Source organism: Nitrosomonas oligotropha, from assembly GCF_900106555.1.
Taxonomy (GTDB): domain Bacteria; phylum Pseudomonadota; class Gammaproteobacteria; order Burkholderiales; family Nitrosomonadaceae; genus Nitrosomonas; species Nitrosomonas oligotropha_A.
In genome coordinates, this window is sequence record NZ_FNOE01000018.1 from 1 (window position 1) to 57,671 (window position 57,671).

Consider the following 57,671-nt stretch of genomic DNA (forward strand, 5'->3'; position numbering starts at 1 on the left):
CTCAATCCATCCGGTCCCCTCTGCCCATACAGCTTCCCAAAACACAGGCAGGTAGCCTCCTCTAGACTACTTAGTCACCTCACCACTGTCAAGGGATTTTAGCTGACATGGTAACGTAGGAATAATTGGTATTAATCTTATCCGCTGATTTTGATTCAAAAAATCAAATTGCACCGCTTGATTCAACCACAACCTAAGCAGTGCAATAGCGTAATCCGGCTTCCACCAATAAAAAGCCTGACCTCAGTTTACGCTGAAGCTTCAGATGCCTTTTTGCGACGCACAAAATAGAATGCAGCGCCGCCACCAGCAACTAGGACTAATACAGCAATTTCCATCACGCCAAGACCGCCGCCATGACTGCCATGACCGCCACCTTTACCAACGCCTAATGGAATTTTAACGATTGTTTTGACATTGCCTGCGTCATCTTTTCTTTCCAGTTGTACTGCGTACTGACCTACTTCCTGAATATTGGCAGCTACCACAATAATTCCGGAGCTATGCTTTTGAGCAGGCATATAAACAAGACCATGTTCTGCAGCAGCATGTCCTGCGTGCTCGTCATGATTCATTCCTTCGTGTCCTGCATGATCGCCGGCATCCGCTGCATTTTGCTCCGCCGGTGCAGCTGGCTTGGCACCATGGCCTTCATGTCCATCCTTAACCAAGCGAACTGCCAAAGGAATTTCGCGTGCTTCATGTGGTAATTCAATGGTCAAATTCACCTTGCCGGTATTTGGCAGATTCTCGCAGAATGAATGCATCGGTGGTATGCCGCCTTCCGGTACTTCGTACGCGCTGAATGTCACCGGAAATTCACCGGTTTTGATCGTACAACCGCCAGCATCGTGATGACCTTCGTGAGCGAGCATTAACTGCGCATACGACGGTAGCGCTATAAAAGATGCCAATACTGCACCACCAAATTTTGCTACCCAACTACTTTTAGAAACTACCTTCATATTTTCTCCAATTGATTATCTATATGCCTGTTACTCATTTATGTATGCCCAGAAATTTCGCCCGAACAACTTAGCCAAGGATTGTATAACAAAAAATTTAGAATATTAATCGAAATGAAAACTTTTCGCCGTTCAGCTGCCGGATAACCGCTCATCCAGAAGCTCAATCCAGTGCTTGACTGATAATGTGGTACCGGTCTGCAAATGCATCAAACAACCGATATTCGCGGTGGCTATCTGATCAGGTTTACCCGATTCCAGTGCTGTCACTTTATTTTTCAGCAGCTGCTGCGAAAGCTCCGGTTGTAGGATTGAATATGTGCCCGCCGAGCCGCAACACAGATGCGCATTGGGCACAGCAGTCAAATCAAAACCGGCGCTGTGCAGAATTTTCTCGACCACGCCGCGAATCTGCATGCCGTGCTGCAACGTACAGGGAGAATGAAACGACAATTTGGTCTTTCCAGCCTTAATACGCTGCTGAGCGAGCAATTGCTCAATCTTATCCAATTCCGCATGAACGATTTCGCCAATGTCTTTAGCAAGGGCCGAAACCTTAGCGGCTTTCCCGGCATAAACCAGATCATGCTGCAAAAAATGTCCGTATTCTTTCACGGTCACGCCGCAACCGCTGGCAGTGACCACAATCGCGTCGACTTCAGCCCGCTCCACCCATGGCCACCAGGCATCGATATTACGGCGCATGTAATCGAGTCCGTCCTGCTGCGCATTTAGATGAAAAGCCACGGCCCCGCAGCACCCGGCATTCTCAGCTTTCATTAACGAAATGCCCAGATGATCCAGTACACGCGCGGTGGCGGCATTAATATTAGGCGCCAATGACGGTTGCACACACCCCTCTAACACCAGCATTTTCCGGGCATGACGCGACTCAGGCCAGGCTTTGGCGGAACTGAGTTTAGGCGGAATTTTTCTTTTTAAACTCTGCGGCAAAAACGGCCGCACAAGCTGACCTGCCTTGAACAAAGTATTAAATACCCAAGCATTGGGCAGTACTTTCCGCAATGTAAAGCGCAACACTTCCGATTGCGTGTCGCGTTTCACTTGTTGTTCAACCATAGCGCGGCCGATGTCGACCAAAGCGCCATAGCGCACACCAGACGGGCACGTCGTCTCGCACGCGCGGCACGTCAAACACCGGTCCAGGTGCAATTGGGTTTTCTGTGTAACCGGCTGTCCTTCGAGCATCTGTTTCATCAAATAAATACGCCCGCGCGGACTATCCAGCTCATCGCCCAGAATCTGATACGTCGGACAGGTTGCCAAGCAGAAACCGCAATGCACGCAACTGCGCAAAATGGCATCGGCTTCCTGCCCTTGTGGAGAATTTTTTATAAAATCAGCAAGCTTGGTTTGCATTTAAATCTCGGAATAGAGTCGCCCGGGATTGAGAATCCCTGATGGATCAAATTTTTCTTTCAGCGCGCGATGGATTTTCATCATGCCGGAAGGTAAAGGATGGAATACGGAAATACCTGATTTATTATGACGAAACAACGTGGCATGACCGCCTGCCTCTTTCGCGGCGGCACGAATAGCTTCCGCGTCTTCTCCGTCATCAGTACTCAGCCAGCGCAAGCCGCCATTCCATTCCAGCAACTGTCTCCCTGCCAACAATAAAGACGGCGTTGTTGATTTGATCGATAAACGCCACAGCGGTTTGTCCGGCTGAAAAAAGCCATGCGTATGTTCTCTCACCGATCGCCAAAAAACCATATCATCCACCAGCGTTTCTCCGCCCAATTTCACTTGGGCCGCGCGCACTGCCGGTTCGGCGCCGGAAAGTCTGACAAATAATTGGCCATCGGCAAAACACGTTGCAGAAACCGGCAACGGTTTGCCAGCCCATTGGTTCATTTTCTCAATTGCAGCCGCTTCATCCATAGCCATGCATAGCGTCGTTTCAATCGCCGGTTTGGGCAAAACTTTCAGCGAAACTTCGAGCAAAACACCCAGCGTGCCCATCGATCCCGCCATCAACCGGGAAACATCGTAACCGGCGACATTTTTCATCACCTGTCCGCCAAAATGCAAATCCTCGCCTTTCCCATCAAGCAACCGCACACCCAACACGAAATCACGCACACTACCGGCCGCAGCACGGCGCGGACCGGATAGCCCCGCAGCAACGCAGCCCCCCAGCGTGGCAGCCGAACCGAAATGCGGTGGTTCGAATGCCAGCATCTGGCCATGTCGATCAAGCTCGACTTCCAGATCGGCCAGCCGCGTTCCGGCGCGTGCGGTAATCACCAGCTCGGTCGGTTCGTAATCCACGATGCCGTTGTAATCGGTCATATCCAGCAACGTGCTGTTTTGTTCTGCTGCCGGATTACCGTAAAAGTCCTTGGTGCCGCCGCCGCGTATTCGCAGCGGGGTTTTGGACTCAGCCGCAGCGCGAATAACTGCCTGGTATTGATCAATCGTGGTTTGCATGGCATTCAAAAGCGCGGCAATTCTGCAAATTTTTGCTCGCCGCGATGCACATGCATCGCGCCCATTTCCGCGCAACGGTGTAATTCAGGCACAGCCTTGCCCGGATTGAGCAAACCCGCCGGATCGAACGCCGCTTTCACGGCATGGAACATGGCCAGTTCTCCGGCTCCGAATTGTGAACACATCTGATTGATTTTCTCCATCCCCACGCCATGCTCTCCGGTGATCGTGCCACCGGCATGAATGCACATTTCCAGTATCTTGCCGCCGAATTCCTCGGTTCTTTCCAACTCGCCCGGTTTGTTCGCATCGTACAAAATCAGCGGATGCAAGTTGCCGTCCCCGGCATGAAACACATTCATGCAGCGCAATCCATATTCCTGTGAAAGTTCTTCGATGCCGCGCAGCACATCGGCCAGACGCTTACGCGGAATGGTGCCGTCCATGCAGTAATAATCCGGCGAAACCCGGCCCGCTACGGGAAACGCTGCTTTACGGCCGGCCCAGAACTTAAGCCGCTCGGCTTCATTATTCGACGTACTGATGTTGGTCGCGCCGCTTTGCTGCATGATGGCATGAATCCGCCGGATTTCATCCGCCACTTCCTCGGTGCTGCCGTCCGATTCGCATAATAAAATCGCCTCGGCATTCAAATCATAACCGGCATGCAGAAATTCCTCTACCGCATGGATCGTAATCTTATCCATCATTTCCATACCGGCGGGAATAATGCCCGCGCCGATGACACTCGCCACCGCACTGCCCGCTTTCTGCACATCGTCGAACGCCGCCATCACCAATTGCGCTTTTTCCGGTTTGGGAATCAGCTTGACGGTAATCTCCGTAACGATACCCAGCATGCCCTCGGAACCGGTCATCAGCGCCAGCAAATCATAGCCCGCGCTATCCAGGCTATCGCCGCCGATCTCCAGGCACTCGCCGTCGATGGTCAGCACCCGCAATTTGAGAATATTATGCACGGTCAGGCCGTATTTCAGGCAATGCACTCCACCGGAATTTTCCGCGACGTTGCCGCCGATCGAACAGGCGATTTGCGACGAAGGATCGGGCGCGTAATACAAACCATACGGCGCCGCCGCTTCGCTAATCGCCAGATTGCGCACACCGGGCTGCACGCGCGCGGTACGTGCCAGCGGATCGATGGCGATAATCTGTTTCAGTTTCGCCAGTGACAGCAAAACACCTTGCGCGTGCGGCAGCGCGCCGCCCGATAAGCCGGTACCCGCGCCGCGCGCCACCACTGGCGTTTGAGTCGCATAGCAAAGCTGCAAAATTTTGACGATTTGCTCTTCCGTTTGCGGCAACACCACGATCATCGGCAATTGCCGGTACGCGGACAAACCGTCGCATTCGTACGGTTTCAAATCCTCGGTTTCATGCAACACCGCGTCAGGCGGCAAAAAAGACCGTAGTTGATTGACAAGTTGTTGAGCAGACATACGATTATTCTGAGTGTTTTTTAATTTCGTGGTTGGCCAGTTTTTCCAGCATTTTAACAATGGCGGAATTATCCCATGTTGCGCCGCCGTGCGCGAGACAAGCGGAAAACAATTCGCGCACCGCCGCCGTTGTCGGCAGACTCACGCCCAATTCGGCGGCGCTTTGCAACGCAATATTCAAATCTTTATGGTGCAACTCGATGCGAAATCCCGGCTCAAAACGCCGTTCGATCATGCGTTGGCCATGCACTTCTAGCGCCTTCGATGCGGCAAACCCGCCCAGCAACGCTTGCCGCACCTTGGCCGGATCGACGCCGGCCTTGGACGCGAACAGCAACGCTTCGGCCACCGCTTCGATCGCCGACGACACCACGATCTGATTGGCAACCTTGCACACCTGCCCGGCGCCGACATCGCCGATATGCGTCACCGTTTTGCCCATCAACTCCAGCACCGGTTTGATGGTTTCAAATCCCGCCGCGCTCGCACCCACCATAATCGTCAACGTGGCATTCTGTGCCCCCACATCGCCGCCGGAAACCGGCGCATCGACATAATCGTGCCCGAGTGCATTCAGCCGCACGGCAAATTCGCGCGTCGCTAGCGGCGAAATCGAACTCATGTCGACGATGATTCGCTTCCGATCGGGATCGGCTTGCAACCCCTCGGTCACACCGTCTTCGCCAAACAGCACCTTCTCCACATCCGGCGTATCCGGCAGCATGGTAATAATCAAATCCGCATGCTGCGCAACCTTTTTGGGCGACGATACCGCACTGCCGCCCAGCTCGACCAACTCCGCCGGTACACCGCTGCGCGAGTGCAAAAACAGACGGTGCCCGCCTTTGATCAAATGCCCCGCCATGGGCTTGCCCATGATGCCGAGGCCGATGAAACCGATAGTGGTCATAGTTGTCATTTTTTATTTAAGAAATTCCGCATGATGGTGGATGAAGCTACGCTCATCCACCCTACAAATCCAAACCCAATAAACCAAAACCCGCAGGGACTCCGCCCCTGCATCCCGCAAATATCAAAGATCAAAAATCTTTGGCGATGCGAAAACCGAAGATGTCGTATGCATCATCGGGTTTAAATCCAAGACGGATGGTCGACCGCAGACCCTGCGATTCATTGACACACGATCCGCCTCGCACTATCCGGCGATTACAATCGCTGCCATCTCTTTTCAGCCACACCGAGCCATCTGCTGGTGCACCACTATAGTTATCATGCCAGCAATCCTGCACCCATTCCCACACATTCCCTGCGGTATCATACAATCCGAATGCATTCGCCTTGAACGATCCCACTGGCGCGGTTTGTTGGTTATCCCATTGACTGCCGCAGCCATCGCATACTGCATTATTTTTGCCGATATCATCGCCCCACCAATAGCGGGTTTGCGTGCCGGCACGTGCGGCGTATTCCCATTCCGCCTCCGTCGGTAGCCGGTATTGCTTACCGGTTTGCTTGGATAACCATTGCACATAGTCATGCGCATCGTGCCAGGACACATTAATCACCGGCCGTTTGCTTCGTCCCCAGCCATGATCATCCGGCAATGTGCGCTGAGTCGCTTTGGCAAACGCATCGTATTCATCGAACGTTACCGGGTATTTGCCGATTTCAAACTCGTAACCGATGGTAACCTCATGAATCGGTCGTTCACCTGGGTAATCATCAGATCCCATCAGAAATTTTCCTGCAGGAATACGCACCATTTCGGGTTCGAAAGGCAATCTTGCTTCTGGCAGTTTTACTTCCAGTGATTGTGCAATATCAGTAACACTAGATGACTTAGAAGTTGCATTGGCTTGCAAATCTTTTTCCAAAACGCGAATGAGTTTATTAACATCCTCATGAAATCGCCGGTCGTTGATTTCATGCGCTTGCCGCCGCGCTATCGCCGCCAAGCTTCCTGGCAGTCGTGACGAATTGGGCACATTGGCACCACCCACCAGTAGCGGGATCAAGCGGATCTTGCGTGCCAGCAAAGCTTCGATTTCCAGCCGCACCCAATCTTCGGGATTATCCAAGCGCCGTTGCCCGTTGGCATCGGTAATATCCAGCCACTGTTTGCCGATCAACGCCACAGCAACCTGCACCGCTTTCAGTTTTTCCTGAATGACTTCGACGAAATCTTCACCCGGTTCGATCTGATCGATGTCCATGAACACATGGTCATGGCCGAAATGACCAGCCAGCCGGTCATACAACCAGCCTGCGTACCCTCCGTTATCGTCGCGGCGGTAATTGATGAAAATTTTGGCCATGAAGCGGAGTGATCGAATGTTGTTTTTCAAACCGGCAATCATACTGGCAATCGATTTTGCCGGGCAAAAAATGTGCGGATGACAATTCAAAATTACTGCATGAATTTACAGTTCTGGCAGCGATCAGCGTATTCCCAGACTCTCATTAGATACTTTAAATTGCAGTAGAAATACCCTGATTTGACATGATTAATGGTTGTGCCATCGTGAGAAATCTTGTAAATTGACTGTCATCGATCACATCGAATCTTTATGATCTTGTTGATTCTTATGAATAAAAAATCAATATCGCTACTCCGCAGCGGCTTCGTCCTCGGCTTTTGCGCCGGTCTTTTTCTGTTGAGCGGTTGCCAGTCGCTACCGACGCAACAAGTGGCTGTACCGGCGCCGGTGGTCAAGCCTTTACCTATTCCGGTCGCCAGTCACGAATTCAGTTTTGATGCTGCACGCAACGATGTCGTCGGCACCTTGCAAGTGGTCACGGCCGGTAAAGATGACACGTTGTCTGACATCGCACGGCGCTTCAATCTGGGTTACGAAGAAATCGTCAGCGCCAATCCCGGTGTCGATCCGTGGCTGCCGAAAGCGGGCACGAAGATCATCATTCCCACGCAATTCGTGCTGCCGGATGCGCCGCGCCAAGGCATTGTCATCAATCTTGCTGCGATGCGGCTGTTTTATTACCCCAAAACCAAGCCCGGCAAACCACAGCGGGTAATCACGCATCCGGTCGGCATCGGCCGGGTGGAATGGAAAACACCCGTGGGGATGACACGCGTCGCTTCGAAAGTCGAAAATCCGAGCTGGATTCCAACACCTTCGATCCGCCGCGAGCACGCCAAAAATGGCGACCCGTTACCGGCCGTGGTGCCGCCCGGGCCGGATAATCCGATGGGTACGCATGTATTGAAACTCGATTGGCCGAGCTACGCCATTCACGGTACCGATAAGCCGCCCAGCATCGGCCTGCGCGGAAGCCACGGTTGCCTGCGCATGTACCCGGAAGATATTGTGTACATCTACCAGAATGTCCCCGTCGGCACGCCGGTTCGCATCGTCAATCAACCGCGCTTGCTCGGCTGGCGCGATAACAAGCTGTATCTGCAAGCGTATTCCATCTTGGAAGATGACAAACGCAATCACGCCAACCTGTTCAAGAAATCATTGACCACCGTGCGCGCGACACCGAAAGGAAAACGCGATGGGCGGCGTCAGGCCAAGATCAATCAAGCGCTGCTGGATGAAACGATCCGCACGCCCCGCGCCACCGCCACGCCGATCACCCAGCCGCAGTTGACGCTGCAAGCCTATCTGGATCGCGCCACGCGGGTGCAGAACACCCTACCGTTCAATGCCACTTGGGATGGCGACATGAGCAGGCAGCTTTCGGCAAACGATGTATTGGAAATGGCGAACGAGGAATCCACCCGGGTTCGATAGCAACAGCCCCCATCCCCCGTAAATCACACGTTAAACAGCAGAGGCGATACCGCCCCCGATTCTGTCACCCATGACAACACAAATATCCAGCACACCCGCCAATCATTCACCCATCCGCCTCATCATTCATGGCGGCGCGGGCGCGATCAAACGCAACCGCCTGACTGCGGAACGCGAACAGGCTTACCGGCAAGTGCTGGCAGAGTCGCTAACCGCTGGTCATGCCGTGCTCAAAGAGGGCGGCAGCAGTATCGATGCGGTGATTGCCGCGATTGTGGTCATGGAGGATTCGCCGTTGTTCAATGCCGGTAAAGGCGCGGTATTCAGTCACGAAGGCCGTAACGAGCTGGATGCATCGATCATGGACGGCGCTACACGCATGGCGGGCGCGATTGCCGGGGTCACCACGATCCGCAATCCGATCCGCGCCGCGCATGCGGTCATGACGCAAAGCAAACATGTGATGCTGATCGGCCAGGGCGCGGAGACTTTCGCTGCCGGGCATGGCACGGAAATCGTCGATTCATCCTATTTCTACACACAGCACCGCTGGGATCAGCTACAAAAAGCCATCGCGAAAGAACAAGTGGTGCGCGATCACGACATGGATTCCGGCACGCCGTCGCCCGATGGCGATGAGAAACACGGCACTGTCGGCGCCGTAGCGCTGGATCGCTGCGGCAATCTCGCCGCAGGCACTTCGACCGGCGGACTCACGAACAAGCGTTATGGACGCGTCGGCGATTCACCCATCATCGGCGCGGGCACTTACGCGGACAATCGTTCAGTCGCGGTATCCGCAACCGGCAGCGGCGAAATGTTCATCCAAACCGCAGCGGCGTTTAATACGGCGGCGCAGGTGCGGTTGCAACAAGTTCCTCTCGCCGAGGCTGCCGACCGTACACTCGCGGAAGTCGCCGCGCTCGGCGGCGACGGCGGTTTGATCGTGCTGGATGCGCAAGGCCGCTTCGCGATGCGTTTCAACACCAGCGGCATGTTCCGCGGCAGCATCGGGGACGATGGCATTGCGCGAACGGGTATTTTTCCAGATGACGTAGATTATTAGTCCGGTTCCCGCTCCAGACCGCAGCAATGCGGCACCACGTGTTCTACATCCGGTTTATGCAAAATTTCTCCAGTCACCGCATTGGGCCGGAACGTGGTGCATCCCTTCAAACCGAGATCGTAAGCTTGCCGGTACAAATCGAAAAAAGCCGCGAAGTCGTAATCCACTGGAACATTGATCGTCTTGGAAATCGCTTGATCGACGTACGGCTGAATTGCCGCCTGCATGCGCAAATGCTCGGCCGGTGCCAGTTCGTGCGCGGTGACAAAAGCCGGAGGAAAATCATCGCTGACGTGGTCCTTACGCCATAGAGCGACGGCATAATCGGTCACCGCATAATCCGCGTAACAGCCGTCGCGGTTCAATACCCGGCGCGTGTAATCACTGCCAAATACCGGTTCTAATCCGCTCGAAACATTGTTGGCCAGCAGACTGATGGTACCCGCCGGAGCGATGGCGGTCAGGTGGCTGTTGCGGATACCGTATTGCGCGATACCGCTGCGTATGGATTCCGGCAAAGTGCGCACAAAAGCGCCAGCCAAATATTTTTCCTTATGGAACAGCGGAAACGCGCCTTTCTCGCGCGCCAGTTCTATCGAAGCCTGATAGGCCGCGTGACAGATGCGCTGCATAACTTGCTGAGCGATTTGCACCGCTTCACTGCTACCGTAGCGGATTTGCAGCATGATCAGCGCATCGGCCAAGCCCGACAGGCCCAAACCGATGCGGCGCGAGCGGTGCGCCTGTTCAGCCTGACGGGTTAAGGGAAAATGCGAAACATCGATGACATTATCCAGCAGCCGTACGGCAGTTGCGGCTGTCGCCCCAATCGCATCGAAATCAAGCCACGCTTGCACGGTAAAAGGATCGCGTACGAATTGCGTGAGGTTGATCGAACCCAGATTGCAAGCACCGTACGACGGCAGCGGCACTTCGCCGCACGGATTGGTGGCTTGAATCGTTTCGCAGTAATACAGATTATTCAGCCGGTTGATGCGGTCGATGAACAACATGCCCGGTTCGGCGTAGTCGTAGTTGGCCTGCATGATTTTCTGCCATAACGTACGCGCCCGGATGCGTTTGTACACCTTGCACGGCACCGGATCATCGCAACCCGGCCAGGCACGCATGAGCAGCTCGCCACCGGCTTCACTTTCATTCGCAGGAAAAACCAGCAGCCAATCTTCGTCGCGGCTGATGGCGGCCATGAACGCATCGCTAACGAGCACGGAAACATTAAAATGCCGCAACTGACTGCGATCCTGCTTGGCGGCGATGAATTCCTCGATATCCGGATGATCGCAACGCAACGTACCCATCATCGCACCGCGCCGCGCGCCGGTCGACAGGATGGTCGCGCACATGCTGTCCCAGATGCGCATGAACGAAACCGGCCCGGAAGCTACCGACCCTACACTGGCGGCTGGCACGCCGCGTGGCCGCAACGTCGAGAAATCATAACCAACCCCGCCGCCCTGCTGCATCGTCAACGCGCCTTCCTTGAGCGCGTCAAAAATGCCGTCCATCGAATCAGCAATCATCCCCATCACGAAACAATTGAACAACGTCACCTGATGTGCAGTGCCCGCTCCGGCTTGAATCCGCCCGCCGGGAAGAAATTTAAAATCGCGCAGAATGCTGTAAAAACGCGCCTGCCAATCATCCGGATTTTTCTCCGGCACGGCCAGCGCCTTCGCGACGCGCTGCCAAGTGTCTTCGACGCAAGTATCCAGGGCGACACCGTGCTCATAGTGGCGGTATTTGGTATCCCAGATGTGCTGCGCGATGGGGGGGGTGGAATAAGATTCTTTCATGAATTTCAGGATAGCATCGAATTAATCTGAAATATACGTCGCCCGAAATGATAAAGTTATCAATCGCTCCTCTATGATTTTTATCTCAAATCCGCTAGATAATAAAGAAACACAATGAAAAACCACCCAATAAAACCCGGCAGCAAGCTCGATCTGTCGCAATGTGATCCCGGTGATACCGGCGATTTCGAGAAAACCACGCAAGGTAAGGAAGACGCCAAAGTGGTCACGGAAAAATTGATCGGCAAGCTGGATGAATTACAGGAGCGTTTGTTCGCCAACGGCAACCGCGCGTTGCTGGTCGTGCTACAGGGCATGGATACCAGCGGCAAGGATGGCGTCATCAAGCATGTGATGTCGGGCGTCAATCCGCAAGGCTGCAAGGTGGTGACGTTCAAGACGCCATCGGCGGAAGAACTAAAGCATGATTTTTTGTGGCGCGTGCATCAGAAAGCGCCGGAGAAAGGCCAGATCGGTATTTTCAACCGTTCGCATTATGAAGATGTGCTGATCACGCGCGTGCATGGCTTGATTTCGGATAAGGTGGTGCAACAACGGTTTAACCAGATCAATGAATTTGAAGAACTATTGTCTGAAAGCGGCACGTGCATTCTGAAGTTTTTTCTGCATATTTCCAAGGATGAGCAGAAAAAACGACTGGAGGAGCGCATCAACAACCCGGAAAAACGCTGGAAATTCAACGAAGGCGACATCGAAGAACGTAAATTCTGGAAAAACTATATCGAAGCGTTCGAAGCCATGCTCAGCGCCACTAGCACCGATCTCGCGCCGTGGCATATCGTGCCGGCCAACTACAAGTGGTACCGCAATCTGGTTATTGCACAGCAGGTGGTCAATGCGCTGGAAAACATGAAACTGAAAACGCCGCCCGCACCCGCCGGAATCAATTTTGATACCTTGAAGATTGAGTAGTACAGTATCCGCTTCAGCCGCCGCCCGCAGCGGCATTATCCCAGTGAAAAGATTTTATGGAAATCGAGCTCAAGCTGGCTTTGCAGCCACGCCATGCGACCCGCATCCGGCGCCATCCCCTGTTGAACGCCAGCACACCGCAACAGCATGCACTGCTCAGCATTTATTTCGATACCCCGAAGTTTGATTTGATGCGGCGCGGCATCGCGTTGCGCGTACGCCGGGTGAACAATCAGTGGATTCAAACGTTGAAAGCCGAAGCACAATCGGTCGGCGCGTTGACGAGCCGGCCGGAATGGGAAATGGCCGTTGCAGACGGCAGCCATCCGGATTTCTCCGCATTGCCGCCAACGGCGCTGGATCTGCTCGCCGGAATCAAACTTAAGCGCATCGCACCGGTATTCACCACCGAGTTCCGGCGCACAACATGGCAAATCGGCGATGGTGCCACGCAAGCAGAAGTGGCGCTCGACACCGGCAAAATCTTCGCCGCTGAGTTATCGCGCGATATTTGCGAAGTGGAAATCGAACTCAAATCCGGTCCGGCGGAATTTTTATTTGATATTGCAACGCAATTGCTGCAGCAAGCGCCATTGCATATCGAACCGCGCAGCAAAGCGGAACGCGGTTATATCCTGTGCGGCGCGCTTAGTCCCAGTCCGGTCAAAGCCATCCGCCCGGACATCGGCCGGAACCAACCAGCGGGTGAAGCATGGCATGCCATGGTGCAAGCGGCGTTGGTGCAGTTATCCGCCAACGTACCTGGCTTTCTCGAACAAGCAGAGAACATCGAGTACCTGCATCAGCTGCGCATTGCGTTGCGCCGTTTACGTGGCGGTGCGCAATTGGCGAAATCGCTGGGACAGGAAATACCTGTTTGGGAACAACCGTTGCGCGCATTGACCCACGCACTGAATCCAGCGCGCGACTGGGATGTGTTTCACCAAGAAATGCTACCCGGCATCCTGCCTGTTCTGGCTACATCAGCCGAAAATACCGCCGTTTCCGAAACCGCATTGGCTTTGTTGCACAATACCGCTGCGCAAGCAAGGCAACGGGCGCAAGCATTATTGCTGGCACCGGCACTCACCCAGCTCATGCTCGACATCGGCCGCAGTCTTTTGATAGCACCGGTCAATGAACACATGCGCACTACCGGAACATGGGCTGAAGTCATACTGGAGAAACGCTGGCAGAAGCTGCGCACATGCTGTCGCGGTTTTGCCCGGCTGGATCCGGCGGAGCGCCATTTTGCGCGTATCGCCGCCAAAAAAATGCGTTACTGCGTGGAAGCGTTTGCACCGCTATACGGAAAACGGGTGAATCGATTCTTGACCGCTTTGGCCGCTTTACAAGACGAATTGGGAATCGAGAACGACCGGCGTATCGCGCTGCAGTTACTGTACAAGCTACCGCATAAATCCGCCGCGCTCGGCTTTGAATTTGGCCGCCTCAGTGGCGTATTGGCATCCGAAGCCGCGCGGCATCCACGGTTATCTCCGGCCTTATGGCATCGCCTGGCGCGATCCAGATTGTTCTGGCATTAGTATCTAGCGATTAAGCGGATCATCCATGCGCATGCACCAGCCAGGCGGCAGCGCAGATCGATAGGATGCACGCCGTCAAGGCGGCATAGCCACTCCGGCGGTATTTCCGCGCCAGCAGGGCTTGCGGATACATCGAGATAATAAAAGGCCGCGACGGATTGTTTGGTTTCGCCATGATGCTGGTATCCGGCTCCAGTGCCAGCTCATCGTGGATCTGCTGCGCTGCGGCGTGCGCTTCAGATCGCGCCACTTCCCATTCTTGCTGGTCGATGTTGCCGTCCTTGTTGCTGTCGAACCGGTCCCGCAACGCGGCTTGATCCTTTTTCCAATCGTTGATCACATTGATCATCACGTCGCGCATTGATTTTTGTGTTGCAGCAGACCAGGTACTGAATTGCCCCAATATGTACAGCGGCTGCCCGGGCAGTATTAGCCACTCGCTGTAGCGGTAGTTGTTGGTCATGGCATGAACGATCGACTGGCTTTCCAGTATTTGCGTCCGGGTTGGCCATTCGCTATTGCCGTACCACACCAGTTTCTCGATACCGTTGATTTCCGCGTGATCCGGATCGACATAACAACTGCTGACGCCATCGGTGAGCCTGAAGCGGTGATCACTGGTATTGGTGTACACCACATTCCAGCGCGTTTGCGTGCGGCCTCTTTCGGTAAATGTCTCTTGCTGTGCAATTTCACTGCGGTACCAAAGACAAGGATGATTGGATAACGGCGCGTAAATCGGCCGGTCATCGATGAATTGCCCCTTTCCTTCCAGTTCAACATAACCCTGATGCGCCGAGCGTAATTTAGCAGTCGGCGTATCCTCAATAATGCGCAGCCGTTTCCAGTTATGCATAAAAAAATAAAAACCGGTCAATGCCGCAACGATCACCGCACCCAGCACATAGGGATAATCCTGCGGCGGGATCTCAGCCAGTATTTGATTCATGCGTCCTCCACGTCAACCAAACAGCTTGCCGATATTGACATCCTGCTTATCGGTATCGCTGAATTCCAGCAGATCGCGCGGTTTGAATTTAAACCAATTGGCGATGATGACATCGGGGAACTGCTCGATGCGCACGTTGTTGATTTTGACGGCTTCGTTGTAGTATTCGCGGCGGTCGGCGATGCTGTTTTCCAATCCGCTGATGCGCGCCTGCAAGTGGCGGAATTTCTCGCTGGCTTTCAACTCGGGATAGTCTTCCGCGACGGCAAACAGATTGCCCAATCCCATGCGCAGCATATTTTCCGCCGCGCCCAGCGCACCGATATTACCGGTTTCCCGCGCGCTAGCGACCTGCGAGCGCGCCGCAATCACTTGCTTCAGCGTTTCCTGCTCAAAACCCATATACTGCTTGCAGGTCTCCACCAGCTTGGGCAGTTCATCATGGCGCTGCTTCAAAAGAATATCGATATTCGACCATGCCTGCGATACGCTGTGCTTAATATCCACCAAACTGTTATACAGCATGATGCCGTACACAAACACGATGGCAAATCCCGCCAGGAAAATATAAATCATGATATCCAACGTCACACCTCCTGTTAGTTACATTGCTGCAATATACAGCACCGATAATCCGGGAAGCCGTTTGAAAAGATGCCGGTAGTGGCTTTATTTCCTCCTATTGCCGCCATTATCTGGCCGAGCTTCGACGAATGCTATTGACGGGCGATACTGCGCTTCTCTATGCTAACCGGCTTTAAGAATACAATCCGTATGTATCAGGAGTCATCAATGAGTGTCTGCAAAGAATTAAACCCGTTAACCCAAGCAGCAGTGTTCGTTTCAATCATCCTGGGCTGTACCGGCGCTTCAGCACAAACGGGCGAAGCTCCGCCGCAACCGGAAAAAACCAAAACCGTCACGATGGTGGTCGGTGAACAAGGTCCCGATGGATGCGAGTTACTCGGCAAAGTGAAGGGTTCCTCGAAAGAAAATGAGAGCGGAGAGGACAATACCCCCTATGTGGACCGGCTGATCAAAGCCCGCAACAACTTAAGAAGCGAAGCGCAGCAACTGGGCGGCGACACCGTGCATATCATTTACTCCAATAACTCAGGACGGTATGAAATACCCGGGGGTGATAAGGAAATCATATTTGTCGGTAATGTGTATCGCTGCGAATAATCCTGAAACAATCCGCTGACAACTATTTCCATGCAGCGATACGCAAATGCAGAAAAATGTAAGTTATTATCCCGGCAGTAAGTTTTTGAACATGTGAGTAACTTGTCGTATAATTCCGACCAACTCAGCTCATTTATTGACATCCTATCCGGCATTCAATCCATTGTTAATCCCTCATGAAACCTTGCTGGCAATGCTAACTGCGAATGCGTAAGAATATTTCTGTGAATAAGGATTTATCCGGGCAGTTTTTTGCACCGACCAATTATTTTGACCTGACCAATACCGAACAGGGCAGGATCCTCCAATTTCAGCAAGAAATTCTTCAGTTGGTGGTCCTGGGAAATGACTACAAGGAAATTTGCGAGAAAGTCTGCTTGCTGATGGAGCAACTGCTGGATAACGCGGTGGCATCGGTCATGCTATTGGACAAGGAAAAGCAATGCATGAATGTGTTTGCCGCACCCAGTGTTCCCGAAGCGTGCATTGTGCAACTCAATGGCCTACGTCCGGGCCCGGGAGCCGGTTCCTGCGGCAATGCCGTTTTTCACCAGGAGCCGGTTTTTGTCGAAAGCACGCTGGACGATCCGCGCTGGCAGAATATCCGTCAACTGGCCATCGATTTCAATATCCTTTCCTGCTGGTCCATGCCGGTACGCAGCAAAGGCGGCGAATGCATCGGATCGTTTGCGCTGTCCAGTTTCGAACATCGCTTACCCAGCACTTTTCACCGCAAGTTGCTGGAAATCGGTTCATTTATTATCGGAATCGCTCTGGAACAAAAGAAAGTCAACGAGCAGTTATATCTTTCCAGCAAGGTTTTTGAAAACAGCACCGAAGCGATCATGATCGCGGATGCAAACAAGATCATCATCTCGATTAACAAGGCACTGCACAAAATAACCGGTTATGTGGATGAAGAGATCGTCGGAAAATCTGTAACCATCGTCACATCCATCAGGCACGGCAGCAATTTTTTTCAGAAAATCTGGCAAAGCGTCAAGCAGCATAACCACTGGTATGGCGAAATCTGGAATCGCCATAAACAGGGGCGGGAGTATCCAGCGTGGTTCAATGTAATTCCGGTACGCAGCAAGGACGGCCGGATCAGCTATTACCTGATCAACTTTTCCGATATCACCAGCAAGAAAAAATCAGATGAAATTATCTGGCGGCAAGCCAATTACGATTCACTGACCGGATTACCGAACCGCAATATGTTCTACGACCGGTTGAATCATGACATTAAAAATGCAGCCCGTATCGGCGCTGGATTGGCGGTGTTGTTTATCGATCTTGACCGCTTCAAGGAAGTAAATGATTCATTGGGGCATAGCGTGGGCGATGCGCTGCTGGCGGAAGCAGCAAAGCGGCTAAGCAGCTGCGTGCGGGAAACCGACACCGTGGCGCGCCTGGGCGGAGACGAATTTACCATCATCCTGAACGGGATCAGCGAGCAACGCAGCGCCGAAAAGATCATGCAAATGATCCTAATGGAATTGGCCAAACCGTTTCATCTCAATACCAAGCAAGCCTATGTTTCCGCGAGTATCGGAGCCACGTTTTTCCCCGATGATGCAAATAACGTTGAAATATTGATGAAGAATGCCGACCAAGCCATGTATGCCGCCAAAAACAATGGCCGCAACTGCTGGAGCTGTTTCACATCGAATATGCGCGCGGCAACCGAAATCCGTTCGAGAACCGCGTACGAATTGCGCAGCGCACTACGGGATCAGCAACTCTATTTGCTATACCAACCCATCGTGGAACTGGCAACCGGCAACGTCTACAAAGCCGAAGCCTTAATCCGCTGGCAGCACCCGGAACGGGGCACTGTATATCCGGGGGAATTTATCAGCATCGCGGAAGAAACCAATCTCATCACCGACATCGGCGATTGGGTTTTCAAACAAGCGGTCAATCAGGTCGCCCTCTGGCAAACCAATTTCAACGCCGGTTTTCAGATCAGCATCAATAAGTCACCCAAGCAATTCATCAGCAAAATGAGCGATTGGGTCAACCATCTCAATGAACGCGGCTTGGACGGACAAAGTATCATCGTTGAAATCACCGAAAACTTGCTGCTCGATGTGCACGAATTGGTGGTAAAACAATTATTAAATTACCGCGATGCGGGTGTTCAGGTAGCTATCGATGATTTCGGCACGGGTTATTCCTCACTGTCCTATCTGAAGAAATTCGACATTGATTATCTCAAAATCGACCGTTCATTCATTTCCAACCTGGACAGCAAATCCAACGACAGAATCCTGTGCGAAGCAGTTATTACAATGGCGCACCGCCTGGGCATGAAGGTAATTGCCGAAGGCGTCGAAACCGATTTGCAAAAAGAATTATTGACTTCTATGGGCTGCGATTTCGGGCAAGGTAATTTTTTCAGCAAGCCGATGACTGCCGATAAATTTGAAACACTCCTTCTACAATAGAAACAAATCCGCTAGTATCTCGTCTCCGTCCTTCAACGATTCTGCTGAAAACCGGATAAGAAAGATAAAAAACGTTTCTCCTGTAAGTAATTGTCTGCAATTAAGCATTTTGCTTATTCAACAAAATCGATCAAAGTGCTAATGTTAATTTTTTTGGAGGTCATATGAAAATATTTTTATTCCTGGCACTCATAGTAAGTTCATACAGTTATGCTCAAAGCGGGCATGATCATCAAGGTGATGCGAAAAAAAAGGACGACCATCATAGCGAAATGCATGATGACGGCCATCACGGAATGGGCGGCATGATGCACGGCGGCCACCACAAACTCGATAAAACCACCTTAAAACAATTCTTTGAACCGCTGCCAGCAGCGATTATCGACGAAAAAAAGAATGCTGCTTTAATCGCATTGGGCAAAAAACTTTATCTTGATCCCAAACTATCAGTGAATGACACCATTTCCTGTAATTCCTGCCATCAGCTGAATAATTTCGGTGTCGACAGCCAACCTACATCACCAGGTCATGAAGGAAAACGCGGCGGCAGAAATTCCCCCACCACGTTCAATGCCGCGCTACATATCGCGCAATTTTGGGATGGACGCGCGAAAGACGTTGAAGAGCAAGCGTTGGGACCGATTTTGAATCCGATCGAAATGGGCATGCCGAGTGAAGCTGCGGTTGTCGACAAACTGAAAAAAATCGACGAATACAAAGCCATGTTTGCCGAAGCATTTAAAGGTGAAAAAGATCCGATTCAATACAAAAATATTGGTAAAGCCATCGGCGCTTTTGAGCGCACGCTGATAACGCCATCGCGCTTTGACGATTTTCTCAAAGGCGATGAAAATGCATTGAATGATGCCGAAAAAAGAGGCTTGCAAAAATTCGTCCATATGGGATGCGCCAATTGTCATAACGGTGTGGCCATCGGCGGCAATTCCTATAAAAAAATTGGTCTTGTCGAAGAATATAAAACATCCGATGAAGGCAGGTTTGCTGTAACCGGACTGGAAACCGACAAAAAAGTATTTAAAGTGCCCAGCCTCAGAAACATCACCAAAACAGGACCGTACTTTCATGATGGCTCAGTCAAAACATTGGATGAGGCCATCGAGGAAATGGCGGAACATCAACTCGGCCGAAAAGTGGGCCCTGGTTTTATCGAGGATGTCAAAGCCTTCCTGGGCGCTTTAACCGCGAAAGATAGCAAATAAAACAACAACGTTTGATTGTTATTGGCTAACTTGACGGATGCCGCTGCCAGATGGACAGGCAGCGGCATTTTTACATGCATAAGTGATCACACTTCGTTTCATCGCAATTAAGCTTCCTCAACTCCCCTCTGCAATTTTCAATCCGCATCGGCCGCTCTATCCGGCAGCTGCTTTCTTTGCAGAATAGTGAGCACCATAACCGCTATACTATCCACTCAGTCCGTATTATTTCTTCAACCGGAGGTGAAACAATGAAATTGGGAATAACGTTGATCGCGGGATCGATCTTTCTGGGCTTATCGGCTTGCTCCAGCACCGGACCTGTTATATACCCTAACACGCATTTTCTATCTGTCGGCAAAGCAGCTGCTGAAAAAGATATTGAAATTTGCAAAAAAATGGCTGAATCAGCCGGCGCCAAGGAAGGCGGCGGTCAATTGGGTAATGTGGCTAGCAGCACCGCAATGGGAGCTGGTGTGGGGGCCGCAAGCGGTGCAGCAGGCGGGGCGATATACGGTGCGGCCGGGCAAGGTTCATTAGTGGGCGCGGCCAGTGGCGCGGTTGCGGGATTATTGCGAGGAATTCTGTTTTCTTCGAGATCCTCACAACCCAGCCAAGCGTATGCCAATTTTGTATCGCGCTGCCTGGAAGAAAAGGGTTATGAAGTGACCGGCTGGCAATAACCGGAAACGATGATCGTTCAAACACCGCTAGCTATTCCGGCAATCAGCACAATCACTATGCGGGATAATTGAACGATAGCGCCTTTAAGATGATGAACAATATCGCGTAATCATATTTTTGTTTCTTCGTCGATGAATTACACATCTATCCCAGATACCAGCAGGCTCTATCAAACTATACTGTTTCTCATTACATAAATCGTAATAACCATCATACCTAATACCAGTAGCACTATTTCATGAGCAAACTTTCTCTTCCAGGAGAAATCAAATAGCGTATATTTACAATTAAGAAGCACTGCTTAGTGAATGATTTCTTGATGAATATTATTCAAACCTCAGAATTACCGGGAAAAACCCCGGGTGATCTTTAATTGTTTCAACGGCAGGGTCTGTTATCAATAGCGTATCTTCAAAAATATTGACATGGAGGTAATGGCAATGATTAAAGAACTTTCTTTCGATGACGACGACGGCATCTATCCTATTGATAGCTTGAATGATGAGGAGGATGTTCTAACGGATAGCAAAATACCGCCCGGAAAATTTGCAAAAATAATCGATGAATTTGAGACCGCCAAAGATGAATTTGACGATGACGAATTCGAGACCGTTAAAAATGATCTGGACGAAGATGACGATGTGACACTCGATACGTTAGGACTGCGTTAGCTCTAGCCGCTGCAATAGCACTGCTTGCGGCATAGCGAGCACAGCATGACAATTTTTCCGCATGGGATAAACCGCTGTGAGTGCAGATGTAGAAATTTTAGAGAAAACGATTTGTTTTGAAGGTTTCTTCCGGATAGAAAAATACCGGTTGCGTCATCGGCTGTTCAATGGCGGCTGGAGCCGTCCGCTGAGTCGTGAACTGTTCGAGCGCGGCCATGCCGCCGCCGTCCTGCCGTATGATCCGATTCGCGATGCAGTCATCCTGATCGAACAATTCCGTGTTGGTGCGCTGACCGCACCGGGCGGGCCTTGGCTGCTGGAAATCGTCGCTGGCATGATCGAAAGCGGTGAAACTGCGCAAGACGTGGTCAAACGCGAAAGCATCGAAGAAGCCGATTGCATCATCACCGATTTGCTCCCGGTGTGCGACTTCCTGGTTAGCCCCGGCGGCACCAGCGAACGCATTGCCCTGTTTTGCGGCCGGGCCGATGCGACAAAAGCCGGCGGTATTCATGGCGCTCCCGAAGAAGACGAAGACATCAAAGTGCATGTCGTTCCGCTGGATACTGCATTCACATTTCTACAATCGGGCCGGATCAATTCGGCCAGCGCCATCATTGCATTACAGTGGTTGGCCTTGAATCGCGAGCAAGTGCGAACCCAGTGGCTATCACAACCAATCCCCGGAACTTAGCGGCACCACACTGAAATTATCCGGATTAGCCTTTATCTGAATGCTCTTTTCAAAGCCCGGAATTGTTACAAAGAATCCTTTCTAATCCTTACTTTCCACTTTACCGCCATATGCTCTAATGTAAGTGTATTCAACCCACATCGCAAGGAGGTTTGCCGTGGCATTGAAAAGACTTTCGTTTGATGATGAGGACAATGCTGATCCTTCGGATATTGATGATGACAGCGTATTAGCCGATGGCATGATTCCGGATAGCCGGATCGTGGGATTGATTGATGAATTGGAAGATAGCTGTGATCAACTCAATGCCGAGGATGAGGACGATGAAATCATAGCGGACTCCCAGGAATTGCATTAAGTGCTGCCATTGAACCGATGGATCGGCATTTAATGCCTTTATCCTCAATCGGATTGATCCGAGCACACGCAATTACGCCCCTGTTTCTTGGCGCGGTAAAGCTGTTGATCCGCCTGGGAAATCAATTCATCCAGCGATACATTAGTCACTAAGGTATGGGCAACGCCAAAACTGGCGGTAAATAAAAGCTTTTCACCTTTGATGCTTGTCAGTTGAATCGCGTTGACTTTGTTACGCATCCGTTCCGCAATGGCAATCGCATCAGCTAAACGGGTTTCCGGCAGAAAAATCAGGAACTCCTCGCCCCCCCAACGCGCCAGGATATCCCCGCTACGCGCTTCTTTCTGCAAGGTTTCCGCCAATTGCACCAAAACCCTGTCCCCCAGAGCATGGCCGTAAGTGTCATTGAGCAACTTAAAATTGTCGATATCCAGCATGATGACGGAGGTACTGCTCTTGCTGCGCAACCCCATGGCCCAGATCGGTTGAACATACTTATAAAAAGACCGCCGGTTATTCAGATTGGTTAGTGAATCGATACCGGCCATTTTTTCCGCCAGTAATTTCTCGTTCTGATTGATATTGAAGCGTTCGGCCAATGCCAGCGCCAGTAAGATGGCGTCCATCATCATGCCGATATCGGTCGCCCGGTAAGTCCACTCGGTAAACGGAATAAATCCCCAAACGGCATTGGCGGTAATAGCACCGCCGCATATCGTGAAAATCGATGCCAGCAGAAAATACTTGGCGAATTGATTACCGGCTTGCAGCGAAATGACACCCAACACGATCGAAGAAATATAGAAAAAGAAGATGAACACCAGCGATATCAGCAGCGACACGACAAATTCGCCAGCCAGCATCGCTAGCAGCATAAATGTGCAAAAAACAGCCGAGCTGACAATGACAAAGCGATATACACGAGGCCAAGCCGCTTTGATATTCAGAAATTGCAATGCGAATGCAAATCCGCTGACAGTACAGGCCATGATCAATACCGGATTGGCCCATTTTTGCCATAGCGGCGATTCCGGCCACAACCACTGATAACCATGGCCGGTATAAGCGGTGTTCAACAGCAGAAAGAACAGCAGATACAGCGAATAAAACAGATAGGGGCCGGTACGCAATCCCACATAGAGCATCACGTTGTAAGCAACCAAAGCCAAAATCACACCGTACATGAAACCATAGCTATATGCTTGCCATTGATCTCTATCCGCCAGTGCCTCGTTGCTGATGAAGTAAAGCGGCAAAACCATGTCATCATCGGATTCCACCCGGATCAACACGGTCGTCTCTCCGGCGCTAAAATCATGACCGGCGACGAAAAACCGGTGATCCAGCGGGCGCTGGGAAAATAATAAACTGTCTCCCATATGATAGCTGCCAGTCAGCTCATCCTGGCGCAAAAAATAAATATCGACTTTATCCAGCCAGGAAGTTTCCAGCAGAAGATTCCGGTGCACCGCGTTATGTCCATCGTTTTTGACGCTAAATGCCAACCATACCGGTTTTGCGCCGATTCCGAAATTGATCACTGAATTACCGGATTGTGAGAACCGGCCATCTCGATATGCTACCAAGGCATCCTGCATACGCCAGTGAGTATCTTCATCCTGATAGACCCGGATACGCTGACCGATCGTTTCCTTGTACTCTTCCGCCACATTAATTGCCGCACTTGCCGTCAGACACCAGAAAACTGACATGATCATCATGCTTAGCAGCACGAATAGCTTCTTCATGAAATGCTCGTTCTGACAGTTAAGAATGGGATAAATAAATCGCACGTGGATTGAATACAGAGTAACCTAATGATGTCGAAGGGGACGATAGTAAATTACAATCTATAAAAATTGCAGATTATACCCCTTCTCCACGATACGAAAAAATTTCGTATCCGTAACCCATTCATTTCCTACAGACCCTACAACCCCAAAAGTATCCAGCATTTTTACTGGTTATAAAAAGTTTGATTATGCTGTAACAAAAGCATGTTATCTTCACGGCATACCTGACTATTTATACTCATTACGATGAATCCAACGACTATACAACTCATCGCCGCGGCGTTATTCGCTCTGGCTATCATTCACACCTTTTCAACCAAATTCTTTGAACATCTGGCGCATCGTCAGCCGCAACACGCCGGTATCTGGCATTTGCTGGGCGAAGTGGAAGTCGTGTTCGGTTTCTGGGCGATGGTCTTGATCCTGTTTATATTCGCTGCAGACGGGAAGCATGAAGCAATAACCTACCTCGAATCCCGTGATTTCACTGAACCCATGTTTGTATTCGTCATCATGGTGATTGCCGGAACACGCCCGATTCTAGATTTTGCGGCGGCCTCTGTTCGAGGCGCGGCCATTGTTTTGCCAGTAAATACCGGCACAGCAATGTACTTTCTATTGCTGGCCTTTGTTCCGTTACTCGGTTCTTTCATCACAGAACCCGCCGCCATGACGCTGGCAGCGTTGATGCTACGCGACACGTTATTCAGCAAGGAAGTATCCACCCGCTTGAAATATGCCACGGTCGGTGTGTTATTTGTCAACATCTCAATCGGCGGCACATTAACACCCTTTGCCGCACCGCCGGTATTGATGGTGGCCGGAAAATGGAATTGGGATATTTGGTTCATGATGACCACTTTCGGCTGGAAAGCGGCATTGGCTGTTGCTGTCAATGCATTTGCGGTAACTTGGTTATTCCGCCGCGAACTGGGACACGTCAGTCAGAAGGATACTGTCGCGGCATCGCAAACTCCTTTGCCGGTGGTATTGATACATATCGTATTTCTAGCACTGATTGTTCTATTCGCACACCATCCTGCGGCATTTATGGGCATTTTTCTGTTTTTCCTGGGATTTACCGCCGCCTATCAGCAATATCAAAATCCATTGATTTTACGTGAAGCACTTCTGGTTGCCTTCTTCCTGGGAGGATTGGTGGTATTGGGCGGGCAACAACAGTGGTGGTTGCAACCGCTGTTGCTGGAAATGGATGATACGGCGGTCTTTTTTGGCGCTACGGCATTAACCGCGTTTACGGACAATGCCGCGCTCACTTATTTGGGTTCGCTGGTTGAAGGACTCAGTGAGGAATTCAAAATTGCATTGGTTGCAGGCGCAGTAACCGGAGGTGGGCTGACGGTAATTGCCAATGCGCCGAATCCGGCAGGCTTTGCGATTCTAAAAGGCAAATTTCATGAACAATCCATTCATCCGCTGGGCTTATTAATCGCCGCACTGCCGCCAACCCTGGTGACTATCATTGCGTTTCGCGTACTCTAAATAAAAACAGCGCTGCAAGATAGCTTGCAGCGCTGTTTATCCATAGAACATTAAGCTTCTTTGGCCGGGTTTTGCAATGTATCCGTTGAAGGTAGCGGTTCCGGCTGATTCTGTTCCGGTTCATTTTTCTTATCCGGTATATCGTCAAACCAGCGATAAATCATCGGCATTACCACCATCGTCATCATTGTCGCAGTCATTAGCCCGAAAATCACGACGATTGCGAGCGGTTTTTGCACTTCGGAACCCAGCCCTGTTGCTGTCAAAAAGGGCGCCAAACCGAGCACCGTTGTAGCGGCTGTCATCATAACGGGGCGAAAACGTTGCGCACAGGCTTTCCTCGCGGCTTCTTGCACGCTGAAACCTTTCTCACGCAACTCGCGCAGAAAAGAAATCAGCACCACACCATTCAAAATGGAAGTCCCCCACACCGCAATAAAACCTACCGACGCCGGAACTGATAAGTATTGACCGGTTACAAATAGCCCGACTATCCCGCCGACCGATGCAAAAGGCAGTGCCAGATAAATGAGTATGGCCATTTTGATCGAGTTAAACAGCATGAACAGCAGGAAGAAAATAGCGGCTAGCGTTATCGGCACAATGACCGCTAATTTCGTCATCGCACGTTCCATGTTTTCAAACTGCCCGCCCCAGGCAAAATAATAGCCTGGCGGTAATTTAATTTCTTTGGCCGTCCGTTGCTGGAGTTCGGCGACAAAACCACCCAAGTCGCGCTCATGCACATTGGCGCCAACAACTACGCGGCGTTTAGCAAACTCGCGCGAGATAATCGCGGGACCATCGATTACTTTAATTTCCGCTACCGCACTGAGCGGCACCAGCATGCCGCCAGCTCCCATTCCAGCTCGTGCGCCATCGATAGCTGGTCTAAGCAGCAATTCCTTGATGGCTTCCACATCATGGCGAAACTCTTCCGGGAATCTCAGCAACAGCGTAAAACGCCGCTCTCCTTCGAAAACCTGCGTAACTGCTTTGCCCCCCACGGCGGTGGCAATCATCTCATTGACATCCGATACATTGAGGCCATGACGGGCAATTGCACGACGGTCGATATTGATGGTTAATTCTTGTTGCCCTGACAAGCGTTCAATACGGATATCCCGCGCACCACGGGTTGATTTGACGATACGCGCGACTTGTTCGGACAATTTACGTAATTCTTCCAGGTCATCGCCAAAAATTTTGACAGCGACTTGCGAGCGCACCCCGGTAACCATCTCATCCACCCGTTGCGCAATGGGCTGAGAGATCACGATATTGACGCCCGGCAACACAGTCAGCGCTTTACGGATATCCTCTTCGATTTCCGCCTGAGTGCGGCCGGATCCAATCAGATCGAGATTGGCAATCGGATCGGATTCGTTCTGCGAAGCCGGATCGGCAGGGGTATCGCCGCGCCCCAATTTGGAAACGACTGATACAACACCGGGGACCGCAGCAATCGCCTTCATGGCCTCGGTTTCAATTTTGATGGCTTCGTCCAAAGAAATTGACGGCGCACGAATAATCACCGGTGTGATAGAACCTTCCTTCATGATCGGAATAAACGATTTGCCGAGTAACGGAAATAGCGCAAATGCCACCATCAATGCAGAAATTGCGATGATCATGGTCTTCTTCTGATTGCGGTTGGCCAAATCGTAAGTGTACAGATAGGCATTTTTCATCACAGCGATGATCTTGGTGTCTTGCTCACTGCCGCCTTTTAGCAGATAGTCACAAAGCACCGGAGAAAGCGATAGTGATACCAGTAATGCAATAAACAACGAAATCGAAATAGTCACCGCCAATGGACTAAAGGTTTTTCCTTCCATGCCTTCAAGCGTCATCAAAGGCAAAAATACCAGCACGGTTACGATTAAGCCGAAAATAACCGGCGTACCCACCTCAGCTGTCGCATCCACGATTACATTGAATTTGGATTTTCCGGTGTCTTTGGCTTCTCCCAGACGCTGATAAATATTCTCAACCACGACCACCGTCGGATCGACCATCATACCCAGCGCTATAGTCAATCCGCCAAGTGACATCAAATTGGCGGGCATACCGTAATGATTCATCACCAGAAAAGTAATCAGTGGCGTGATAATCAGTGTGAAACACACGACAAAACTAGTGCGCACGGTACCGAGAAAAAGCGATAACACCACAATTACCAGAATTAACGACTCTATCAGGGTGCTTTGCACCGTCCCTAATGCGGCATCGACCAAATCGGTGCGATCGTAAAACGGGATGATCTGCAAGCCGTCGGGTAGGATCCCACCCTCATTAATTTCTTTGACTCTCTCCTTGATTCTCCCGACGATTTCCTTGGCATTACCGCCGCGCAGCATCATCACGATGCCGGCGACCGATTCAGTGTCACCGTTTTTGATACTGGCGCCCTGACGCACTTCCCCGCCAAAAGTCACATGCGCAACGTCACGCACATAAACCGGTACGCCATCCATTTCTCTGAGCACAATATTGCGGATATCTTCCAAACTGGAAATCAGACCCACACCGCGAATCAGATATTGTTCATATTGCAATGCCAGAATATTACCGCTGGCATTAGCATTATTACTCGCCAAAGCGCGATCCACATCGGTCAACGTCAGGTCGTAGTGCCGCAACTTATTCGGATCGACGTACACCTGATATTCCTTGACATGCCCGCCGATAGAATTGATCTCCGCCACCCCTCGGATTGAACGTAGCATCGGACGCACCACCCAATCTTGAACAGTGCGCCGCTCCATCAATTCTTCTTCAGTTAATGTCCGCTTACCATCATCCGGGTGTTCAATCGTATATTGATAGACTTCACCCAGACCGGTAGAAACCGCCCCAAGCACTGGCGTAATACCGGGTATCAGGCGCGGCGTGACATCTATAATTCGCTCCATCACTAACTGGCGCGCAAAAAACACATCGGTCTGATCGGTGAATACCAACGTGATTAGTGATAATCCACTTTTGTTCATCGAACGCATTTCGACCAATCCCGGCAAGCCGGTCATGGCAATTTCCACCGGCACAGTCACCAAGCGTTCCATTTCTTCGGGGCTGCGGCCAATTGCTACCGTGGCGACTTGCACTTGAATATTGGTCACATCCGGAAATGCATCCACAGTCAGTGTTTTAATCGCACCAACACCGGCAGCACACAATATCAACCCGATAATCAACACCAGCAAACGCTGGTTAAGCATTGCACGAACGATCGCGGTCATAACCGGCTACTCCAGTTCAGCAAGCTTGCGCTCACTGTCTAAATGAAATGCACCGGCAGTCACAATTCGTTGATCGATCGTAAGTCCTTTTAGCACGGGGCGTAAAGTTGCCACTTCTTTATCCAATTCAACCGGCACGCGCTGAAAATGATTATCGCTGATTACGGTAAAGACATAGTCCTGATTCAACTCTCGAACCACGGCCGATTCAGGGACAACCAGTACTTTGTGCTGCGGATCCGTGATGTGCATATTCGCCAGCATATCCGGTTTCAGCTTCCGTTCAGGATTTTCCACCATGACACGCGTCATCACCGTTCGTGTTAAGCGATTGACGGTATCCGAAACAAAAATGATCACGCCATCCAGAAGATGCGGTCCCAATGCAGGAACATTGATCTCAACATGTTGCTCCAATTCGACATCACGCGCGATTTGTTCAGGCACATCGCCAACCACCCAGACGTGAGATAGATCTGCAATCTGAAATAGCGGATCAGCGGGTTGTACTATTTGACCTACAAGTACGTTACGCGCAATTATGTAGCCTTCTCGCGTTGACTTGATATCCAACCACGGCAGAATTTTTCCTTTTCGCTTGAGTTCTTTAAATTCCACCTCGCCCACACCAAATAACCTGAGTTGATCAGCAGCTGCGCCCAGTTCGGCTTGCGCAATTTCCAACTCGGATTGCCGCCGTTCCACTTCAGCCAGTGGTATGGCATCGGCAGTCAGTAAATGGTGCGCACGCTCAAGCGCTTTGGTAGTGACCACTACACGCGATAAAGCGCGCAAATAAGCCAGTTGAGAATTGGTTAAATCAGGACTGGTAATGCGAGCCAGTTTCTGCCCTGGTTTGACGTAATCCCCCAGGATGACAAACAATTCAACGACACGCCCGGTCACGTAGGAACCAACTTGCGCCGTTCTTTCCTCATCGACTTGAACCCGGCTCGGCACTTGGATCTTGTCCGCCAGATCGACCAGGAATGGCTGTCCGATTTGCAATCGGCTCAATACTTCCGGACGGGCGGTAATACTGTTGAAGTCTCGTTCTTCAGCCGGTTCTTGCTGAGCTTTGTCAGCGGAGTCAGTGGATTCGCTTTTATCACACCCTGTCAGCAATAAAGTTACAGCAACGGTAAAACCGGTAAAAATTATTTTGAAATTCATTCTGAGACTAACTCCTTGGGATAATGAGCGCGTATACGGTCAATTTCAGCAGCAGCGGTTTGTAGCTCAAAACGTGCCTGCATGGAATCGCTCAAGATTCCCCGGAGAATACGTTGCGAATCCAAAAACTCGATTAACCCGCGCTCACCAAACCGATAGGCGGTTTGCGCGACTTGCACCACATTTTCCGCTTCCTTGATCAAACCACCTTCAAATAAATCCACGCGCCGTTGTGCAATCTGCAAGGCTTGCCAGGCTGCTTCAAATAGCTGACTGATCTCATAACGGCGAAACTCAAGTGTTTCGCGTATGCGCGCGGAGTCATAAATAGCAGTATCGATTTCACCACGACGGCGATACCAGATCGGAATTCTGACGCTTGCACCAGCAATATTGGATGTGAATTGCGCGTCTTGATAATTGGTGTACAACACACTGATCTGCGGTAGTACTGAAGCTTTTTCCTGGGAGATTCGATGACTGGCTCGTTCCTGTTCCGCCTGCAGCCGCACTACCTCCGGATTAACCTTGGGTACTTGCTCACGCAATTCTGTTAACGGCGGTAGCAGGATCGGATCTTTCAATGAGCCGCTAATCTCAAAATCAATTGGAATGGCGCCGGCTGTCAATTGCAGCAACATCACTCGGGCGCGCTGTGCAGTCAGGTGTGCTGCCTGTGCCCGATTTGCCGCGCTTTGCAATTCAGTCTCAGCACGAATCAATTCAAACCGCGCGATTTCACCTCTTTCAACATTGGCGGCAATTCGATTCCGCAAATTTTCCAATAAGTCGTAAATACCCTGCTCAATCGTTGCTTGTTCCAGGCGTAGCATCAGCTCATAGGCTCTCACACGCAGCTGCGCCGCCAAATCGGCACGCACTTGATCTAAGCTTGCACGGCTTGCATCCACCCCGGCTTCCGATGCATCTATGCGAGCACTCCGCATGTAAGGATTCTCGATCGGCTGATTGACCGTTAACGAACGTTGCATGGAAGTAGGCCCAGTAATAGCAAGCGAATAGCGATTACTATCAGGTCCAGCGGTTACAGTCACTTCCGGATTCAGGAATGCGGATGCGGCAACCACGCCAGCTTTGGCTATATTGACCTGCGAACGCGCAGCCTGAACGAGACCATTGGCTTCCAGTCCTATCCGTTGTATCTCTTCGATTGTAAGCTTGGCTTTCGATTGTCCTAATGCAGGCAGCGGTGAAATGGCTAAGAATATACTTAACACTAAATAAAAAGACGGGGAAATCTGCATAAATTCCTTTCAATTATTACGACAACATTATCTTTTTTACATATTCTTCACATAATTTTCACATAAAATTAACTACTAATCATCATATATGAAATTTAAAATTCAGTACTCTGAATAACAGGAACAATTAATCTCTTCTTGTTATTTTTATAACCATCTATGAGTTAAGGACAATTGATTGTCAGTTACCAGGCATTTAAACAAAAGAATCCTGAATAATTGCTGAACAATGACATATATCCCAATGTATCCCAAACCATTTAGTCGTTATTTATCCCGAATAAAAATTTTATTGCTGATTTCTAGCTTATTAGTCATTGCCTGGCTTGTAACCGGCTTATCTTGGCGGCTATACGAGCTTCGTGACAATGATTCCAATCGTGGCGCGCCCATCAGCGGCGTCGATAAATTTGGCGGCCAGTTTTCCCGGATTGTCTATCTTGATCAAGGCTGGTCTGCCGCGGATAGTCTGTGGTTCTATACTGCAACGCAAGGCTCCAATTTGTTACCGTACAGTTTTTTCCTGGTATTGGAACAATCCGGTTCGTCCGCTTTGTTCCGCGCAGATGAAAACATAGATCGCTACGGTTATCTGCCGCAGCGCCAAACCAGTAGCAATCCCAATGGTTTGCCTGCCGGGATGGTACGGGATGAATATCAGGGCAAAGCGTACATGGGATTTACTTGCGCAGCCTGTCACACAACCCAGATCAATTACCAGGGCACCGGAATCCGCATTGACGGTGGCCCGGCATATTCCGATATGGAAACATTCATGATCGATCTGGCTGAAGCCTTGTATGCCACTCTGAAAAATCCGGAAAAATTGGAACGCTTTGTAGCGAATGTATTGCAACAAGGTCATTACAATCATGCGGACGATATTCAAGCTGATCTCAAGCAATATGCGCAACGCATCAAAACCTACACCATCGTTAACAACCCAAGGGACATCCAGCGCCCACTGACACGATACGGCTATGCCCGGCTGGATGCGTTCGGACGCATCTACAACCGCGTGCTTGAGCACCTCATGAGTGCGCAGCAAATGCGTGAATTGCTTGCCGGATTACTTTCCCCGGAAGAGCTGACGCAAGTGATGACAGACATGGAACCGGTTCTCAACAGCAGCGATCGCGACCATATTGTCGAACGGACCCAAACGTACTTGACCAGGAAACAAAGCATTCAGTTGCGCAATAAAATCTATAATCCGGCCGATGCGCCGGTCAGTTATCCGTTTCTGTGGGATGTGCCGCAACACGATTATATTCAATGGAATGGCCGGGTCGATAACAGCGGATTGGGACCGATGGCGCGCAATGCCGGTCAATTGATCGGCGTATTCGGTACACTCGATTGGCAGGAAAAGGATGGCTTTACCTTATCTTCAGTATTAGGCGGGCAGGGATTCGGCTCCAAACATATCGACTTTCAATCTTCCATTGATATCCGGAATTTGCGCCGGGTGGAAAATCATTTGCGCAAATTAAAGTCACCACAGTGGCCGGAACACATCCTGCCCAAAATCGATACCTTACGAATGACACGAGGCGCCGAATTATTTTTACGTTATTGCTCCGCTTGTCACAGTGAAATTGACCGTGCCGCTCCCGATCGCCGTGTCGTCGCTAAAATGATCGATGTGTCTTTGGTCGAAACCGATTCTAAAATGGCGGCAAACACCATTGAGTTTACCGGCTATAGCGGTATCTTGCGGAATCAATACGTTAGTGTCGGCACGGGAAATATACTTTTGCAACAACAGGCACCCGTGGTTGCGCTGCTAACCGCCGCAACCCGCAATGTAGTGACAACCCCCGATAGCGATAAATGGTTTGCGCGCCGATGGATTGAGCGATCATTTGATTTTACCTACACCTTTTTTGATAACGAAGTACAGCCTTCTCTGAAAAACGGCTACTACACACCCGACACTACCGTGCAGCCTTTCGCCTCAGCCATGGCGTATAAAGCTCGCCCGCTAAATGGCATCTGGGCAACTGCCCCTTACTTGCACAACGGCTCGGTACCGACACTGTACGATCTGCTGCTACCGAAAAAAAAATTGGATGATCCAGTAGAGGAGGAATACCGCCCGGATGAGTTTATGGTCGGATCGCGCGAATTTGACCCGGATAAGGTGGGATTCAAATCAGCGGGTTATGACGGTTTTCTGTTCCGTACCAGCATTTGGGGCAATCACAACAGCGGTCATGAATATGCTTCCGGCCGCACACCGCTACCGGATGGAACACTACTGCCCGCATTAACCAAGGAACAACGGCTGGATCTGCTGGAATATCTTAAGTCTTTGTAGGAAAGTAATCTCAGCTGCTCAGAATCCGGAATGAATCGGGATCGATTTTCCTTCGATACCATCACATTGCAAATGTCAGTTTCCGCGCAGGCACAACAATCTCTTGCACCACAATGGATTCCTGTGGATGGATTACTTCCTCCTCCGGTTCTATTCTCAAACGATTACCGGATGCGAATGCCATGATAAATTGATAGGCGGCCGGATCAACATCTTGCAGTATCTTTTCCACTCGCACGCCTATCTTGCCTTGGCATATGACCGGCTGGGCATAATTCGAATACATCCACCGTCCTCGATTATCGTAGCTGGCCAATGCGCCGCAAAGCCGCTCCGCCCAGTCACTGGGGCGAAATGGCCGCCCCTCGGAGGTAATACCTAAAATGAGGAAGAATTCAGATCCGGCTTGCATACACAAAACCATATCGAGAAGAAAAATTAAGCGGATTTAAAAATGGAATAAATCGATGCCATAATGGTCTTTTGCACTGGCGCGCCAGCATGGTGTGAGAAAATCTTTCGCCAGCACGGCCTAAATTCATCATGATCACCTTCTTTCCTTTTTAATCCAGATGCTTATATCGGCACCACTGGAGAAAAATAGAGAGTACCAATAGCAGATGCTTAAAAATTGCGATGGAATTAACCGGAGAAATTAGAATCTGATGACTTCACAACCGGAATAGCACACAATTCAATTTAGATTTGATCTATCTCATTTATCGAGTTGAATCCCATGAACATGATAACAGCGCTTACAAACGCAGCATTTACCCGAGCTGTATTATTCCGCCAGGAATCGAAGTGTTAGCACGCGTTCCACGCACCTTATTATTTGCCGCGATCATGAGTCTGATCATCTGGCTCAGCGCCTGCACCAATCTTCCTTATTACGCGCAGGCTGTCGACGGACATTTCGGCGTCATACACCGTTCGCAACCGATCAGCAAAGTGATTGCAAACCCGGATATTGATCCAAAGTTGAAGCATTCGCTCACCAAGGTGGTGCAGTTGCGTGAGTTCGCCAGCCGCGAATTAAAGTTGCCGGATAATCTGAGCTATACCAGTTATGCCGATTTAGAGCGCCCCTTTGTGGTATGGAATGTTTTTGCAGCTCCCGAACTCTCCGTCAAGCTGAAAGAATGGTGCTTTGTGCAGGTCGGTTGCGTCAACTATCGCGGTTTTTTCTCACAAGAAAGCGCCGAGCGCTACGCGGAAGAACTCCGCAAGGAAGGCTATGACGTGCATGTTGGCGGAATCCGTGCTTATTCCACGCTAGGTTGGTTCAGCGATCCGGTCTTGAATACTTTTATCGGTTACTCAGAAATGGATCTGGCGCGTTTGATCTTTCACGAACTGGCTCACCAGGTCATGTATGTATCCGGTGACACTGTTTTTAATGAATCCTTTGCCACCGCGGTGGAACATGAAGGTGTAAAACGCTGGTTTGAACGCAGCGGCACTGCTACGGAACAAATTGCTTTAACCGCGCGGCAGGAAAGAGAAACAATCTTTACCGGTTTGGTACTCAAACATCGCAAACGCTTGCAAGAACTTTTTCAGTCGGACTTGAGTGACACTGAAAAACGGACACGCAAGGCGCATATCTTCGACGAATTACGGGCCGAGTTCTTGCACCTGAAAGCCGGACAAAACGATCTCAGCAGTTACGACCGATGGTTTTCGCAGTCACTAAATAATGCCTTGCTGGCAACGGTTTCGATCTATACGCAATTACTACCGGCATTCCAGGGAATTCTGAAGCAGCATGACCGGGATATGGAACGATTCTTTGATACGATTACAAAACTAAGCAAGCTGCCGAAACATGAACGGAATTTGATACTGCAAAAAGCTGCCGAAGGCAGTCAGTCATGGAAAACCGCTGAACAATAATCTTTACACTCCATTCCACCCTCCTTATTCACCGCACACTATGCCACCCGCAGAACAACAAACCGGAACCCGGCCCGAACCGGTATCTTTCATGGAAGCGTTCGTTTATTGGTTAAAATTGGGTTTTATCAGTTTTGGCGGACCGGCTGGACAGATCAGCATGATGCACCAGGAATTGGTCGAGAGACGGCGCTGGATTTCCGAGCAACGTTTCTTGCACGCACTGAATTACACCATGGTGCTGCCCGGCCCGGAAGCCCAGCAACTAGCGACCTACATTGGCTGGCTAATGCACGGCACCTGGGGCGGTATTATGGCCGGTGCACTGTTCGTACTGCCATCACTGTTGATTCTGATCATTCTGACGTGGATCTACTTGGTTTATAGTGAAATACCGGCTGTCGCAGGTATTTTGTATGGCATCAAACCCGCGGTCACGGCTATTGTGCTTTTCGCGGCTTACCGGATCGGTTCGAGAGCGTTGAAAAACAATCTGCTGCGTGCCATTTCGGTCGCGGCATTCATCGCCATCTTTGCATTCAACATCCCCTTTCCCTATATCGTCCTGATAGCAGGCTTGATCGGATACATCGGATCGCACTATGCACCGGACAAATTCAGAGCAGGCGGACATCACGAAAAATCAAAAAACACATACGGCCCGGCTTTGATTGATGATGACACCCCTAATCCGGAGCACGCCATCTTCCGGTGGAGCCAATTCATACTGCTTATCGTAATCGGACTGTTCATTTGGGGCGGCGTCATCGCACTGCTCGCCATGCAATACGGTTGGGATGGCACACTGACACAAATGGGCTGGTTTTTCACCAAAGCAGCACTCATGACATTTGGCGGCGCTTACGCGGTGCTACCTTATGTTTATCAGGGTGGTGTCGAGCATTACGCGTGGTTGAATCCGGCACAAATGATCGACGGATTGGCGTTGGGTGAAACGACACCCGGCCCGTTGATCATGATCGTTGCATTTGTCGGTTTTGTCGGCGGCTGGACTAAAGCGCTTTTCGGACCCAATTTGCTGATGTTAGCGGGAATTTGCGGCGCCGTTGTTGCGACGTTATTCACATTCTTACCGTCTTTTCTTTTTATTCTTTTGGGCGGCCCTGCGGTAGAAGCAACCCGTCACGACCTCAAATTTACCGCACCATTGACTGGCATCACGGCTGCGGTTGTCGGGGTTATTGTCAACTTAGCAATATTCTTTGCTTACCATGTCCTTTGGCCGCAAGGATTTAATGCTGGATTTGAATGGTTCTCCGCTTTGATCGGAGCCTGCGCATTCGTCGCTTTATTCAACTATAAAGCCGGAATTGTTACGGTCATCTGCGCCTGCGCCGCTGTAGGGTTAGGATATACTTTGCTGCTGAATTGAACCCGCACGCTTGAGTTAACCGCCAGCATGCTACTTTAATTACTCATGGCAATCGGCAGGGAAGCTATGGGTTGCTGGATTGAATTCTCGGTCAAATCTTTGTATTGCTCCCGTATCGCGATAATTTTATCGATATTCTCAATAAATAATTTCACTAATTGAGGATCAAAATGCGTCCCCGCTTTACTCTCGATATATTCGATTGCTTTCTGCATCGGCCACGCTTCTTTATACGGCCTTTGTGACGTGAGCGCATCAAATACATCACTGATCGCTGTGATACGTCCTTCAATAGGAATCGACGCTGCTCTCAGTTGTTTGGGATAACCGTTCCCATCCCAATGCTCATGATGCGACAGTGCAATACTCGCTGCCAGCTGCACCATCAGGGATTCGTGACTGGCCAGCAAATCGGCGCCCATTTGCGCATGATTACGCATTCTCTCCCATTCCATATCGGTAAGCTTCCCTTGTTTGAGCAAAATATGGTCAGGGATACCGATTTTGCCTATGTCATGCAACGGCGCCGCTTTTTCGATCAAGTAACAAATATGCGCGGGCAGACCCAATGCTTCCGAGAGGATACGCGCATATTTACCCACGCGTATGACATGCTTTCCAGTATCGTTATCACGCATCTCGCTGACTCTGGCCATGATGTTGATTAATGTATCCGTGGCTTTATCCAGCTCTGAAGTGCGCTCTTTTACTTTTTTCTCCAGTTCTTTTGCAATATCTTGCTTTACTAAATAAGCAGCTCTTACCCGTAGCAAATTCTTTACGCGCAGCATTACTTCCACTTGATCGAACGGTTTATTCACAAAATCCTGCGCACCCAACAGCAGTGCTTTATTCCGTGTCTCGTTGCCCTGTTTTCCGGTTAATACCAGAATGGGCACGAGTTGTTCGCTGACCGGCGACGCATTAATCTGCCGCATCACCTCGAATCCATCCATTTTTGGCATTTCAATGTCGAGCAGTAGCAAATCGTAATTATTTTCCTGCATGGCAGGCAAAACCGGCGTGGGATCGGTCAAACTGGTATGATGATAGTACCCTTCAGATTCCAATAACTTACTCAATATCAAAATATTAGTAACAGAATCATCACAAATCAGAATCTTTAAATGCGCTGTATCAATGGCCATAATGCTTTGTTTCTTTATAGTTGTAATACCGCTTGATAACGACAAAATGACAGATTATTGAATGGTAATCGTCCGTTCATTCCTGGCATGACTGATCACTCCTCAACCGATATATCAGCTTATGCGCAGTAAAAAATTCGCTTGCCAAGCAATAAGCCAAAGTAACAATTCGCCAGCTGATATGATTCCGTACCCAACAAAATTCCGGATATTCTGATTACGAAGGAATCAACATGAGCGAACCCACCATTCATTGCCCCAATTGTGCAACGGAAATCAAACTCACCGAATCACTCGCCGCACCCCTGATTCAAGCTACACGACAGGAATTCGAGGCGAAATTGGCGCAAAAAGAAGCGGATGTTTCCAAACGCGAAGCCACACTCAAAGCCCAGCAGAGATCACTGGAAGACGCGCAGAAAACTGTTGATGAGCAAGTCGCCAGCAAGTTGAAGGCGGAACGCACACTGATTGCTACCGAAGAAGGCAAGAAAGCAAGATTGGCGATGGCAAACGACTTAGAAGCGAAATCAAAAGAACTGGTCGAATTGCAGGAAATTCTCCAGCAGCGCAACAACAAACTGGAAGAAGCGCAAAAAGCGCAGGTCGACTTGATCCGAAAACAGCGTGAACTGGACGATGCCAAGCGGGAATTGGATTTAACCGTCGAAAAACGATTGCAGGAATCGATCGCTCTGGTTCGTCAAAAAGCAAAACAAGAAGCCGAAGACGGTCTCCGGCTCAAAGTCAGTGAAAAAGAAGAGCAAATTGCGTCAATGCAGCGGCAAATTGAGGAACTGAAGCGCAGAGCCGATCAGGGCTCGCAACAACTTCAAGGCGAAGTTCTGGAACTCGAACTGGAAACCACGCTGCGGCTCAAATTCCCGTTGGATAGTATCGAGCCTGTTGCAAAAGGCGAATTCGGCGGCGATGTGCTACAGAGAGTCATGGGGCCATTGGGACAATGGTGCGGTTCGATTTTGTGGGAATCCAAAAGAACCAAGAATTGGAGTGACGGTTGGCTGGCAAAACTTCGTGGTGATCAACGCACCGCGAAAGCGGAGATCGCTGTGCTGGTATCCAGCACGTTACCGAAGGAGATCGAAACATTCGGCCAAATCGATGGTGTCTGGATTACCGAATCCTCGTCTGGTGCTGCCGCTTGTCATCGCTCTACGCCAATCCCTGATCGAAATCGCCAGCGCGCGGCAAATCCAGGAAGGACAGGAAACCAAAATGGAGCTAGTCTATCAGTACTTGACCGGACCAAGATTCAAACATCGCATCGAAGCCATTGTTGAGAAATTCTCCGACATGCAGGCTGACCTCGACAGAGAACGCAAAGCCATGACACGGCTATGGGCCAAGCGGGAAATGCAAATTCAGGGCGTCATTGAATCCACAGTCGGTATGTATGGCGATCTGCAAGGCATTGCAGGACGCGCACTACCTGCCATTGAGGGATTGGAATTACCGATGCTGGATTTGAAAGACTCCGGTAACGAGCCTTAGCCAGCAATTTCATATCCACTGCAAAAAACTTCCTTACCCCACACACCACAATAGTTTCAGGAAATTTCATGCGGCCGATTAGGATTGATCCCGTCAGAAAATTTACTCTTGTATCTAAAGAAATTTAACTAGCTTTCGTTAAAAAAGCGTACTTGTAACGCCATATGATAAAAAATGAGTTTATCGATCAATACAAATCTAGGAGCGCTGAATAGTTCGCGGTATTTATCTGCAACTACAAACGATCTCGGCCGTTCATTAGAACGGCTGTCATCGGGTATGCGGATTAACAGTGCTAGGGATGACGCGGCGGGCCTCGCCATCCCGGACCGGATGACATCGCAAATTCGCGGCCTAAATCAGGCAACCAGAAACGCCAGTGATGGAATCTCGATGCTACAAACCGCCGATGGTGCATTGACTTCGATGACTTCGGCATTGCAACGCATCCGTGAACTCTCCATACAAGCAGCGAATTCAACCAATAGTCTCAGTGACAAGAAAGCATTACAAGAAGAAGCGAATCAACTGATTCAGGAAATAGAGAGCGTTTCCACCACGGCTACATTTAACGGCGACAAAATATTCGATAATTCCGGCAGTAGTGTTCTCGGCAATTCCGATCAACTGGCTGTTATGTATGGATTACAAAATGGCTGGCTGGAAGATGCGGAAAGCAAGATCCAGCAATATTTTGGCATTTCCGCCGACGGCGCTGATATGAATATCGAGCTGACAACGTTTACCGATGGTGCGGGCGGAACTGCTGCCCGGGTGGTAGGTTCGGTACCCGGAAGCTATACGGGTAAGGCGACTAATGTCAAATTACAGATCGATATGAGCGACTTCACGCCACCCAATTTACCCGACGGCGGCAATGCGCCATTTTATAACGACCGGATTATTGCGCATGAAATGGTGCACGCGGTGATGTACCGGAGCATGAATATCGGTTCGATGTTTGATCCCTCCGGAGATCAAACATGGTTTATGGAAGGCTCTGCGGAATTCATTCATGGCGCCGACGAGCGTTTGCAGTCCTCGATCAGCAGTGTCGGCATCGGCGGTGTCATGGCTAAAGCAGCCACTTTCGGCTCAGCCGGCGCAGCCTGGGGAGGAACTTCGGATGATTACTCCGCAGCCTACTCCGCCGTGCGCTACTTACATCAAGTCATCAAGGATAACGGCGGCTCGGGCATCAAGGACGTCATGGTTTACTTAAACCAGAATCAAAGCGCCACACTCAGCGATGCCATCAGTGCCGCGACCGGTGGCTTATATGCCACCGCCGATGCCTTTAATGCCGACTTTGTCGCGCACGGAGCCGCATACATTGCCAGTATGAATCTGACCGATACCGACACCGGAGCAATTGGCGGTTCAAATGCCGATGGAGGCGCAATCCAAACCGCTACAAGCGTTATTTCCGATACCGCCTCAAGAGGTGGTACCAATCCGCTCGGCGGATTTAACGAAATCTGGGAAAATATAAACGCCGCCGCGGTCGGTAATAACAAACAACTGCAGGTAGGGGCAAACAAAACCGACACCATGAATGTCACTTTCGGAGCGGTCAATACTGCCGCGATGAGTATCCAGAGTGTGGATCTAGTTAATAATGCGGGATTTGCCACCTACATGATGGATCTTGCATTGAATCATGTTAATGAGGAAAGATCGAAAATCGGTGCACAGCTGAACCGGCTGGAATCGGTCATTACCAACAACAATACCAGTGTCGAGTCTACCGTAGCCAGCCGGTCACGCATTCAGGATGCCGACTACGCGCAAGAAACGACTATGCTGACCAAAACACAGACTATGCAGCAGGCCGCCACTGCGGTATTGGCACAAGCCAATACATCGCCGCAAATGTTGATGGCACTACTCAAGTAAACCGGTCACGCTCCAGATTTCTCATTCCATTTTTATCCTGCTGTTTCTGTAAAAGAATCATTTCATTCGCCTGAAATCCGGTTGCTTATTACGTTTGAGCTGATACACTGAATTCCAGGAAATAGTTACAGCGGAATCATCCGCAATTTGATGTGCACCGCTCGAAACTCATTGTTAATCACACGAGAGGTTAATCATGACAGACATTGATTATAAAAGACGTCAGTTCCTGCAATATACCGCTTTAGGTACCCTGGCTGCCGCCATGCCCGGTTTCGCATTTGCCGAAAACCGCGTTATTAACAAAACGCCCGACCATTCATTCAAAGCCGACGTTGAAATTGCATTAACCGCCCAGACTGCCGATATTCCTATCTTGCCGGGTGCCCATACGCATGTTTTCAAATACACTGGAAAATTACTCAAAGGGCCTCAGACCGCACTCAAGGAATTGCCCGGTTACTTAGGGCCAATCCTCAATTTTGAACAGGGTCAGAAAGTCCGGATATTCTTTCATAACCAATTACCGGAACCGTGCGTTACCCATTGGCATGGCATGCATGTGCCACAATTGATGGATGGCCATCCGATGTATGCGATCCATCATGGCGAGCAGTATGTTTACGAATTTGAGGTAAAAAACCCAGCCGGTACCAACTGGTATCATTCACATACCCATGAATTAATGGCTTCTCAGGTATATCAAGGCTTGGCCGGATTGATCACCATTACGGACGAAGCTGAGCGTAGACTGGAATTACCCAGCGGTGAATATGACATTCCGCTGGTCATCCAGGATCGCAGTTTCTCGCAGGGCAATCAATTACGCTACATGCTGAACATGCATCAACGCATGCGCGGCTTTCTGGGCGACACAATCCTGGTGAATGGCCAAAGTGACAGCGCTATCGCCGTTAAAACACGGGCGTACCGCCTGCGCATACTGAATGGATCAAACTCCAGAATTTACAAGCTGGGTTGGGATGATGGCACACCGCTCATTGCGATCGGCACCGATGGCGGGTTACTGGAAAAACCGCAAACCTTCCCCTACATCATGCTCGCACCCGCCGAACGGGTCGAACTGTGGGTCGACTTCAGCGGCCGCAAACCCGGTTCCAATCTAACGCTGCAAAATCTGGCCTATCAGGGATCTGCCGCGCATATGGGAGGAGGCATGGGAGGCGGGCGCCATGGTATGGGCCGGATGGGTATGATGGACGGGGCTTCAGGCCAGAATGACGTGTTTCCCGTCGTTAAATTCCGCATCACCGAGCAAATCGGCGATTCACCCGCATTACCGGCCACACTGGTTCCATTGCGCCGCTTGACTACCACGGATGTTACCCATCCCGACACCACGGTGCCGATTACCATCGGCATGCGGCATATGGCATTCAATCTCAACGGCAAAACGTTTGAGATGCAAAACTATTCCGAGCAGGAAAAAATTCCGCTGAATTCCGTTCAGAAAATCAAAATATCCCATGATAGCCAAGGAATGGGAGGAGGAATGCGCGGCGGCCGGGGTGGCGGCATGGGTATGATGATGGCATTGCCGCATCCCATCCACCTCCATGGCCAGCAGTTTCAGATTCTGTCGCGCAAGCAAAACAACCCGGGCGGTGCTTACGATACGGTCAAGGACGGATTCATTACCAGCGGCTGGAAAGACACTGTCTTGGTCATGCCGGGCGAAGAAGTGGAAATCATTAAACCCTTCAAGGACTATACCGGCTTATTTCTTTATCACTGCCACAACTTGGAGCACGAAGACATGGGCATGATGCGCAATTTCTTTGTCAGTTGATTTGATTGATCACAAATCGGTTTGATGGACTTACCGCGCCTATTCCACTGGCAATTCAATCCAGAAAGTACTGCCCACACCCAATTCACTGTCGGCACCGACCGTACCGCCCATTAACTCGACAATCTGGCGCGTAATGGATAGTCCGATACCGGTCCCTTCAATGCCGCTATTCGTAGCATCCAATCGATTAAACGGCTGGAAGAGTTCCGCCATTTTATGCGTCGCGATACCGTTCCCGGTATCGGTAATGAGGATCCGCAAATAGCCCGGATTGTCCGATGATGCTCTCGCGTCGATATGCACTGCGCCGCCTTTGCGGTTGTATTTAACGGCGTTGGATATCAGGTTGAGAATGACTTGCTTAAACCGGACTCGATCGGTATGCAGAACCTTATCGGCCACGCCAACCTGTACCAGTTGAACACTCAGCTTATCCGCTTGGGTCTGCACCAGACTGATACACGCTTCGATAATCGGGCCAATCTCAACCGGCTCCAATTTCAGATCAATCCGCCCTGATTCGATTCTGGCCAAATCCAGCACTTCATTAATCAACGCCAGCAAATGCGTACCCGCATTCCTGATTTCTCTGATGTACTTCAAATGTTGATTGTCAGGGTCTTCCAGCTCAATTAACTGACTAAACCCCAGAATCGCATTCAGAGGTGTGCGTAACTCATGGCTCATACTGGAAAGAAATTGGGATTTGGCCTGGTTGGCCCGCTCCGCTTCTTGCCGGGCATAAATGAGCGCCTCCTCGGCAGCCTTGCGCTCAGTAATATCTTCGGCGATACCCTCGATGCACAGATCGCTGTTCGCATCGCTAGCCGGATGCGCCGAGACCAGGATCGTGCGCTCGCTGCCATCCGGATGAACAAAATTCATTTCGAATTGCACAAAATCAATTTTTCCTTGCGCAATCTGGGTAACGACAGAATAAGCATGATCCAGCGAGTCCGGATACCAATTAACGATGCCATCCCAGAATTTTCCGATGGCCTCTTCCTTCGTAATACCAAAAACTTTATCGACACCGCTGCTGATGTAGGTGAGCTCCCCTGTCAGCGCTTTATGGCTATAAATGACAAATTTACCGCCGATGTCTTCCACCAAGCGTTGATATCGTTCCTGACTTTCCCGCAGCGCCTGTTCCGCCTGCAAGCGCGCGGTAATATCTTCGATAATCGACCAGATCAACTCCCGACCGGAAGCATCGCGGATCACGACACCGTTGAGTTGAACCTGATACCGGCTACCGTCCTTGCGGATATATTCCTTCCGGTAAGGACCGAAACTGCCCATCGCTCGCAAACTCTCAAGCTGGCGCGCCTCATCGGCGGCATACTCCGGCGGTGTAATAGCCCAGTACGTCAGATTAAGAAATTCTTCGCGTGAATAACCGGTAGGCGCTAACAAAGCATCATTGAATTCGATGAATTGACCGGTAGCATAATCGTTTAAGGCGATACCAACCGGTGACATTACAAACAGCGCTCTCAGGCGTGTCTCACTATCCCGGTTTTTCTGATGAAATCTGGCAATCGCAACCAGCGGCAGGAGAATTAAAATGCCGCTCAGAATCAGGCCCAACCGAAAAAAAATAGAATTGCCGCCCGCAGCGGCCCAGCCGCCTTTGGGGACTGCCGCCATCTGCCAGGAACCATTATCCGGCAAGGAGATATCGAGTAGTACAGGACGCTGATCGAAGATCTGACCGGTTCCGAAAAACACCTTGCCGTTTTCCGGCCCGCCGTTCCGCCGTAGCGCAATATCAAATTCCTCAGCAAGGGCCAGTAAACCGCTTGCCTGGTATAACTGCTCCACATCGATCACAGCGGAGATCACGCCCCAGAATACGTTACCCTCGCCAGACTGTTGACGGTCGAGAAATACCGGAATACGCGCGATAAAACCTTGCCCACCTTGAACCAGATCAACCGGCCCGTCTAACAGAAGACTTTTATTGTCGCGCGCTTGTAACACGGCTTGGAGTTGCTTGGGATGATCGCGGAAATTCAACCCGATGGCCGCTTCGTTGCCTTCGAGCGGATACATATACTTTATGATTAAATCGGGCGCGGCGCCGATATTGCGCAATTGCGAGCGGCCTTTGAACAGATATTGAGCCAATTGGGCAAATTTATCCGCCGGCAGATCCGGCTCAACCGAAACCGACGCGACCAAACCTTGCACCAGTTGCGCATTACTGGTGATGTTACCTTCCAGGGTGGCACGCAACAGGCTAAGCCGGGTAAATACCGCATCACGCAGATCGCGCTCCTGGTTTCGCGAATGCAAATGATCGACATAGAATCCGACCGGCAGAAGGCAAATTCCAACCACGAATACCGGTAAATAAATGAATTGCCTATTGTGCAGGCAAGACAGGAAACGAGCGGCGGCGTTATGCATCATAAGTTACGAGTAATTTGCATGAGAAAGCATGGCTGAGCAACGAAGTAAAAGGTTATCTGACCGATGATTATCCGCTCAATCGTATCAAACCGCGCACGCATTTCCGGTCAAAAGCATCAGGCGCTTCGGTATTTATCATCATAGCCACCCAGTCTCTCATAACACCCGCAATTCGATCCCGCTCATCACGATAAACCACTGAGAAAACTAATTTTCATCGTCAGTATCGAGAGAATCGCGAAAAAGATTACCTTTCACATCGCTATTTATCCTATAGAAACCACACCAGCTTTTTATAATGACACATCCTGGCATGCATTCCGGCCATCGATAATTTAATGATTTTGGAACGGCATCAATGTTACGCATTAATAATAGGTAAACAACATGAATCAGATTGCATGCAATGAAATGAAATACCGGCCGGAAGAATCCGCCATATCCGGCCCTATCGATTTGGAACAAATCCTCGCACGCATCAATACGCTGCCAGCCATGCCGGTCATTGCGCAAAAATTGCTCGGACTGGCGTTAAACACAGATCAAGGCGAAACGCAGATGCTCAAGCTGGTCGCACAAGACTCGCAGATCTCAGCCAAGATCATCGGATTATCGAATTCCGCTTTGTTCGCCACGCCTGGCATTATCACGTCGATCATCGATGCCGCCATGTATCTCGGCTTGACGCAAATTAAATCGGTCGCCATCGGCATGGCAACCGTTTCGGCATTGACCAAACCGCCTGAAGGCAAATTGAAATCCGCCGATCTATGGGCTCACAGCATGACCATAGCCTCAGCCATGCGCGTTATCGCCAAACACATGCCCGCAAAAACCAGACCGGTGGACGAGCAAATCTTCCTCGCGGGACTGCTGCACGACATCGGTTACAACGTGCTTAATATTATTGCCAAGGATACGTGCAACGCACTCTACGAAAAACTCAGCACACCATCGGATGCATCACCGCTGGAAATAGAACATGCGCTGCTCGGCACGCATCATGGCGAAATCGGCGCACAACTCGGCATCCATTGGGGATTACCGGCTGAAATCATTGCCGTCATCCGCTATCACCACATCCCCAACAGCGCGAACGCTGAAATCGGCCAACCGCTGGTAAGGCTCGTCAACTTGGCCGAGCGAATGCTGCCGGATTTTGCGATAATCGAATCCACCGCGCAAGAAATTACTCCACAGGAATGGATCGCTCTTGGCATCGACCCTGGTAAAGCGGACAGCATCGCCGAGCAAATCAGCAGTGTCGCGGAGCAAGCTAAACAATTGATCAGCATCATCTAATTCAAAGATAGCGGATTGATCATAGATTCGACAGGATGCTCACATGAAAACTGTAACGCCGGGAAACTGGATTTAATGGCATGATGAAGTAGGTCAATATCCTGTCACCCTCAATGGCAAACAATTTTCACAAAAATATCGTGCACAACAGTTCTTCGCTGTAAGTACTGAAAAATAGCTCAGGTTTATTTTTCTATGAACCTAAGTTGCCTTTTTTTAAAAAGGCACTTACTTAATCATTCTTTATCATCTCTGAAGAGTAAAATATATCTAATTGATTTGGATAAATTTACAGGAGATTAACATGGATGTTTTTCTGACTATAATCAGTGGGGTTAGTGTATATGTAGCCGGACAGCTAATTTCTAAGCTTGTGATAGAACCAGTTCATGAGATGAAAAAAATTATTGGAAAAATCTCTCATTCATTGATTGAAAATGGTCAAGTTATCGCAAATCCTGGATTGATAGGCAAAGAAAGGGAAGAAGAAACATCTAGACATTTACGCTCATTATCATCACAACTTCAAGCATCGCTTTATCTTGTTCCAAAGTACGATTACTCATCTGCTTTGTTTGGACTTCCCTCGAGAGCTAAGGTTTTGTCTGCTTCTACAGATCTGATCGCTCTATCAAGTGTTTACCTGACCGCAGAAATAACCAGTTATCAACAAAGTGCTAAACGGAAAGAAAGTATTTGTGATTCTCTTGGTATCTTTATGTCAGAAGATGAGCGATATCCAAAAGACCTTCAAAAAAACCGCGATCAATAATAAAAATCCATCAATCCACCGTGCTCACATTCTGCCTCGCCGCATAAACATATCCCCCAATCGCTCCCACAACCAGCCCTAGCGGCGCTGCGATAAAGAGTCCGATCATCGGCCCTTGGTTGGTGTCTTTGGAAATGGCCATCGGCCCGAGGAAACCCAGGGTAAAAAATAGTCCGCCCAGTATTAATGCGCCGCCGGTAACCGCAACCAAAGTACCTATTCTTTCTCCGGCAACCAGTTTCCAAGTAAACCACGCGGCGAAGGTTGCGCAGACAACCGAAATGGTGGCGGAAAGCCAGGCAGGAAAGCCGGTTGTAATCGTTAGAATCGTGCTGATAAAAAACAGTACAATCAAAAACATCAAAAAAGAGACGAGTGGTTTAAGGATCTGAATCATTGCAGCGTATATCCGTTGAGTGGTCATTTAACAGCGCAGCATTGTAAACTATCTCCCGTGCACCTATCGCTTGGATTTACCACATGAGGCTATCGTCAGTATGAATACATTTAATCCGCAGCGGCGCAAGTTATTGCAGTACGGTTTCATGGGATTGGGTGCGTTTGCTGGCAATGCCTTGCTGCCATCTGCTGTCCAGTCGGCAGCTTCGCTGGCAGGTCTGGGTGAACTCTTTCCGCCAGACCGGAACGGCGTGCGTTTACCCGCGGGCTTTACTTCGCGCATCGTCGCGCATTCGGGTCAGAAGCTTTTCGATTACCGCTGGCATGCCGCACCGGATGGCGGAGCCACGTTTGCCGCCCCGGATGGCGGCTGGATTTATGTGTCCAATAGCGAGCTGGATAAACAGGCGGGCGGTGCAGGCGCATTGCGCTTCAATTCTCAAGGTGACATTGCCGATGCGTATCCGGTTCTGAGTCACACTAACCGCAATTGCGCGGGCGGGCATACGCCGTGGCAGACCTGGCTGTCATGCGAGGAAACCGATACCGGCCGGGTGTGGGAATGCGATCCGTTTGGCCGCCAGGCAGCGCAAGTCCGCAGCGCGCTCGGTGTATTCCGGCACGAGGCGGTCGCGGTGGATACGCAGAACAAACAGCTTTATCTCACCGAGGATCAGCCGGATGGCTGTTTGTATCGCTACACTGCGCGGACATTCGATGCCGCCGGAAATCCCAATCTCGATGACGGTGTGCTGGAAGTGGCCGAGGTCATCGATGGCCGCATTGGCGCAGTGCGTTGGCATACCCTGCCCGATCCGCTCGCCAACACCACGACAACGCGTAAACAGGTCGCCAGCAGCACCCGTTTTAACGGTGGCGAGGGCATCTGGTATCACCACGGCATCGTTTACTTCTCAACCAAAGGCGACAACCGCGTGTGGGCGTACGATGCGCATCGGCAGCATCTGAGCATTCTCTACAACGCGGCTTCATACCTCTTGCCGGTATTGACCGGCGTGGACAATATCACCGGCAATGCCGCGGGTGAATTGCTCGTGGCTGAGGATGGCGGCGATATGCAGATCGTGGTTCTGACCGCCGGAAAAGTTTTACCGCTCTTACAGCTGGTTGGTCATGACCGTTCGGAAATCACCGGCCCGGCGCTCAGCCCGGATGGTTCGCGTCTGTATTTCAGCTCGCAGCGCGGCAAAACCGGGCGCGCTGAGGATGGCATGACGTTTGAAATTTCCGGACCATTCTAAATACGCGTCGATACTTGATAAATCGATACCATGAACCCATGTAGCCTGAAACTGCGGCCGGTTTTATGGCCATGCATGAAACTTCATTTTCAGAGTGAAAGCGGCAATAATGCAGACACGCGGTAACAGCGTGATCAACGAGGGGGATTAACTTGGAATTCAAGGATTACTACAAAACATTGGATGTCTCGCGCGATGCGACGGCGGAAGAAATCAAGAAGTCGTTCCGCCGCTTGGCGCGCAAGTACCACCCGGATGTCTCCAAGGAAACGGACGCCGAATCGAAAATGAAAGAAGTCAACGAAGCCTATGCCGTGCTTTCCGACCCGGAAAAACGCGCCGCTTACGATCAGCTCGGGCAAGGCGGATTTCAGCCGGGCAGTGATTTTCAGCCGCCACCCGGATGGGACAGCGGTTTTGAATTCAGCGGGCGCGGATTTGATGGTGCGCAGGCAGCGGATTTCAGCGATTTCTTTGCGCAATTATTCGGCGGAAAAATGGGCGCTGGCGCCCGCCACGCCCACCATCGCATGCGCGGTGAAGATCATCACGCTAAAATCATGCTCGAATTGGAAGACAGTTATCATGGCGCCACGCGCAGCCTGACGTTGCGTATGCCGAAACTCGACAATCAGGGGCGCACCGTGCTCGCCGAACATACCTTGAATGTGCGCATTCCCAAAGGCGTGCACGCCGGGCAAGTGATCCGGCTGGCCGGACAAGGCGGCCCGGGGCATGCCGGAGCAGCCGCCGGGGATTTGTTTCTGGAAGTGCACTTCAATCCGCATAACCGTTACCGGATCGAAAACAAGGATGTCTATGCCACATTGCCCATTGCACCGTGGGAAGCGGCACTTGGTGCATCGGTCAAAATACCGGTGCCGGATGGCGTAGTCGAAGTGCGCGTGCCGGAAAACTCCCAATCCGGACGCAAATTGCGCTTAAAAGGCCGCGGCATTCCGGCGGCCACGCCCGGCGATTTGTATTTGGTGCTGGAAGTGGTGCTGCCGCCCGCCGCGACGGAAAAAGCGCGTGAATTTTACCAAACGATGGCGCAGGAACTCGCATTCAATCCGCGCCAGAATCTCGGAGTCTAAGCCATGCCGCATGAAATCGATGCTGTTTTACTTGAAGATGCTCTGTTCAGTTTGGATGAACTGGCGCACAGCTGCCACGTTAGCCGGGAATGGGTCATCGAACGCGTGCAGTGGGGTTTATTGCTGAATGACGGCGCGACCGGCACCGATCCGGATATCTGGCTATTCGATAGCCGCAGTTTTATGCGCGTCAAAAGAATCATCATGATTGAGCGCGATTTCGAAGGCAATCCCGAATTGGCCGGTCTGGTCGCCGATCTGATCGAAGAAATCGATTCGCTGCGCGCCCGGCTGAAAGCATCCGGCTTGGATGCAGATTAAGTAATCTCCGTCCGATCGATAAACTACACAGGAAATCCCGCCATGTCTTTACATATCGTGTGCCCGCATTGCCATGCCACCAACCGCGTTCCGGCAGACCGCCTCGGCGCATCGCCTAAGTGTGGTGCTTGCCACCAGCCATTGTTTACCGCGCAACCGGTTGAGTTAACGGAGAGTCATTTCAACCGGTACATTGCCAATAACGACATTCCACTGCTGGTAGATTTCTGGGCGCCGTGGTGCGGTCCATGCCGCATGATGGCTCCAGCTTTTGCCGAAGCAGCCGCTATGCTGGAACCCGGCATGCGCCTGGTCAAAGTCAATACCGAAGAAGAGCAAGGATTGGCCGCACGTTATAACATTCGCAGTATTCCAACTTTGGTACTATTTAAAGGCGGCCGGGAAATCGCCCGGCAATCGGGCGCGATGAGCGGACACGATCTGATACGATGGGCACAAGCCTATAATAAATAATGAAAAATAATCAACAAAGGAGCGAATATTCATGCCCAACGGATTCTTTTCCCGTTTAATCTGGTACACGCTGGCCGGTGTATTGCTGGTGTTATTTTTTCACAGCTTCCTTTACCACTATTTTCCGAATATTTTTCATTTCAATCTCTTTTCCGGTCAAAACCAGCAAGAGAGCGCGGAACCGCGCGTCGTTCAGGCGCGCGGCAATCTGGCCGAGGATGAGAAAAGCACCATCGAATTGTTTGAAAATTCACGCGATTCTGTAGTGTTTATCACCACCCGCCAGCGCGTCATGGATGCCTGGTCGCGCAATATTTTTTCCGTCCCTAGCGGCACCGGCTCAGGGTTTATCTGGGATGATAGCGGGCACATCATCACCAATCTTCACGTAGTTAAAGGCGCCAGCGAAGCCACCGTGCGTCTGGCCGACGGACGCGATTACAAGGCTTCCCTGGTCGGCGCAAGCCCGGCGCACGACATCGCCGTGCTGAAAATCGGCATCGGCTTCCAGCGGCCAGCCCCGGTGCCAATCGGCACAAGCAACGACCTTAAAGTGGGACAAAAAGTATTCGCCATCGGCAATCCGTTCGGTCTGGACTGGACGTTGACCACCGGCATTGTCTCCGCGTTGGATCGTTCCTTACCTGGCGGCGATGGCCGCACTATCGACAATCTGATTCAAACCGATGCCGCCATCAACCCCGGCAATTCCGGCGGCCCGCTGCTCGATTCCGCCGGCCGTCTGATCGGTATCAACACCGCCATTTACAGCCCGAGCGGCGCCAGCGCGGGGATTGGCTTTGCCGTGCCGGTCGATACCGTCAACCGCGTCGTTCCGCAAATCATCAGCCGCGGCAAATATATCCGTCCGGCCATGGGCATCACTGTCGACAGCAAACTCAATAACCGCCTGACGCAACACTTGAAAGTAACTGGCGTCGTCATCTTAAGCATCGGCCCCGGCTCCGCAGCCGATACCGCCGGACTGATAGGCGCCGTATTGACACCGGAAGGCAACATCATCGCCAATGACATCATTGTTGCCGTTGACGGAAAACCGATGGACTCAGTAGAAAAATTGCTGAACCGTATCGATAATTACAAGGTCGGCGACACCATCATGCTTACGGTGCTACGCCGAGGTGAGAAAATTGAAGTGCCGGTTACACTGCAACCGGGTGAGTGATTTTGGTGACTAGCTTTTTTGTCAGTAAAGCGATAAAAAGATTGGATAACTAACTCGAAGAAAGATTTGATTTTCTCATTTCCATCCGAGTATTCTCCAAATTGGGCAGTGAGAATCATGTCTAATAGTCTTTGTCGATGCCATTGAAGTCTGTACTTACTTAATCCGGTTAATTAGAGTGGCATCGTTTTGATTCATACTTCACTCAAAAGATAGGAGTAAACAATGAAAAATCTCATACATAAATTTATGGCAGTCATTGGTATTACTGCAACGTTAATAAGTATTCCTTCTCAAGCAAACACTGTTATTACATTCGATGATCCGGCAAGTAATGCAGAAGTAGGTCTTTTATTTGATTCTATGGTTCCTGGTAGAGGTTTTTCTCACTTTACTGATGGCTTTATCTTTACAAGTCGCGGTGGTTTTATGACTATACAGGATGGTTCCATACCAAACAGTAACGGAACCAACAGTTTGACTTTTAACTCATGGATCCCCGATTCGTGGATTCCCGTTGGAGGTCCATACACTGGTGTCCATATTACAAGAACTGGAGGCGGTGTGTTCGATCTGATCAGCATCGATATGACAATTTCTGAGTGCTTCTACGACTGCAGCACACCTAAAACAATTTTCGCCAATGGATCACCCATTGTAATTACCGAAGGAATGCGAACTTTCACGCTTGAATTAACCGATGTATCTGAAGTCACCATTTCCGGCAGTAGCAGCATAAGATGGGCACTGGATAATGTAGTAGCTGCTGTCCCTGTACCAGAACCGAGAACCTACATTATGTTATTAATAGGCTTGGGCTTGATAGGTTTTACAGTACGACGCAAAAAATCTACTGCTTGCATGGCTACACATATCTAATGAAGTTCTGAATGATTTAATAAACTAACTGCCTCCGGGAATTTTATGGTTTTATTCCTGGAGGTTGCCGCATCATCTTCGTTCTGCGTAACTTCATCCTGACATATAAGTTATTCTCTAAAAAAAGAAAAATGCCGGAAATGGACATTTTCTCTATTTTTTCCCTGAAACTTCTTTTCCCGCACCATCCCATATACGCATAACCAGCTCGGATGTGGAGATGCCGGGGGTATAGGTCAGTTCCTGAATCATCTCCGGCGGTAAGGATTCGCACAGTTTATATTTATCCCGGCGTTCTTGTTCCGAGGCGCAGGCGAAAGTATAAATATCGAAGCCGTTCTGTTGCATGAATTCCGGGGTAACACTCGCGGGGGTTTCCGTCATGACGGCGTCGACATACTTGCAGGCGGCCACGACCGCGGCGCGTTCCGCTTGCTTCATGACGGGCAATTTGCCTTTGTTTTCCACCACCCGTTCATCGGAAACCACGCAGACGGTTAAATGCGTACCCAGTGCACGCGCCGCACGCAAGAAACTCACGTGTCCTTCATGAAACAGGTCGGCCACCATGCGGGTATACACGCGTTTTTGCTGCCGATTTTTCGGCCACACGGGAATTTCCCGGTTTAGGCGCGTCATGGCGCGTTCCATCCACTGCCGACTGCGCAGTGCAAGTACGTCGTCGGGGTCCTTCATGACAATCTGGTGCGCGTAACACCATGCTTTGGCCAAGTCTCCCAGCAGCCAGCGTTGTATCAGTCTATGGTAGGCATAGCAACGCACGAGCTGGGTAAAGTTTTCCAGATTACATGCGGATATCACGGTATCCCAGTTGGGATTTGGCGTGCGCCAGTCACCGTAGAATGCGGTCAAAATTCTTTCCGGCTGACGCGGAAACCAGGCTGTGCCAAAGTCTGTATCGCGCTGCGTCAGATCGAACTTGGGAAAAACCGATACCCGCTGATATTCATCGGGATAACCTGGCAACGCAAACCCGCCGACGATCTGTTTGCCCCGAGCTTGCAGACCGCAAACATCGAGCGTAATTCCCAACTCCGGGTGCACGTAATCGCGATAATTGGCATATTCGATCCGCATCGGTGCACGCGCCCAGCCCGCCTGCTCCAATGCCGCGCAACAAGTGTCCCAGAATTCCATTTGCACGGCGATGTCGAGATCTTTATCGAAATCGAGTAAACATCCATTTCGAATCAGGCCCAACAGCGTGCCCGCAAAAGGAAATACCGGAATATCCTGCCGAGCTAATTCCGCACAGGTGCGCCACAGCAATTTTTCCGCTTCTCCGGAAGCGAACGCATTCGCATCGGCTTGGCCAGGTTTGACTTGTTCTTTTTGCGGCGGGATTTTTCCGGATTTGGCCAGCGCCATCAGATGATTCAGCGCGTAGGTAAAATGCGCATGCGCGGTGGATAAATCCAGCAAAATAAAACTCGCGGTTCCGAGCACATGCGCCCAGTGTGCTTTGTGAAAATCACCTTGCACATGCGCATAAATTTTTGCGGCGTATGCAGGCACATCGTCCGCTCGGCCCGTGCGCATCGCCAACGAACACCACACGCGCGCAACCTCCGGGGATAGCGGATATTCACTTTTCAACGGCTCGAGAATCCCGTCGGCATCGTTGTACTTGCCAGCGATGATTAATTCCTTTGCCTTCAATAACAATTCATCAAGTTTCATGGTTATATTTAGCAGCTATTGCTTTATTTCCAGCCACTTAATCTTTCCAATTCCAATAATCGGCAATAATAAAGATTGCATTTTAACCATTATTTACTATAATAGGAATCATTCTCATTATTATTTATTCAATATAATGAGACAAGGCAGAAAAATCACCGCATTTATTTGTTAAATGCACACATCAGATTAGAAATAGGAGGCAACATCATGGCAGTCACCACTAGACCTCGTCCCAATCTAGGATCGGGATCGGTCAAATTTATCGATGGTTTTCCTTTTGAAGGGATTGGTTCCGCCGGGTTCACCGACAATGATTTACTGTATATAGGCGATGACTTAGACAATGCCATCACGGGGGGTACAGGGCATGACGAGTTTGAAGGCAGAAACGGTAATGACACGCTGAAAGGTGGGGATGGCAATGATACGCTGAAAGGCGGAGATGGCAATGACGATATCGACGGCCAGGAAGGTACTGATAAATTATTTGGCGGCGCAGGCGACGATATCCTGAGAGCGGGTGGCAGCAAGCCGGTCATCATCACTGTAGAAGGCGGCAGAAGAACACTTGTGCAGGGTGATCTCGACCGGCTCACCGGGGAAAGCGGCAACGATACCTTTGGCTTCTATGGTTATGGAAGGTTTCAAGTCACGGATTTCACGATTGGTGAAGACCGGTTATTTTTCGATTCACAAGCCCTCGGAATCGATTCGGTACCGCAACTGCTTTCTTTTATCACGAATATCACCGATAACGGTGACGCCGGTTTTACCGCTGAATTTCTCAATGGCGCGGCTTCCATTGAGCTGGTTGGCGTCAACGTAAATGCGATTACCGCCGACATGATTGTATTCAATCTGTAAGCTTCATTCTCAATTCTCCTTTAGTTCTTCCTTACTCATAATGGCCAACCCCGGATCTTCCAGGGTTGGCCATTTTCTTTTCTTCTTTAAAGATAAGTTTTATTCAACGATGAAGTTCGTCATCATGCCAGCATTGATATGATCATTGACATGACAGTGATACATCCATCGTCCAAGGACATCGGGTTGCATATCCAGGGTCTTGGTAGCCGCTGGCAATACTTCCGTCACATCCAGGCGATTACCGTTGTGCAACAACGTGGCGCCGTGCCAATGCGGGGAATGCAAATCGACTTCGGTTCCCATACCCAGAATGTACCAGCGCACCCGCTCCCCTTTACGCATGGAATAACCGAGATTATTACCATAAACCAAGCCATTGATGCTATGCATTAAATTACTCTCTTGGAATTCGTCCACACCGGGATCGCAAATTCCGCTGCAGGCGGCAAGATTGGTTGCCAGATGCACGCTGGCATTCTCGTCAAATACGGTAAACAGCGATATAAATTCACGGTTAACATCTCTGGGCACTCCATCCTGGCTTGCAAATTCACGCTTGGCAATAATTATCGGGCCGATCAATCCAGCATTGGTATCAGCCGCTTCATCGACATGACTGTGATAAATCCAGGCAATCGATGAGGGATCATTCGGACCTGGTCCAGCACGTTCAGGTACATCCCACGAATAGGTAAATTCCCCACCCGGCGCGACTACACCGTCCGGTTGATGTTCGTTACTTGCTACATGTGAATGCGGCGCACCTTCATTGGCAGCGGTATAGCGCACCCCATGCGGATGGATACTGGCAGGAAAGCGGGTGTTATTTCTAAAGTGCACGACGATCCGGTCACCGACCGCGGCACGGATGACCGGCCCCAAGATCCCCAGATGCATTTCTTCCGCGCGGCGTGGTTTTAACGCGCGGAATCCTGCGGTATATTCACGGTAAATCGATTTCAGATACCGGCGGCCGATTCCTTGCTCGATAAATACCCGTTGCTCGGCGGCAAATTCCTTGCCTGTCATCGGATTGATAGGAAATGCAGGAGCATAATCCCATTGCACTTCATCTGCCGCTATCCAATATTCCCGAGCTGCCAATACCGGACTGGCAACTAATGCCAGCCAGACGATAACAGCGACCATAGAACCAAATTTTTTCTGCATGACAATAACGTCCTTTTATTAACCATCTTTCACTGCATGTAATCGTTACATTTAGCGCTAGCAGCGATCGCTTATATTCTGCGATCGCACCTGTGATAAGAATGGCTAGCTATAGACAGGGGGTGTCGTGGCTGGCTACGGCTGGCTCCGCGATCGCGGAGCCGGATCTGAAATACCGCGAGTAAATCTCTTTAACACAATTCCCCCTCACAGAAGGGCTAAGACTGCGAGGGAGGAAGTCTGTCCTACAACAACTTACTCTCGTATTCCGCAAGAATTCCGGTCATTATTGACCGCAATGCAACGGCTCTATCTGCATTGCCGTTATTGATCGCGTCTTTCAGGTCGCGAATTGAATTTTCCAGACTGGCGCGTTTCGATGCATTCAAGCGCTGACCGAGATCGGCCAAGAAAACGCCGGTATACAGCGACAATCTTTCCAAGGCCAACATCGCTTGATTCTTATCGGCTGTGAAATTGGCTTCGATTTGATGAATACTTCTTTCTACCTGCCCCAGGATACCTTTGCTGATCTCACTGACGATCTTATCGGCAACGACATTGGACAGTGCACCCGTGAACTGAGCTTTGATCTGATTGCTTCCCGATAGATTATCCTGGGCGATAAAACCTTCCACGATGCGGTAAAAATATTCGCCTTCGATTTGTTTTTCCCTGGCTTCGTCCACGTCGGCGGTTCTAT

Annotated in this window: 49 protein-coding genes (1 of these 49 running past the window's edge); 28 read left to right on the forward strand and 21 right to left on the reverse strand. The window is 50.4% G+C overall.

Going from position 1 to position 57,671, the window contains the following annotated elements; all coding sequences use genetic code 11:
• Window positions 1–248 precede the first annotated feature (248 nt).
• The 6 genes from BLU57_RS10240 to BLU57_RS10265 form a co-directional block, all read right to left on the reverse strand.
• Window positions 249–965 (reverse strand): hypothetical protein, encoded by a 717-nt coding sequence (locus BLU57_RS10240; protein ID WP_090320214.1) that lies wholly within the window; start codon window positions 963–965, stop codon window positions 249–251.
• A gap of 132 nt (window positions 966–1,097) precedes the next feature.
• Complete coding sequence (glcF, locus tag BLU57_RS10245) at window positions 1,098–2,345, reverse strand: glycolate oxidase subunit GlcF (protein ID WP_090320217.1); 1,248 nt, start codon at window positions 2,343–2,345, stop codon at window positions 1,098–1,100.
• On the reverse strand, window positions 2,346–3,419 hold the full coding sequence (gene glcE / locus BLU57_RS10250) for a glycolate oxidase subunit GlcE (RefSeq protein ID WP_090320353.1): 1,074 nt from the start codon (window positions 3,417–3,419) through the stop codon (window positions 2,346–2,348).
• Window positions 3,420–3,424: 5 nt separating this feature from the next.
• Window positions 3,425–4,879, reverse strand: coding sequence for an FAD-linked oxidase C-terminal domain-containing protein (locus tag BLU57_RS10255; protein WP_090320220.1), 1,455 nt, complete (start codon window positions 4,877–4,879; stop codon window positions 3,425–3,427).
• A 4-nt stretch (window positions 4,880–4,883) separates the two neighbouring features.
• Entirely contained in the window at window positions 4,884–5,798 is a 915-nt protein-coding gene (locus BLU57_RS10260; protein WP_442512591.1) for a 2-hydroxy-3-oxopropionate reductase, read from the reverse strand.
• 121 nt (window positions 5,799–5,919) lie between these two features.
• Entirely contained in the window at window positions 5,920–7,155 is a 1,236-nt protein-coding gene (locus tag BLU57_RS10265) for an SUMF1/EgtB/PvdO family nonheme iron enzyme (protein ID WP_176776417.1), read from the reverse strand.
• Between the two features lie 270 nt (window positions 7,156–7,425).
• Here BLU57_RS10265 and BLU57_RS10270 point away from each other — a divergent pair, with 270 nt between their 5' ends.
• Together BLU57_RS10270 and BLU57_RS10275 are read left to right on the forward strand one after the other, a co-directional pair.
• A complete protein-coding gene (locus BLU57_RS10270) occupies window positions 7,426–8,595 on the forward strand; it encodes a L,D-transpeptidase family protein (protein ID WP_256206231.1) in 1,170 nt (389 codons plus the stop codon).
• Window positions 8,596–8,665: 70 nt separating this feature from the next.
• On the forward strand, window positions 8,666–9,661 hold the full coding sequence (locus tag BLU57_RS10275; RefSeq protein ID WP_090320232.1) for an isoaspartyl peptidase/L-asparaginase family protein: 996 nt from the start codon (window positions 8,666–8,668) through the stop codon (window positions 9,659–9,661).
• Here BLU57_RS10275 and BLU57_RS10280 read toward each other — a convergent pair.
• The gene (locus BLU57_RS10280; RefSeq protein WP_090320236.1) at window positions 9,658–11,475 is read right to left on the reverse strand and encodes an adenosylcobalamin-dependent ribonucleoside-diphosphate reductase; all 1,818 of its coding nucleotides are present in this window, start codon (window positions 11,473–11,475) and stop codon (window positions 9,658–9,660) included. The genes BLU57_RS10275 and BLU57_RS10280 overlap by 4 nt on opposite strands.
• Before the next feature lie 114 nt (window positions 11,476–11,589).
• Here BLU57_RS10280 and BLU57_RS10285 point away from each other — a divergent pair, with 114 nt between their 5' ends.
• Window positions 11,590–12,408 (forward strand): polyphosphate kinase 2 family protein, encoded by an 819-nt coding sequence (locus tag BLU57_RS10285; RefSeq protein ID WP_090320239.1) that lies wholly within the window; start codon window positions 11,590–11,592, stop codon window positions 12,406–12,408.
• 56 nt (window positions 12,409–12,464) lie between these two features.
• Entirely contained in the window at window positions 12,465–13,955 is a 1,491-nt protein-coding gene (locus BLU57_RS10290; protein WP_090320242.1) for a CYTH and CHAD domain-containing protein, read from the forward strand.
• A gap of 19 nt (window positions 13,956–13,974) precedes the next feature.
• Here BLU57_RS10290 and BLU57_RS10295 read toward each other — a convergent pair whose 3' ends face one another.
• Window positions 13,975–14,904, reverse strand: a complete 930-nt coding sequence (locus BLU57_RS10295; protein WP_090320245.1) for a GIDE domain-containing protein — start codon at window positions 14,902–14,904, stop codon at window positions 13,975–13,977.
• 12 nt (window positions 14,905–14,916) lie between these two features.
• Window positions 14,917–15,480, reverse strand: a complete 564-nt coding sequence (locus tag BLU57_RS10300; RefSeq protein WP_176776419.1) for a LemA family protein — start codon at window positions 15,478–15,480, stop codon at window positions 14,917–14,919.
• A gap of 216 nt (window positions 15,481–15,696) precedes the next feature.
• Between BLU57_RS10300 and BLU57_RS10305 the strand changes: the two genes are divergently transcribed.
• The 7 genes from BLU57_RS10305 to BLU57_RS10335 all read left to right on the forward strand — a co-directional run bounded on the left by BLU57_RS10305 (window position 15,697) and on the right by BLU57_RS10335 (window position 22,166).
• Window positions 15,697–16,089, forward strand: a complete 393-nt coding sequence (locus tag BLU57_RS10305) for a DUF4156 domain-containing protein (RefSeq protein ID WP_090320251.1) — start codon at window positions 15,697–15,699, stop codon at window positions 16,087–16,089.
• A gap of 206 nt (window positions 16,090–16,295) precedes the next feature.
• Entirely contained in the window at window positions 16,296–18,539 is a 2,244-nt protein-coding gene (locus BLU57_RS10310; protein ID WP_090320253.1) for a bifunctional diguanylate cyclase/phosphodiesterase, read from the forward strand.
• A gap of 164 nt (window positions 18,540–18,703) precedes the next feature.
• Window positions 18,704–19,759 carry a cytochrome-c peroxidase gene (locus BLU57_RS10315; RefSeq protein ID WP_090320256.1) on the forward strand — a complete coding sequence of 352 codons (1,056 nt, stop codon included), beginning with the start codon at window positions 18,704–18,706 and terminating at the stop codon, window positions 19,757–19,759.
• A 251-nt stretch (window positions 19,760–20,010) separates the two neighbouring features.
• Window positions 20,011–20,442 carry a glycine zipper family protein gene (locus BLU57_RS10320; protein WP_090320259.1) on the forward strand — a complete coding sequence of 144 codons (432 nt, stop codon included), beginning with the start codon at window positions 20,011–20,013 and terminating at the stop codon, window positions 20,440–20,442.
• A gap of 441 nt (window positions 20,443–20,883) precedes the next feature.
• On the forward strand, window positions 20,884–21,114 hold the full coding sequence (locus BLU57_RS10325) for a hypothetical protein (RefSeq protein ID WP_090320262.1): 231 nt from the start codon (window positions 20,884–20,886) through the stop codon (window positions 21,112–21,114).
• Window positions 21,115–21,190: 76 nt separating this feature from the next.
• Window positions 21,191–21,808, forward strand: a complete 618-nt coding sequence (nudF, locus tag BLU57_RS10330) for an ADP-ribose diphosphatase (protein ID WP_090320265.1) — start codon at window positions 21,191–21,193, stop codon at window positions 21,806–21,808.
• Window positions 21,809–21,965: 157 nt separating this feature from the next.
• Window positions 21,966–22,166 (forward strand): hypothetical protein, encoded by a 201-nt coding sequence (locus tag BLU57_RS10335; RefSeq protein ID WP_090320268.1) that lies wholly within the window; start codon window positions 21,966–21,968, stop codon window positions 22,164–22,166.
• Window positions 22,167–22,210: 44 nt separating this feature from the next.
• Here the strand turns inward: BLU57_RS10335 and BLU57_RS10340 are convergent, their stop codons facing one another.
• Complete coding sequence (locus tag BLU57_RS10340) at window positions 22,211–23,914, reverse strand: sensor domain-containing diguanylate cyclase (RefSeq protein ID WP_090320271.1); 1,704 nt, start codon at window positions 23,912–23,914, stop codon at window positions 22,211–22,213.
• A gap of 291 nt (window positions 23,915–24,205) precedes the next feature.
• On the opposite strand from BLU57_RS10340, the gene BLU57_RS10345 reads away from it, so the two are divergent.
• Entirely contained in the window at window positions 24,206–25,462 is a 1,257-nt protein-coding gene (locus tag BLU57_RS10345) for a putative Na+/H+ antiporter (RefSeq protein WP_090320274.1), read from the forward strand.
• A 50-nt stretch (window positions 25,463–25,512) separates the two neighbouring features.
• On the opposite strand, the gene BLU57_RS10350 is transcribed toward BLU57_RS10345, so the two are convergent.
• From BLU57_RS10350 to BLU57_RS10360, 3 genes are read right to left on the reverse strand one after another with little or no spacing between them, the layout of a single operon-like run.
• On the reverse strand, window positions 25,513–28,704 hold the full coding sequence (locus BLU57_RS10350; RefSeq protein ID WP_090320278.1) for an efflux RND transporter permease subunit: 3,192 nt from the start codon (window positions 28,702–28,704) through the stop codon (window positions 25,513–25,515).
• Between the two features lie 6 nt (window positions 28,705–28,710).
• Window positions 28,711–29,877 (reverse strand): efflux RND transporter periplasmic adaptor subunit, encoded by a 1,167-nt coding sequence (locus BLU57_RS10355; RefSeq protein ID WP_090320281.1) that lies wholly within the window; start codon window positions 29,875–29,877, stop codon window positions 28,711–28,713.
• Window positions 29,874–31,142, reverse strand: coding sequence for a TolC family protein (locus BLU57_RS10360; RefSeq protein WP_090320284.1), 1,269 nt, complete (start codon window positions 31,140–31,142; stop codon window positions 29,874–29,876). The genes BLU57_RS10355 and BLU57_RS10360 overlap by 4 nt, the downstream gene beginning before the upstream one ends.
• A 229-nt stretch (window positions 31,143–31,371) precedes the next feature.
• On the opposite strand from BLU57_RS10360, the gene BLU57_RS10365 reads away from it, so the two are divergent.
• A complete protein-coding gene (locus BLU57_RS10365) occupies window positions 31,372–33,462 on the forward strand; it encodes a di-heme-cytochrome C peroxidase (protein ID WP_256206232.1) in 2,091 nt (696 codons plus the stop codon).
• Window positions 33,463–33,523: 61 nt separating this feature from the next.
• On the opposite strand, the gene BLU57_RS10370 is transcribed toward BLU57_RS10365, so the two are convergent.
• Window positions 33,524–33,874 carry a DUF3579 domain-containing protein gene (locus BLU57_RS10370; RefSeq protein ID WP_090320290.1) on the reverse strand — a complete coding sequence of 117 codons (351 nt, stop codon included), beginning with the start codon at window positions 33,872–33,874 and terminating at the stop codon, window positions 33,524–33,526.
• Window positions 33,858–34,007 (reverse strand): hypothetical protein, encoded by a 150-nt coding sequence (locus BLU57_RS16095; RefSeq protein ID WP_176776418.1) that lies wholly within the window; start codon window positions 34,005–34,007, stop codon window positions 33,858–33,860. Before BLU57_RS16095 ends, BLU57_RS10370 begins: the two co-directional genes overlap by 17 nt.
• A 259-nt stretch (window positions 34,008–34,266) precedes the next feature.
• Between BLU57_RS16095 and BLU57_RS10375 the strand changes: the two genes are divergently transcribed.
• Window positions 34,267–35,358 carry an aminopeptidase gene (locus tag BLU57_RS10375; protein ID WP_256206233.1) on the forward strand — a complete coding sequence of 364 codons (1,092 nt, stop codon included), beginning with the start codon at window positions 34,267–34,269 and terminating at the stop codon, window positions 35,356–35,358.
• 40 nt (window positions 35,359–35,398) lie between these two features.
• The gene (gene chrA / locus BLU57_RS10380; RefSeq protein WP_090320292.1) at window positions 35,399–36,751 is read left to right on the forward strand and encodes a chromate efflux transporter; all 1,353 of its coding nucleotides are present in this window, start codon (window positions 35,399–35,401) and stop codon (window positions 36,749–36,751) included.
• Window positions 36,752–36,786: 35 nt separating this feature from the next.
• Here chrA and BLU57_RS10385 read toward each other — a convergent pair whose 3' ends face one another.
• Window positions 36,787–37,899, reverse strand: a complete 1,113-nt coding sequence (locus BLU57_RS10385) for an HD domain-containing phosphohydrolase (protein WP_090320295.1) — start codon at window positions 37,897–37,899, stop codon at window positions 36,787–36,789.
• A 233-nt stretch (window positions 37,900–38,132) separates the two neighbouring features.
• Between BLU57_RS10385 and BLU57_RS10390 the strand changes: the two genes are divergently transcribed.
• The 4 genes from BLU57_RS10390 (at window position 38,133) to BLU57_RS10400 (ending at window position 43,117) form a co-directional block, all read left to right on the forward strand.
• Entirely contained in the window at window positions 38,133–39,200 is a 1,068-nt protein-coding gene (locus tag BLU57_RS10390; RefSeq protein WP_256206234.1) for a DUF2130 domain-containing protein, read from the forward strand.
• Complete coding sequence (locus tag BLU57_RS16595) at window positions 39,094–39,411, forward strand: DUF2130 domain-containing protein (RefSeq protein ID WP_256206238.1); 318 nt, start codon at window positions 39,094–39,096, stop codon at window positions 39,409–39,411. Before BLU57_RS10390 ends, BLU57_RS16595 begins: the two co-directional genes overlap by 107 nt.
• A gap of 174 nt (window positions 39,412–39,585) precedes the next feature.
• Window positions 39,586–41,307: a flagellinolysin gene (locus BLU57_RS10395; protein ID WP_090320298.1), complete on the forward strand. Its 1,722-nt coding sequence runs from the start codon at window positions 39,586–39,588 to the stop codon at window positions 41,305–41,307.
• Between the two features lie 196 nt (window positions 41,308–41,503).
• Window positions 41,504–43,117 carry a multicopper oxidase family protein gene (locus tag BLU57_RS10400; protein WP_090320301.1) on the forward strand — a complete coding sequence of 538 codons (1,614 nt, stop codon included), beginning with the start codon at window positions 41,504–41,506 and terminating at the stop codon, window positions 43,115–43,117.
• A gap of 39 nt (window positions 43,118–43,156) precedes the next feature.
• On the opposite strand, the gene BLU57_RS10405 is transcribed toward BLU57_RS10400, so the two are convergent.
• Window positions 43,157–45,535, reverse strand: coding sequence for a PAS domain S-box protein (locus BLU57_RS10405; RefSeq protein WP_090320304.1), 2,379 nt, complete (start codon window positions 45,533–45,535; stop codon window positions 43,157–43,159).
• A 387-nt stretch (window positions 45,536–45,922) separates the two neighbouring features.
• On the opposite strand from BLU57_RS10405, the gene BLU57_RS10410 reads away from it, so the two are divergent.
• Entirely contained in the window at window positions 45,923–46,837 is a 915-nt protein-coding gene (locus BLU57_RS10410) for an HDOD domain-containing protein (protein WP_090320307.1), read from the forward strand.
• A 304-nt stretch (window positions 46,838–47,141) separates the two neighbouring features.
• Window positions 47,142–47,609 carry a hypothetical protein gene (locus BLU57_RS10415; RefSeq protein ID WP_090320310.1) on the forward strand — a complete coding sequence of 156 codons (468 nt, stop codon included), beginning with the start codon at window positions 47,142–47,144 and terminating at the stop codon, window positions 47,607–47,609.
• Window positions 47,610–47,619: 10 nt separating this feature from the next.
• Here the strand turns inward: BLU57_RS10415 and BLU57_RS10420 are convergent, their stop codons facing one another.
• Window positions 47,620–48,006 carry a multidrug ABC transporter permease gene (locus BLU57_RS10420; protein ID WP_090320313.1) on the reverse strand — a complete coding sequence of 129 codons (387 nt, stop codon included), beginning with the start codon at window positions 48,004–48,006 and terminating at the stop codon, window positions 47,620–47,622.
• A 100-nt stretch (window positions 48,007–48,106) separates the two neighbouring features.
• Between BLU57_RS10420 and BLU57_RS10425 the strand changes: the two genes are divergently transcribed.
• From BLU57_RS10425 to BLU57_RS10450, 6 genes are all read left to right on the forward strand, one after another.
• Window positions 48,107–49,270, forward strand: coding sequence for an alkaline phosphatase PhoX (locus BLU57_RS10425; RefSeq protein WP_090320316.1), 1,164 nt, complete (start codon window positions 48,107–48,109; stop codon window positions 49,268–49,270).
• 152 nt (window positions 49,271–49,422) lie between these two features.
• Entirely contained in the window at window positions 49,423–50,367 is a 945-nt protein-coding gene (locus BLU57_RS10430) for a DnaJ C-terminal domain-containing protein (RefSeq protein ID WP_090320319.1), read from the forward strand.
• Between the two features lie 3 nt (window positions 50,368–50,370).
• Complete coding sequence (locus BLU57_RS10435; protein ID WP_090320322.1) at window positions 50,371–50,688, forward strand: chaperone modulator CbpM; 318 nt, start codon at window positions 50,371–50,373, stop codon at window positions 50,686–50,688.
• Between the two features lie 42 nt (window positions 50,689–50,730).
• On the forward strand, window positions 50,731–51,162 hold the full coding sequence (trxC, locus tag BLU57_RS10440) for a thioredoxin TrxC (protein WP_090320326.1): 432 nt from the start codon (window positions 50,731–50,733) through the stop codon (window positions 51,160–51,162).
• Window positions 51,163–51,193: 31 nt separating this feature from the next.
• Window positions 51,194–52,348 carry a S1C family serine protease gene (locus BLU57_RS10445; RefSeq protein WP_090320329.1) on the forward strand — a complete coding sequence of 385 codons (1,155 nt, stop codon included), beginning with the start codon at window positions 51,194–51,196 and terminating at the stop codon, window positions 52,346–52,348.
• Between the two features lie 225 nt (window positions 52,349–52,573).
• Window positions 52,574–53,227: a PEP-CTERM sorting domain-containing protein gene (locus BLU57_RS10450; RefSeq protein WP_143026964.1), complete on the forward strand. Its 654-nt coding sequence runs from the start codon at window positions 52,574–52,576 to the stop codon at window positions 53,225–53,227.
• Window positions 53,228–53,380: 153 nt separating this feature from the next.
• Here the strand turns inward: BLU57_RS10450 and BLU57_RS10455 are convergent, their stop codons facing one another.
• Window positions 53,381–54,928: an adenylyltransferase/cytidyltransferase family protein gene (locus BLU57_RS10455; RefSeq protein ID WP_256206235.1), complete on the reverse strand. Its 1,548-nt coding sequence runs from the start codon at window positions 54,926–54,928 to the stop codon at window positions 53,381–53,383.
• A gap of 210 nt (window positions 54,929–55,138) precedes the next feature.
• On the opposite strand from BLU57_RS10455, the gene BLU57_RS10460 reads away from it, so the two are divergent.
• Complete coding sequence (locus BLU57_RS10460; RefSeq protein ID WP_090320335.1) at window positions 55,139–55,795, forward strand: calcium-binding protein; 657 nt, start codon at window positions 55,139–55,141, stop codon at window positions 55,793–55,795.
• 99 nt (window positions 55,796–55,894) lie between these two features.
• Here the strand turns inward: BLU57_RS10460 and BLU57_RS10465 are convergent, their stop codons facing one another.
• Window positions 55,895–56,968, reverse strand: a complete 1,074-nt coding sequence (locus BLU57_RS10465; protein WP_090320339.1) for a multicopper oxidase domain-containing protein — start codon at window positions 56,966–56,968, stop codon at window positions 55,895–55,897.
• A gap of 245 nt (window positions 56,969–57,213) precedes the next feature.
• Window positions 57,214–57,671, reverse strand: the 3' portion of a protein-coding gene (locus BLU57_RS10470; RefSeq protein WP_256206236.1) for a hypothetical protein. Its footprint extends 1,726 nt past the window's final position; only the last 458 of its 2,184 coding nucleotides appear in the window; its start codon lies beyond the right edge, outside the window; its stop codon occupies window positions 57,214–57,216.

Coding starts and splice junctions, on each gene's coding strand:
- BLU57_RS10240 (WP_090320214.1), bottom strand. CDS start 965: ATGAAGGTAGTTTCTAAAAGTAGTTGGGTAGCAAAATTTGGTGGTGCA.
- glcF (WP_090320217.1), bottom strand. CDS start 2,345: ATGCAAACCAAGCTTGCTGATTTTATAAAAAATTCTCCACAAGGGCAG.
- glcE (WP_090320353.1), bottom strand. CDS start 3,419: ATGCAAACCACGATTGATCAATACCAGGCAGTTATTCGCGCTGCGGCT.
- BLU57_RS10255 (WP_090320220.1), bottom strand. CDS start 4,879: ATGTCTGCTCAACAACTTGTCAATCAACTACGGTCTTTTTTGCCGCCT.
- BLU57_RS10260 (WP_442512591.1), bottom strand. CDS start 5,798: ATGACAACTATGACCACTATCGGTTTCATCGGCCTCGGCATCATGGGC.
- BLU57_RS10265 (WP_176776417.1), bottom strand. CDS start 7,155: ATGGCCAAAATTTTCATCAATTACCGCCGCGACGATAACGGAGGGTAC.
- BLU57_RS10270 (WP_256206231.1), top strand. CDS start 7,426: ATGAATAAAAAATCAATATCGCTACTCCGCAGCGGCTTCGTCCTCGGC.
- BLU57_RS10275 (WP_090320232.1), top strand. CDS start 8,666: ATGACAACACAAATATCCAGCACACCCGCCAATCATTCACCCATCCGC.
- BLU57_RS10280 (WP_090320236.1), bottom strand. CDS start 11,475: ATGAAAGAATCTTATTCCACCCCCCCCATCGCGCAGCACATCTGGGAT.
- BLU57_RS10285 (WP_090320239.1), top strand. CDS start 11,590: ATGAAAAACCACCCAATAAAACCCGGCAGCAAGCTCGATCTGTCGCAA.
- BLU57_RS10290 (WP_090320242.1), top strand. CDS start 12,465: ATGGAAATCGAGCTCAAGCTGGCTTTGCAGCCACGCCATGCGACCCGC.
- BLU57_RS10295 (WP_090320245.1), bottom strand. CDS start 14,904: ATGAATCAAATACTGGCTGAGATCCCGCCGCAGGATTATCCCTATGTG.
- BLU57_RS10300 (WP_176776419.1), bottom strand. CDS start 15,480: ATGATTTATATTTTCCTGGCGGGATTTGCCATCGTGTTTGTGTACGGC.
- BLU57_RS10305 (WP_090320251.1), top strand. CDS start 15,697: ATGAGTGTCTGCAAAGAATTAAACCCGTTAACCCAAGCAGCAGTGTTC.
- BLU57_RS10310 (WP_090320253.1), top strand. CDS start 16,296: ATGCGTAAGAATATTTCTGTGAATAAGGATTTATCCGGGCAGTTTTTT.
- BLU57_RS10315 (WP_090320256.1), top strand. CDS start 18,704: ATGAAAATATTTTTATTCCTGGCACTCATAGTAAGTTCATACAGTTAT.
- BLU57_RS10320 (WP_090320259.1), top strand. CDS start 20,011: ATGAAATTGGGAATAACGTTGATCGCGGGATCGATCTTTCTGGGCTTA.
- BLU57_RS10325 (WP_090320262.1), top strand. CDS start 20,884: ATGATTAAAGAACTTTCTTTCGATGACGACGACGGCATCTATCCTATT.
- BLU57_RS10340 (WP_090320271.1), bottom strand. CDS start 23,914: ATGAAGAAGCTATTCGTGCTGCTAAGCATGATGATCATGTCAGTTTTC.
- BLU57_RS10345 (WP_090320274.1), top strand. CDS start 24,206: ATGAATCCAACGACTATACAACTCATCGCCGCGGCGTTATTCGCTCTG.
- BLU57_RS10350 (WP_090320278.1), bottom strand. CDS start 28,704: ATGACCGCGATCGTTCGTGCAATGCTTAACCAGCGTTTGCTGGTGTTG.
- BLU57_RS10355 (WP_090320281.1), bottom strand. CDS start 29,877: ATGAATTTCAAAATAATTTTTACCGGTTTTACCGTTGCTGTAACTTTA.
- BLU57_RS10360 (WP_090320284.1), bottom strand. CDS start 31,142: ATGCAGATTTCCCCGTCTTTTTATTTAGTGTTAAGTATATTCTTAGCC.
- BLU57_RS10365 (WP_256206232.1), top strand. CDS start 31,372: ATGACATATATCCCAATGTATCCCAAACCATTTAGTCGTTATTTATCC.
- BLU57_RS10370 (WP_090320290.1), bottom strand. CDS start 33,874: ATGCAAGCCGGATCTGAATTCTTCCTCATTTTAGGTATTACCTCCGAG.
- BLU57_RS16095 (WP_176776418.1), bottom strand. CDS start 34,007: ATGATGAATTTAGGCCGTGCTGGCGAAAGATTTTCTCACACCATGCTG.
- chrA (WP_090320292.1), top strand. CDS start 35,399: ATGCCACCCGCAGAACAACAAACCGGAACCCGGCCCGAACCGGTATCT.
- BLU57_RS10385 (WP_090320295.1), bottom strand. CDS start 37,899: ATGGCCATTGATACAGCGCATTTAAAGATTCTGATTTGTGATGATTCT.
- BLU57_RS10390 (WP_256206234.1), top strand. CDS start 38,133: ATGAGCGAACCCACCATTCATTGCCCCAATTGTGCAACGGAAATCAAA.
- BLU57_RS10395 (WP_090320298.1), top strand. CDS start 39,586: ATGAGTTTATCGATCAATACAAATCTAGGAGCGCTGAATAGTTCGCGG.
- BLU57_RS10400 (WP_090320301.1), top strand. CDS start 41,504: ATGACAGACATTGATTATAAAAGACGTCAGTTCCTGCAATATACCGCT.
- BLU57_RS10405 (WP_090320304.1), bottom strand. CDS start 45,535: ATGATGCATAACGCCGCCGCTCGTTTCCTGTCTTGCCTGCACAATAGG.
- BLU57_RS10410 (WP_090320307.1), top strand. CDS start 45,923: ATGAATCAGATTGCATGCAATGAAATGAAATACCGGCCGGAAGAATCC.
- BLU57_RS10415 (WP_090320310.1), top strand. CDS start 47,142: ATGGATGTTTTTCTGACTATAATCAGTGGGGTTAGTGTATATGTAGCC.
- BLU57_RS10420 (WP_090320313.1), bottom strand. CDS start 48,006: ATGATTCAGATCCTTAAACCACTCGTCTCTTTTTTGATGTTTTTGATT.
- BLU57_RS10425 (WP_090320316.1), top strand. CDS start 48,107: ATGAATACATTTAATCCGCAGCGGCGCAAGTTATTGCAGTACGGTTTC.
- BLU57_RS10435 (WP_090320322.1), top strand. CDS start 50,371: ATGCCGCATGAAATCGATGCTGTTTTACTTGAAGATGCTCTGTTCAGT.
- trxC (WP_090320326.1), top strand. CDS start 50,731: ATGTCTTTACATATCGTGTGCCCGCATTGCCATGCCACCAACCGCGTT.
- BLU57_RS10445 (WP_090320329.1), top strand. CDS start 51,194: ATGCCCAACGGATTCTTTTCCCGTTTAATCTGGTACACGCTGGCCGGT.
- BLU57_RS10450 (WP_143026964.1), top strand. CDS start 52,574: ATGAAAAATCTCATACATAAATTTATGGCAGTCATTGGTATTACTGCA.
- BLU57_RS10455 (WP_256206235.1), bottom strand. CDS start 54,928: ATGAAACTTGATGAATTGTTATTGAAGGCAAAGGAATTAATCATCGCT.
- BLU57_RS10460 (WP_090320335.1), top strand. CDS start 55,139: ATGGCAGTCACCACTAGACCTCGTCCCAATCTAGGATCGGGATCGGTC.
- BLU57_RS10465 (WP_090320339.1), bottom strand. CDS start 56,968: ATGCAGAAAAAATTTGGTTCTATGGTCGCTGTTATCGTCTGGCTGGCA.